Below are 56,716 nucleotides of genomic sequence, written 5' to 3'. Positions count from 1 at the left end.
CACTTCCTTCGGGAACGTGTGGCGCGGGAGCCAGTGACGGGCGGTGAGGTTATGCAGCAGGGTTTGCTGGCCCGGTTGCAGGGCCAGCGGGTCCAGCCCCTTGCTCATGATCAGGCGCACCAGGTCCGGCTGGAAGCAATAGGCCAGCGACGAACGGCCATCGGCGTCGGTGCGGGTGGCGTCCGCGCCCAGTTCCAGCAGCGCGGTGATGGGGCTGTCGCCATCGAGCGTGTGGGAGAGCAGCGCCGACTGCAGCGGTGTGTAGTGCTGCGAGTCGTCGGTGTTCTGTGCGATGGCCTGCGCGTTGATGTCGGCGCCGCCGGCGACCAGCACGCGCACCTTTTCGCCGGTGCTGGCGGTGTGCAGCGGCGTGGTGCCGTGGATGTCGCGTGCGTTGGGATCGGCGCCGTGTGCCAGCAGCACGCGTGCGGTGGCCACGCCGCCCCAGCCGAGCATGGTGGTGCCGTTGTCCCAGCGTGCGTCCGGGTCGGCGCCGGCGTCCAGCAGCGCTTCCAGCATGTCCAGATAGTCCTGCAGGCTGAGGTGGTTGTGCAGCTTGCTGTCGACGTCTTTCACCGCCTCCTCGCTGGCCTGCTGCAGGGCGCGCTTGGCGGCGCGATAGCGCGCGCGGGTCTGTGCGTCCTTGGCTTGGGCGATCATTCCATCCAGTGAGTCGAGGCTGCCGATGCTGATGCTGTCGATCAGGTGCTGGCGGTAGTGCGCGCGCGTCATTGCGGCGATCGGCCCGCGGGTGACCACCAGGTCGTGCAGCGGCCAGTACCGCTGATTGGCCCAGCCGTTGACGCGTGCGCCGTGCGCGATGAGCCAGCGCACGGTGGCTAGCGTGCCGTGTTTGACCGCGGTATTGAGCGGCAGCAGCCGTGTATTGAGCGTTGCGCCGGCCTTGAGCAGGCGCTCGATCATCGCCGTGTTGTCGTGCCGGGTGGCGTAATGGATGGCGGTGGAAAACTCCTGGTCGGATGTGGTGTGTTCCATCAGCCAATCGCTGTCCGGCGTGCAGTCGGGGACGGCGCCTGCCAGCAATGCGGCCTCGACGCCGACGAGTGAATTGGCGCGTGCGGCGTCCAGCAATGCGCGATCGGCAGCGCTGCGCTCCACGATCGGCAGCGGCGGCGTATCGGGGTCGGGTTGCGCCGGGTCGCGTTGCAGCCAGGCCAGCCACGCCTTTGAGCCCTGGTTGCCGGCATCCAGGTAGAAGGTGTCGTCTCTCTGGCCGTTGCCGAAGCGCATCCACGAGGCCCATTCGGTGCCGGCCATGCCTAGCGCCGACATCTGGGTGATGAAGCTGAAGAAGTCCGGCGCCAGCGCCAGGCCGTGCAGCATCTCCAGTTCGTGCGAGAAATAGCGTACCGGTTGCCTGGCCGGATCCGCATGCGTGGTGTCGATGGTCAGCCAGTCGCCGTTGATGAGGTTGTAGAAAGCGAACTGGTGTTCCCACAGTGCAGGACTGTTGGGTGCCTCGGACAGATCGCGCGTGGCCAGCTCCTGCTTCCAGTCCAGGAAGACGGGCAGGGCCATCGTATCGATGTGCGTCAGGCTCCACACCGTGTCGCGATTGCAGCTCATCGACGGCAGGTCTTGCTGTTCCATCGCGCGCAGATGCGAGGGCACGTACCAGCCGAAGCTCACCTCCGCCGACAGCTCGCGCAGGACGCGACGCAGTTGGGCGGGGATCGGCAGGCGGTGACGGCGTTCGAGCGATAGCAGCTGGCGTTCTGTCGCAGGCGGGGCGATCCGTAGCGGCGTCACCTGCCAACGGCGCTTGCGGGCGATGGCTTCCATCCAGCGCCATTTTGCCTGCCACTGGCTCCAGCGCGTGTGCAGGGCGCTGTCCTGCTTGGCGCAGGCACCGAGCAGCGTTGAGGTGGTCAGAGCCATGAGGCCGGCATCGAGAAACTGGCGGCGGGAGAGCGTGATCAGAAGCGGTTCCTTGCGTCTGGCGACGGGACGAGGCGTCTGCGGGCAAGCATGCACGTAGGAGCGCTAAACGCGCGACAAGGTCTTGCCGCATCAGCCGCCGACGCGGGTTGGGATGTCGGCCAGGCCGCTGACTGCAGGTGCTGCGTTGCGCTGAAATCCTAGGCGATCACTGGCCGCGTGTGGGGCAGGGGCGGCGCAGGTGTCGTACGGTTGCGTAGGATAGGGCGCACGGAGGCACTCGCATGGACCCGATATCCCATCGCCAGGAACCCCTGGTTTCAGCCACACGGCTGTATGTCCTGCTGGCGCGGGACGCACGCACCGGGGTGATCTTCCGGCGTGGGCCCAGCAAGCAGGTACAGCTGATCCGCTGGGACTTGCGCACGGATACGTTCGAGCACGGGCAGTGGTTCAAGGGCCGCATCTACGAGCGGCGTTGCGATCTGTCGCCGTCGGGGCGGCTGTTGGTGTATTTCGCGGCCAAGCACAAGGGCGATTTCGGAACCTGGACAGCGCTGTCGCGCCCACCGTTCTTCACCGCGCTGGCGCTCTGGCCCAAGGGGGATGCGTGGGGTGGCGGTGGTGCGTTTGAGGACGAGCAGACGCTGCTGTTGAATCATCAGCCGCAGGCAGGCCGCGAGCCGTTTCCGCTTCCGACCGGCTTCGGTCTGAAGCACGGGATGACGGTGCGGCCGTTCGGGCAATGGTCCGGCGGTGGCGAAGACGAGCCGATCGACAGCATGCTGCGGCAGCGCGCTGGCTGGCGAACGCTCGACGGCGGTGAGGGCGAACGCGGCGGTTTGCGAAGCGGCGTGCTCTACGGCTTCACGCGCCCACGCGTGTGGGAGAAGGACGGCAGTGGCGGGCGTCGGCTGCAATCGCTGTTGCGTGCCGTGGGGCGCCAGAACGATGCCTGGTATGCGCTGGATCATCGCGTGCTGGATCGCGACGGCGCCGTGCTGGTGGACCTGCCCGGCACCGACTGGGCCGATTGGGATGGCGGCGACCTGGTGTTCGCGCGCGGCGGCTGCCTGTATCGATTGTGCAAAAGCGATTTCCGGCGCTATTCCGAGCAGGGTGAGCAGGCGGCTCGGCTGCTGCATGACTTCAGCAAGGCGCGGTTTGAGCCGGTGGCACCCACAGCGGAGGCGCTACGCTATTGAGGGGCTGTGCGCGATGCCTGTGCGCTGCCGGCATTGCAAGCGGACAAGGCCTCGGAATGCGGCGCCGCGTTGCCTGCGCGGCGCCGCGGCTTGCGGCAGCAAGATGTCGACCTGCAAGGCCTCCGTACACACGCCTGAGTCGTGCCAGCCGCGTATCGGCGGCGTGGTGCGGCAATCAGGCGCCATCGTTTGCGCGCAGGTGATCGAGCAGCAGCGGGTGCAGCAGCGGTGGCATGGGCGCAGTGCCTGCCCCGTGCTCCCACTGCTGCAGGAATGGCGCCAGCCATTGGCGATGCCAGACAGTTGGACGAGCGCGTGCGGCCAGCCGCTGGCGCAACTGTTCGACATGTGCGTTGGCACGTGTCTGTTCGCCGCACTCCAGGTGGAAGAACACGAATACCAGCAGCACGCTGTCCGGGCTGGCGAATATCACCTCGGGCGGCACCACGCCGTTGTCGTCGCCGTGTTCCAGCAGCTGCAGCCAGGTGTCGGCGGAGCGTTGGAACCAGGGGCCGGCCAGCTGATCGGTGATGCGGCTGAAGAAGTGCACATCCAGTGCGGGCAGTGCCGTCGCCAGACGGGCCAGGGTAGCGCTCAGCACGGCGTCGCTGTGGGCTGGATTCAGTACCCAGCCGCCGTAGTGGCCCACGTCGGCGCTGTCCATGACCTGCCTGCCCAGGAAGGTGGCCGCATCAGCCACGCAATGCAGGTCATGCAGCTGCGTGGTCGCCGCGCGCTGCTGCCAGGCCAGCAGGCGGGCATGCTGCAGCCCCGCCTGGACCATCAGCTCGCCCAGGGTCGGGTCATAGCTGGCCCACAAACACTGACGGCTGCCGTCGTGGTCGCGGATCCATTGCCAACGATGGCTCGCTTCAACCGTGACAGCAGACCAGCCAGCAGCGCGCAGCGATGTGCCCAGGTGTTGCTCCACCAGTTGCGGGAGCAGCTCGCGCAGACGCACCCGCTGACGTGTGGCCTTGTCACGCGCAGTGCGTAACGCCGCAGGCGTGCGCTTGGGCTGCAGGAAAAACCGCAGACCCATCTCGCGCTCGATCTCACCGGAGGTGCCGCTGTCGGCCAGCCGCGGCACGGCCAGGTCCTCGGGTGCGCCACGGCGAGGCTTGAGCGCGCGGAGTGCGGCCAGCGCACGGATGGCGCGCAAGGTGTCGGAAGCGAGCAGGCCGTCCAGGGTGGGCGCGATACCGTCGGCAGCGTCGAAGGTATCGTCCAGCCAGCCGTTGACCAACAGGCCGTAGCAATCGGTGAACAACGCGCTGTCATCGGCCTGGTGGGCGAGGTTGAGAACGTCCCCGAATACTTCTGCCAGCGGTAGCGTGTGGCCGGTGTCTGGTTGGCGGTAGACCACGCGTGCCTGGTCTTGCCATTGCAGATAGACCTCGCCCTGTGCATCCTCCAGCCAACCCGGCGCTTCGGCGGCCAGGGCCTGCGCGCGCAGGGTCGCATCGTCGATCTCCTCGACCGCCGTACGCACCAGCACGCCATTGCGCAGTAGCTCGGTGTGCACGCGGAACCAGGTCAGGCCGGTGTCGTAACGCGCCTGCAGCCCAAGCAGGCTACGCATGAGCGCTGCCTTGTGCGTGCGACTCAAGCTGCCGCGATCGACCAGCTGGACGCAGCGTTCGATGAACTCCTCGATAGCGTGTTGTGACATCCGTGCCTCCTGTACGTCAGTGGTCAACGTGCGGGCATCATCATGCCAGTGGTCCGGGCGACCGCGTGAGCGGGAAAGGTCGCGGGCGGGAGCCGTGCCGCCCGGCGCGGATCCGCTGCCTGTTCGTGCGCTGCTGCGCGCTTTTCATCTCAAGCCAATAACGGAGTCAGGTTAACTTATCAGTCGGCGGTGTTCGGTCTGTGTGGGCGATGAGCGGGCCTGACGCCCGCAAAGCGGTGGGTCTTGGTTTCGACCATTGCGCGGAAGGCGTCGTGGCCCAGGGCTCGCTGCTGCTGCTGCTGCAAATGAAGACGAATGCTGCGACGTAGTTTCGTCCAAGCCGCTGGATCAGTTGCCCGATCCGTCCCGCATCAGGTGGCGTGACTAGCAAGTGCACATGGTTGTCCATCAAGACGTAAGCGTGCAACTGGCAGCCTGTCGCGTGCAGGGCCTCATGCATCAGGTGCAGATAGCGCAATCGATCGCCATCATCCAGAAAGCAGGGCAAGCGGTTGTTCCCGCGTTGCACGATGTGCTGCGGGATGCCGGGAAAGTCGATGCATGGAAGTCTGGCCATGGCACAAGACTCGCAGCCCGGCGTTGGTACTGATAACGAGGAAACCCTCACGAAAACTGAGGCCGTAGCCTGAAATTTGGCTAGGAAGTGAACCTGACCCCGTTAGCGCAGCGTTTCCAGGCATGGCGCGTACTGGGCAGTCTTGTCTTGGACGATTGCCACGTCGTTGCGCATATTTCCCTCCTCGTCCCATCCCGGCGTCTGCCCGCACTGCGTCAGGACGGGAGACAGTGTAGAGAACGCTGCTTGATAGTCCTTGCGGTCGTAGCGCTGCTGAAATACCGCGCGTGCGCAGGCCGGCAACATGCGGTCTCCGCGCTCCTCCAAGCGGAAAGAGCCATGCGGTTTAATTGCCTCGGTTCCCTTAGCTAGTGCGAAGAGACGTACACCGCATCCGCAAATGCCTCGGGAATTGCAAACGTCTCCCGCATCCTCCGCGCCTCGGCCGCCGGCGTGGCACCAAACAACCGCCGGAACTCACGACTGAACTGCGATGGGCTGGTGTACCCCACCGCATGACTCGCCGCTTCCGCCGTCAGCGATTGCCGCACCATCAACAACCGCGCCTGGTGCAGCCGCGTCGACTTCACGTACTGCATGGGCGAGACCTGCGTGATCGCCTTGAAGTGGCTCTGGAAGCTGGGCGCGCTCATGCCTGCTTCGCTCGCCAGTCGCGCCACGTCCAGGGGCTGCGGATATGAGGCGTGAATCAAACGTAGCGCCTGGCTGATGCGACCGAACTGGCCGCGCATGGCCAGTGCACTACGCATGGCGCTGCCCTGCGCGCCCGTCAATACGCGGAAATAGAGCTCGCGTAGCAGTCCCGGGCCGAGGACGGCGGCATCCAGTGGCTTCTGCATGGCCTCGAGGAAGCGCAGGACCGAATCGCGCATGGCGTCGTCCACGGGCGTGGACATCATGCTCTGCGGTGGCTGCAGAGTGTCGGCCTGGCCTTTGCGGTCGATCTGTTCCGCCACTTCCGCGGCGAGCGGGAAGTCGAGATGGAGGTAGAGGGCCAGCAGGGGGTGGGCCGGCGTGGCGTCCGTTTCCATCGTGAAAGGCACGGGCACCGAGACGGCGAGGTACTGGTCCGCGTCGTAAAGGTAGAGCTGGTCGCCGAAGTAGCCACGTTTGCGGCCCTGGCACACGATGACGATGCCAGGGTCGTAAAGCACGGGCGTGCGGGCAAGCGCCCGGTCGGAGCGGAGGATGCGGACGCTCGGCACCGCCGTGAGGTTATAGCCCTCGTCGGGTGCCAGTTCGCGCAGAAGTTTGAGCGTGCGAGCCTTCGGAGCATCCATAGGAATAGGCAAGAATAAAAGCCAATTGTGACTTATCGACCTGGCAATGGTGGCGGATTATGCATTCCAAGACCAACCAACGGAGCACCCATGGGCAACCCGAAGACCCTCCTCATCACCGGTGTCAGTAGCGGTTTGGGCCGTGCCCTGGCCCGGCAAGCCGTCGCCCAGGGCCACGTGGTCATCGGTACCGTTCGCAACGCGGCGGCGAAACGCGTCTTTGAAGACCTCGCTCCCGGGAAGGTTCATGGCCGCCTCCTCGACGTCACCGACTTCGCCGCCATCGACGGCGTCATCGCCGAAGTGGAGGAGAATGTCGGCCCGGTCGACGTCCTCGTAAACAACGCTGGCTACGGCCACGAAGGCATCATGGAGGAGTCGCCTCTCAAGGAGATGCGCCGCCAGTTCGATGTCAACGTATTCGGCGCCGTCGCCATGATGAAGGCCGTGTTGCCGTACATGCGCCAGCGCCGCCGCGGCCACATCCTCAACATCACCTCGATGGGCGGCCACATCACCATGCCCGGCATCGGATACTACTGCGGCAGCAAATTCGCGCTGGAAGGCATCTCCGAGACGCTGGGCAAGGAAGTTGGTCCGCTAGGCATCGCGGTGACAGCGGTGGCGCCGGGTTCGTTTCGCACCGATTGGGCGGGGCGTTCGATGCAGCGGGCGCCGCGATCCATCGCGGATTACGACGCCATCTTTGATCCCATCCGCCAGGCCCGCGCGGAAAAGAGTGGCAAGCAGCCAGGCGACCCGGTGAAGGCAGCACGCGCGATGCTGAAGGTGATTGCCGCGGAAAATCCGCCGGCGCATTTGCTTCTGGGGAGCGATGCGTTGACGCTGGTGCGAGCCAAGCTGGCTGCGTTCGCAGCGTCCATCGCCGATTGGGAAAAGGTGACCATTTCAACCGACGGCTGAAGATGCGTCTCTGGTGCAGCGCACTTGCTAGCGAGGAGGGGGAGCGCGATGAGTCTTATCGCGAGCACCGATCGGCGCCCCTACAACACGGGGTAGCGGGGGTGGCACCGGGCAGGTAGTTCAGTTCATGAAGGGCAATGAACACCGATTCCGCGCTTCTGGCCCGTTTGCCAAAGGATGGAGTGACGGCTTTGGTGTTGATGAAACCAGACTTGGCGGACGATGCGTCGTACGAGTGCCGAACGACGTCGGTAGCAATCGGCCTTGTTGCTTACAAACCTCACGTCTGGATCGTGTCCGCCACGTCGGATCTCGCACCAGCTGGAAGAACGGATGACCCGTATCTGGAAAGGGCAAGCATCTGGTGATTTCTGACGGCGAATCGGTCATGCAGTATCGCCGGTGCAAGTGACAGGGTTGAGGTGTGCAGCACGTGTGTGTTGATGTGGACGGAGGCTGACTGACGCGCAAAACGTAGGGGGTTAGCATCGCTTGCCGTCATAGAGGAAGAGGTGGGGCTGCGGTTCGGGGTGCGGCGCCCACCACCCACTCTCCATCTTTCGGCTGCACTGCTCATGTTCAGATCCACTTGCATGACCCTCGCGCGCGCGTTGCGCTGGTGCGTCGTGTCGCAGGATGCGTGGGGAAGTTGGTGGGCAGCGGCACTTGGCCGAAGGCGCGGCGATCACGATGAGCTCGCGTGACGGGCCGCCCATGGCGCGCGGGCAGCCGTCGCTCGCCGAGAGGGACCGTCTCCGCGCCGAGTTCGACCAGGCACTGGCCGCACTGCATGCCGAGCTGTTGGTGTACCTGCGCCGCCGTACGCGCGATGCCGAGACCGCGGCAGACCTGGCGCAGGAGACCTTCTCGCGGATGATGGTGTACCGCGATGCGCCCAACATCGGCGACCGCCGGCTGCTGATGTACCGCATCGCGCACAACCTGGTGATCGAGCAGCGGCGCTCGCGTCAGCGGCGGCTGGCGGCGCAGCACGTGTCGCTGGACCAGGTTGCGCCGATCAGCGCCGACGAGGCCGGCGTGGACGAGATTGCCGATGCGCGCCAGACACTCGATGTGCTGCTCAAGCGCACCTTGCTCGAGCTGCCGCCGAAGTGCCGGCTTGCGTTCAAGCTCAGCCGGTTCGACGGGCTCACCTATCCGCAGATCGCCGCGAAGATGGGGATCTCCACCAAGATGGTGGAGAAGCACATCAGCCGTGCGCTGCTGGCGTGCCGCGCGGCGGTGGGGGAATTGCCGCAGTAACCGGGCTGCAAGACGGCTGGCTGGCGCCGCCGGAAGATGCTGGTAGCATCGTGCGCGAGGGCGCAGCAGACGGCCCGTCGGGAGTCACCAGCCATGCGTGCAGAGTCCGGGCGCATCCACGCGCAGGCGGCCGCCTATCTCGTTCGACGCGGCAGCGAGACTGCTGCCGAGCGCGCTGCGCGCGAGGCGTGGCTGGCTGCCGATCCGCGCCATCGTGCGGCCTACCAGCAGTTGCTCGACGTGGACGAACACGCGTCGGCAGTGCTGGATGATCCCGAGTTGCAGGCCGCCACTGCACGCGATCTGGAACTGCTGACGCCGGCCTCCGGCCGGCGTCGTCGCTGGCCCTGGCTGTTGCTGGCAGCGATGCTGGTTGCCGCGATCGGCTACGCGGTGCATCACCTGCTGGTGCAGTAGCGCGCACTCAGCGCTCGGCACTCAGCAAACCGCACTGCGTGTTGCGGAAACCGTTGAATGTGCGCTCTGTTGCAGCGCTGCCTGCATATTGCACACGTTGCTGGTAGGGCATTGCGCTTGCGCAACATCACTTGTTGTCGGGGGACGCAATGGCGATGGTGCCGCGCCCAGGACGCGAAGGATGCACATGCAAGCACGACGGGCAGTATCGGGGAGCGGTGTCGGTTTTGATCATGCACGCAGCAGACTGGCCTTGGCGGTGGTCTCGCTGCTGTCGCTGCACAACCTTGCGGCGCAGGAACGCACTGCTGTGCAACGCGTGCAAACCCCAGCGGTGGAAGCGGATGCGCAGCGCGGTGATGCGCCTGTGCACGTAGCCACGGCCGGCGTGCTCTGGTGATGGCGATGCAGGCGTAGTGGACGCGTAGCAGGTAGTGGGGAAAGGGCAATTGCATACACAGCGATGACGTGTCGGGCCCGGATGGGTGCCGAGCCATTTTGCGTGCGCAATGATTGCTCGAAAATCAAACAGTTAGTGATACTGGTCGCTGCCCGCCGCGCTGCGGTGCCCGCGTTTCAGCAGTCGGGTGCAGGACCGATCTTGCTCAGCTGGCGATGCGCGCCGGGTCGACCCGGAGTGCGCCGTCGGCGGGCCAACCCAGGCAAGCCAAAGGACGCAGCATGAAGACACGCACGTTACGCAACGCCATTTCCATCGCCCTGCTAGCCGTGGCGAGCGGGGCGGCAGGTGCGGTGGGGGCACGGGCAGCGACAGCGCAGGGGGCGACGCAAGCTCCGGCAGCGGCGCAGAAAACGCCGGCAGCCGTGGCACCGAACGCAGGCGAGCCGCCCAGGCCCGGCTCGCCGGAGACTGCGATTGCGGCGACCGCGCCGGCGCAAACCGCCGCGACCGAGTTGGAGTCCATCGAAGTCACCGGCACGCGCATCAAGGGCGGTGCAGTTCCGTCGCCGGTGATTTCGATCAGCGCGGCGCACATCCAGGAAGAGGATTTCAGCGATCTGGGCGAGGTGATCCGCAGCGTGCCGCAGAACTTCTCCGGTGGGCAGAACCCGGGCGTGCTGAGCGGCAATCTGGCCGGGGCCGGCAATGCGAACCAGAACATGACCGGCGGCGCGAGCCTCAACCTGCGCGGGTTGGGCGCCGATGCCACGCTCACCCTGCTCAATGGGCGCCGGCTGGCCTATGGTGGATTCACCCAGGCGGTGGACCTCAGCGCGATCCCGGTGGAGGCAGTGGAGCGGCTGGAGATCGTGGCCGACGGTGCGTCGGCAATCTATGGGTCGGACGCGGTGGGTGGCGTCGGTAATGTGATCCTCAAGCGCGACTACGACGGGGTGAGCGTTGGCACGCGCTTCGGGCGGGCCACGCAAGGCGGGCTCACCTCGCGGCAATACAGCGTTACGGCCGGCACCACCTGGCGCAGTGGTGGAGTGATCGCGACCTATCAGGACGCGTCCGCAGACCCCATCTACAGCCGTCAGCGTAGTTACACCACTCAACTCACCGACCCGTCCACGCTGTATCCGGGCAGCGACCTGCGCAGCGGGCTGCTGAGTGCTTACCAGGCGCTGGGCGACAACGCCGAATTGCGCCTGGATGCGTTACGCACTGAACGCGACCAACTGCATTTTTACGCTGTCAGTGGCCGCAACAGCCGGGTCACTCCGACCACCACCAGCCTGCTGCTGTCACCGAGCCTTGTGGTGTGGTTGCCCAACGACTGGACGCTGACATTGGGCGCCACCGACGGCAACAGCAAGCACGATCAATACCGCCAGGAGACGGCGCTGGCTAGCGGTGCGGTGAGCGTGACCGACCTGTGCTATTGCAACGACAGCCGCAGTTACGAGCTGGGCGCCGAAGGGCCGCTGTTCGCGCTGCCGGCAGGCGATGCGCGCCTGGCCACCGGGGTGGGGTATCGCAGCAACACGTTCCGTAACGTCAACCACGTCAGTGGCGTGGAGACGATCGACGGCAGCGAAAGCGCGCGCTTTGCCTATGCGGAGCTGAATCTGCCGGTGGTGGGCCCGGCGCAGGGCGTGCCCGGTGTGCAGCGACTGACGCTGACAGCGGCGGTGCGCGGGGAGGACTACAGCAGCTTCGGCGGGGTGACGACGCCCAAGTTCGGTGTGCTGTATGCGCCTGGCAGCGATGTGACGCTCAAGGCCTCGTGGGGCAAGTCGTTCAAGGCGCCCACGCTGTTCGAGCGCAACTACGCGCAGGAGGCGTGGCTGTTCCAGCCGGGCGCGTTCGGCGGGGTAGGCTTTCCCGCCGGGACGACGGTGCTGGTGGCCGATGGCGGCAACCAGGATCTGCAGCCGGAGCGCGCCATCACCCGCTCGGTCTCGCTGGCCTGGCACCCCGAGGCGCTGGATGGCCTGGAGGCGGAGCTGACCTGGTTCGGGGTGGACTACAGCAACCGCGTGTTGCAGCCGATCGCCAATGCCAGCCAGGCGTTGCGCAATCCGATCTACGCGCCCTTCGTGGACCGCACGCCGACGCCGCAGGCGCAGGCCGATGTGATCGCACTCGCCAGCCGGTTCTCCAACTTTGCCGGCGTCGCCTACGACCCGAGCCGGGTGGCGGCAATCATCTACACGCAGTACGCCAACGTGGCGCAGCAGGACATCGAGGGTCTGGACCTGAGCGGTAGCTACCAGGTGGCGTTGGCGCGCGGCACGCTGACCTTGCGCGGCTCGGCGAGCTGGCTGGACAGCACGCAGCAGACGTTGCCCGCGCAACCGACGTTCGATCTGTCCGGCACGCTGTTCAACCCGCCCAAGCTGAGCAGCCGCGTGGGCGCGGTGTGGAAGCAGGGCGGGCTTACCGCCTCGCTGTTCGGCAACTACCGCGGCGGGGTGCGCAACCGCGCCGACGGGGTGGAGTCGGCATCGTTCACCACATTCGATATGGCGTCGCGCTACGCCACCGGCGCACGCGGCGATGCGTGGGCGGGGCTGGAGTTCGGTGCGTCGGTGGACAACGCCTTCGATCGCGATCCGCCGTTGTATCGGGTGACCTCGCCGCTGTACGTGGCGCCGTACGACTCCACCAACTATTCGGCGATTGGCCGCTTCGTGAGCGTGTCGGTGTCCAAGCACTGGTGATGCGTGGGCTGCCTGCTGCAGCCGATGTATTGGCGATGGTCCTTGAGCGTTGCTGAGAGGAGTGTGTGCGTGAGGAATCACAAACCATGGCGCCTGCTGCTTGCAGGCGTGCTGATGGCGGCAGGTGCATGCGTGGGACATGCGCAAACGGTATCGTCCCAGCGATTGCTGGAGGTGGTGGATATCGGCAGCCCCACGCTGTCGCCGGATGGCCGCAGCGTGGCCTTTCGCACCGAGCAGGCAGCGGTGCAGCGCAATACCTACGACAGCGTCTGGTACGTGCAGGGCCTGCAGGACGCTGCGCCCAGACGCATTGCCGATGGCGGCGTGCCCTTGCGCGATTCGGCAGGCGGGTCCTTGCCTGCAAAGGTGCTGTGGTCGCCGGATGGGCGCTGGCTGTACTACCGCGCGTTGATCGATGACGTGATTGCGGTGTGGCGCGCGGCGGCGGACGGTTCCGGCGCGCAAGCGGTGACCCACGATGCGGCCGACGTGCAGGAGTTTTCGCTGGACGCGGATGGGCGGGTGCTGCGTTACCGCGTCGGCGCCACGCGCGCGCAGGTCATGGCGGCCGAACAGGACGAGTATGCGCAAGGCATCCGGATCGACGAGACGGTACCGCTCGGGCAGGGCCTGTTCCGCTCGGGCAATGTGCAAGGACGCCTGGCGACGCAGCGCTTCGGCACGGTGTGGTTCGATCGTACCGGCTTGTCGGCGGATGTGCCGGAGCATTGGGTGGCGCTGGACCTGGCGACGGCAACCACGCGGCCACTCGCGGATGCGCCGGTGCCTGCGGAGGAATCGCCCATCAGTACGCACGGTGTCGACGGTGACGTGTGGCAGTCCGTGCCTGCGCCCGGTGGTGCGGTGGCGGTGTTGTCGCGTGTGGGTGATGGCAAGGGCCAGCTATTCCGTCCGCAGGTGGCGCTGTCAGTCCTGCCCGGTGCACACGCCCGCAAGGCCGTGCGCTGCACCGCGGCGGCCTGCGTGGACAAGGCAATCAGTGCAGTGCAGTGGCGCCCGGGGAATGCGGAGGTGCTCTTCACCATCACCGATCCTGCATTGGGCCTGGCGCAATCCATCCAGCGCTGGAATCCGGCCACCGGGCAGGTGCGGTTGGTGGTGCAGGGGCGCGGTTTGATCAATGGCGGGCGTGACCCGGCGGCACGCTGCGGTGCCTCGGCCGTTGCGCTGGTGTGCGTGACAGCCGAAGCCGATCGCCCGCCGCGTCTGGAACGTATCGGCCTGGACGATGGCACGCGGCAGGTGCTGTTCGATCCAAACGCGGAGCTTGCAGCGGACATGGCGCGTGCAACGCCTGCACGGCTGTTGCAGTGGAGCGATGCACGTGGGCGGCGATACAGCGGGCAGTTCTTCGCGGCACACGGTACCGGCGCGGGCAAGCCGCCGTTGTTCGTCACCTACTACAGCTGCCCTGGCTTCCTACGCGGTGGCGTGGGCGATGAGTGGCCGCTCGCCGCGTTGGCGCAGGTCGGCATCGCAGCGCTGTGCATCAATCAGCTGCCCGGCTACACCATGGATGCGGTGGAACGGCACGGCGAAGGGCTGGCGGCGGTGGAAAGCGCGGTGGCGTTGTTGTCGTCACAGGCCGGCATCGATCGCACGCGGGTGGGCATGGGCGGGCTGAGCTTCGGCGGTGCGGTGACCCTGTGGACGGCCACCGAGTCGAACCTGCTGGCCGCCGCTTCGGTGGCCAACCCGGTGGTGTCGCCGTCGTACTACCTGTTCGGCAGCATGAAGGGCGAGCCCTTCCTCAAGGGGCTGCGCGACATGTGGGGCCTGGGTGCACCGGAGCAGACACCCGAGCGGTGGAAGGTGTTGTCGCCAGCGTTCAAGCTGGAGCGGATTCGTGCGCCCATCCTGTTCCAGCATTCCGAGCAGGAGTATCTGTACGCGCTGGATTACCTGATTCCCCTGCTGCGTGCGCAACGCGCCGAGCTGTACGTGTTTGCGAACGAGCCGCACCAGAAGTTCCAGCCGCAGCACAAGTTGGCCGTGTATGCGCGCAACGTCGATTGGTTCCGCTTCTGGTTGCAGGACTACCAGGACCCTGCGCCGGAAAAGGCCGCGCAGTATGTGCGCTGGCGTGCAATCAAGGCGGCACTGCCGGCGCGTGGGGACTAGCGTGTGTGGCGCAGCTGACGCGTGGCACGTTGGCATGCGGGCGCCACGCACCTACACAGTGCAGGCAACCTCAGCGCTGATGACGGACCCAGTTCTCGACCGCACACAGGTCAAAGATGCGCATGACGCTGTGGTCGCCGTCGGCCACTGTGTGGTCGAAATGGTGGCGCAGGGCATCGGCGTCCAGCAGCCCCTGGCCTGCAAGCCGACCCTGCAGCAGATAATCGCGGATCTGCTGCCTGCCCCGACGATAGACCGCGCCGGAGTAGTTCATGAAGGTGCCTTTGCTGCGGCGATGCAGAATCTGCGCAGGCAGCACATCCGCAAACGCATCGCGTGCGACGGCGCGATTGCGGCCGCCAGCGATCCACATCCAGCTCGGCACTGTCAGGCAGGCCTCCACCACCGGTTGCGAGAGCAGCGGCATGCGCAGGTGCCAAGATGCACTGCGCGCCAGTCCATCACGGAACACCTGGGTGCCGGCCAGATCGACGATACGTTCGCGGTCGCCGGGCAGGCTGTCGGGTGGGGCATTGAACCAGGGATGCGATTGCAATGGAATCTCAGCCTGCGTGCCTGGCAGGAACGATCGCTCCGGCTTGCGTGGAGGTCCGGCCTTGGCGAGGAGTTTCTTGATCGTCAACCTGCCTGCTTTCCACAGCGTGCATTGGTGCAGTTCGGCAAGTGCATGGACTGCGCTGAAGCCGGCGCGCAGGCCGCCTGCACGGAAGGCGTCTGCGGCGGGCGCGGCGGTTCTGGTGTTGCAGAACACGGTGTCGCCACCGCCGCCGGAAAAGAAACTGGTGATGGCCAGCTGCGTGCCGATCGCTTCTTTCAGCGCATTGGAGGCATGCTGCAGAAACCAGGTGCTGGGCGCGACCGCATGTGCCGGCGGTGCGAAATCGACTGGTGCAGCGTCGAACCCCAGCGTGCGCACGATCAGCTCGGTGCCCAATAGATCGCTCATCTGCCGGGCATAGTGCCGCTCGTCGGCGCCAGGCACCGGCGTGACCAGATTGCAGCACGCCACGCGCGCGGTGGTGTCTTTCAGGCATGCGGCGAGGATGGAGGAGTCCAGGCCGCCAGAGAGTTCCAGCAGCACGGACGCATCGGTCCGCGCCCAACACGTGACGCTGGAGGCCACCGTCTGACGCAGCTGTGCCTGTGCGTCGAGTGGGTCGTGCCGGCGCCGAGAGGCTGCGACGAAATCCCAGGGGTTCCAGACTTGCTCGACACGGCTGTGGTTGGACTGTAGACACAGCTGGCTGCCCGGCAGCAATTCGCGTACGCCGACAAGCCCGGTGCGCTCGGTCTTGAGGTGCGGGTAGTGCAGATGATGGGCGATGGAGTCCCAGTCGATCTCACGCGTGTACACACCGGCATGCGTGGCGATCGAAATATCTGAAGTGATGAAGCCATGCTGTAGCGCGTAAACGCATGCCACGCCGCCGGAAGGCTCGCGCATCACGGTGATGGCGCTCGGGTCCGCGCGCGGTGCATGCAACAGCAGGTACTCGCCCCAGTGCGTCTCGATCACGTGCCGTGTCCGTTGTGCTGCGGACAACGCATGCAGCGATGCGCCGTCCAGCAAGGGGGCGTTGTCGCGCTGCGAAAAGACATGGCCGATCAGTGCGCCACCACCAGGCAGGTCGAGCACGGGCGTGTCGTCTGAGGCATACAGGTCGATGTGCCCAGCGCGTTGCCGTAGCTGTAACCCGATCTGGCGCAACGACGCATCGACGCCGGCGCGTTCGCCATCGCGGTGCACCTGCGCATGGTTGAACAAGGCGATGTAGCGGTACATCACACCACCCGGATGGGGGTATGCGCGTGGACGTTGCCGACCGTGTCGTTCAGGACCAGATCGCCTGTCTGTACCCAGCAATGGGCCGAAAACGGATCGAGTGCGACTCCGAAGACAAGCTGGGCGTCGAGCTGGCGCCTACGCAGGAATCTTGCCAATGCGACTGAATCGAGCAGGCAGCGCATCTCGACCGGCACCCACACGCGTGCTCGCTGGAAGGTGGACGCTGCATCGGTGAGCCGTTGCTCGAGTCCGGCGAGCGAGCGTTGCTGCATCCCCCGACGCTGTGCTCCAGCGGAGAGGCTGCCAAGTACCCTGCCAAGCGGGGTGCGCTTCAATGCCAGGCGTGTGGACAGCACAAGTGCCAGCACCTCGAGCTTTTCAAGCAGCTGTGGTCGTCGCGCCGGTACAGCCATTTCCATCGCGCTACGCAAAACAGGCATGACGGGAAGCTGCGGGCCGGCGGTCGCTTGCGACCGCTCCATCAGCAAGCCCCGTTCGACAAGGTCGTTGATCTCCAGGTCCGACACCGGGTCATGTGCCAGGTAGGCGAGCAGGGAGTGCTCCAGTGCCTCGGGCAGACGGAAATAGCGGTCGTTGCCGACATCCAGGAACACCAAGCGATCGCCAATGCGGCAGAACGCTAGGTCGTCGCGCAATGTGTAGCGGTGCATGGCGCTGTCCTTGAGAGGGAGAAGGGGCGCACCGTTGCAGTGCGCCCCGTGGCCTGGGAAGTTGCTCACCGGCATGTACAGCCGAGTGGCGACCGCCGCGCGTTGGCAGCGCCTAGTCCTGGCTGATGCCCAGCGTGGTGCTGCCACCCATTTCTTCGCCTGCCAGTGGCCCGCCCTGCGTGTCCAGGCTTGCGATCCCAAGCACGATGAGATCCTGACCAAACGTCGTGGTGTGCGCGTCGTTGTTGCTGGTATCCATGGTCTCTACTCCTGGTGGGAGAGGCGTGCACTCAGGCACGCCTCGGGTTCACTCTTCGGAAATGCCAGGCACGTTGAAGCCGCCGATTTCTTCGCCAGCGAGCGGGCCGCCTTTGGTGTCGGTGCTGGCAACGCCAAGCACCGTGATCTCGCTGGATGCATCGCTGTAGGTGGTGTCATTGATGTTCATCGCTGTCTCCTGGTTGTGTCATGGGGATCCATGACGCAGACACGTTAGGAAACAGGTGTATTGATTTTCAAATTATTAAGTCGTAACACCGTCATAATTAAATGCACTATGTGACCGTCGTCGAAGATGACCACAAACCTGGCCGGTGGCGTCGCATCGTACCTTCGCGCCGCATCAGGCACAGGTTGCCGGCAGCTCGCAAGCACAGCATGCAGATCCCGCGATGTGCTGCGCTGACGACACTCAGTCGCCGAAGCTGGAAGCCTGATTGATGCGCTCATTCATCGCCGCCACGATGCGAGGCACGGCCTGGATGCGGCGTACGTGATAGGCATGCAACGCTGTCTGCAACGCGGCAAGGTTGCGCTGCTGCCAGTGCAGCGTGAGCTCTGCCAGTTCTTCTTCGAGAGAGTCGAGCAGGCCATGTTTGGCACGTCGCACCGGTGCCAACCGGTCGTTGGTCTGCCTGACGGCATGATGCAGCGACCAATGCGCCGTGGCATGGGCGATGGCGTCGAAGAGCTTCCAGGTCTGCTTGACCACGTCCGCAGGCGCAGTGGTGGGCTCCAACTCGCCAGCGGCGTGCGGTGTCGGTGCAACGCCGATATCGCAGGCCATCCGCAGCAGGCGGTCCATCCAGTCGTAAAGATCCCGAAGTGCGACCTCGGTGAGCAGCGGCACCTGCAAGCCATAGCGTGCGTGATCGATGACCAGGCCTTCGCCGACCAGGCGATGCAACGCAAGGCGTACCGGCGTGGGGCTGACCTTGAACTCGGCAGCCAACGTTGTCGGATCGATGCGCTGACCGGGTCGATACCGGCCGGATTGCAGTGCGTGCCTGACCTGCGTATAGGCGATGGTAGTTTTGGAGTGGATCCCATGCATGGCGAACTCCTTGTCTGACCGCGACTCCTCCCCTGGCCGGATCGTACATGCAATGGCTGCGGCAGGAGTTGCTGCGGTAGTCCTTTTTAGTCCCAGGCCTGTCCCATCGTGCTGCCTACGAGGCAGGCTCGGAGCCAATACCCTGTCCCGACAGTAATAGTTTTGATAACGCACAAACTAGGTATTTAAAAAAAGGCCGCCTGGTATGCCAGGGCGGCCCTCGTGTGGAAGTTATCTGTTCCTGCCATTGCGTGGCACTCCCGTCGTGCCAGACGCTGTGCCTTGGTTAGCGGAACGACTCGCGCAGCCGCTTGCCTGCGTACTCCTGTGCGGCCTTCGCCTTGGCAACGACTGCGGCGCAACCGAAGAACTCGTGCGTCACGCCGGTGTAGACCTCACGCTCGACCGGTACGTTGGCGTCCTTCAGCGCATCTTCCAGCTTGGCGCCATCGCTGCGCAGCGGGTCGATGGTGGCGTTGATGATCGTCACCGGTGCCAGGCCGCGCAGGTTGGCGTTGACCAGGTCCAGACGCGTATCCGACTTGTCGGCGTCGCCGCGGATCAGGTGCCCCACGAACCATTCGATCATGGCCTTGTTCAGGGGCTTGGCGATGGCGTTTTCGATGTAGGACTCGGTGTGCAGACTGCCGGTCTGCCCGACCGGGTAGACCGCCAGGATATGCGTCGGTGCCGGCAGCCCCTTGTCGCGCGCGGCTACTGCCGTGGCGATGGCGAGGTTGCCGCCGGCGCTCTCGCCTGCAAGGGCGACGCGCTGCGGGTTGCCGCCGATGCTTGCCGCGTTTGCCAGCACCCATTCGTAGGCGGCGAGCGCGTCGTCCCAGGCGGCGGGGAACTTGTGCTCGGGTGCCTGGCGATAGTCGACCGAAACCACGATGGCGCCGGTCTCCTTGGCGAGCCCGCGCGCGCCGCCGTCATAGACCTCGGCATTGGCGATCACCCAGCCACCGCCGTGGAAATAGACGATGACCGGCAGTGCGGTGCCCCCCTGTGGGGTGTAGACGAAGGCCGGGAGATTGCCGGCGGGCGTTTCCAGCGTGTGGGAGGTGCGCTTGACGCCGGGCACCAGCGCCTCCGGGTCGGCGGACCTGCCCTGGTCGTGCAGGAGCTTCTTGACCGCATCGGCAATGGTCGGCTGCTGCCGGGCTTCGGCCGGCGTCAGCTTCTCGATGGCCTTGGGTTCGAGCGCATCGTGGGCCTGGGCCAGGTCGTGCATGTCGTCATCGGCACGGATGGCGCCGATGACGTTGGAGAGGGTGTCGATGATCGGGTTGGGCTTGCCGTGCTCTGTCATGTGGGCGTCTCGGTTGGTTGACCGTGACGCTAGCGGCGGTGCAGTCAATGGGGCGACAAGGGAGCTCGGCCGTTATGCACATGGCGGCAACATTTGCAGCAGGCGCCGGTGCAGGCACCTGCCGATTGAGAGCTCTTACCAATCCGTCGGCGCATAGTCCTTGAGGAACTGCCCCCACACATGCTCGCCGGTGTTGGCGCCGTGGATGATGGGGTCGACGATGCGCGCGGCGCCGTCGACGATGTCCAGGGGCGGATGGAAGCGTTCCTGCTGGACCTTGAGCGCGGCGATGTCCGCCGGATCCTCGTCGGTGACCCAGCCGGTGTCGACGCTGTTCATGTGGATGCCGTCGTTCTGGTAATCGGCCGCCGAGGTGCGCGTCATCATGTTCAACGCGGCCTTGGCCATGTTGGTATGCGGATGCCGGGTGGTCTTGAAGTTGCGGTAGAACTGCCCTTCCATCGCCGAGACGTTGACGATGTGCTTGTCGCGCTCGGGCGTGCGCAGCATCAGCGGCTTCAGCCGCGCGTTGATGATGAAGGGCGCGATGGCGTTGACCAGCTGGGTTTCCAGCAGTTCCACCGAGGGCACTTCGTCCATCAGCAGGCGCCAGGAGTTGCGCCCGCGCAAATCCACCTGCTGCAGGTCCTGATCCAGGCGTCCATCCGGGAACAGGTGCTGCTGGCCGACCAGTTCGTCGTCCAGCAACGCCACCTGCGACAGCTCGGCGGCGCGGGTGAGACCGTCGGCGCCGTCCAGGCCGCGGCCATGCACCGCCGGCAGCGCCATTGCCGAGGCATCGCGCAGCAGTTCGGGCGTGCGCAGGCCTTCGTAATGGCCGACCAGGTTGCGTACGGTTTCCGGCAACTCGTGCAGCGCGGCGGTCTCGCCGGCCATCATGTGCGCGTAGAACTGCGGCGGGCGGCGCACCGTCTGGCAGGCGTTGTTGATGATGAAGTCCAGCCGGTCGCGGGTGGCCAGCAGCTGGCTGCAGAACGCTTCTACGCTGGGGGTGTGGCGCAGATCCAGGCCGAACACCTGCAGGCGATGGCCCCATTCGCTGAAGTCCGGCTCCTGCGCATAGCGCGCAGCCGAATCGCGCGGAAACCGCGTGGTGACGATCAGTTCCGCGCCGGCGCGCAGCAGCTTCAAACCGGCCTGATAGCCGATCTTGACCCGTCCGCCGGTCAGCAGCGCCACGCGTCCGCGCAGGTCGGCGGTTTCGGTGCGCTTGAAGTAGTTCAGCTCGGCGCAGGCCGGGCACATCTGGTCGTAGAAATGATGCAGCTGGGTGAACTTCTGCTTGCAGACGTAGCAGTGGCGCAGTTCCGGCGAATGCGTGGGCTCCGGTGCGGCAGTGGCGTTCTGGCCGTTGTGCGCGTCGTGCAGGCCGGCGGCATGCGGCGGGAAGAAGTTGGGCGTGCTGAACACCGGTTTGCGCCGCAGCGCGCGGATGCCGCGCTGCTCGAGCAGCGCTTCGGCCTTGCGCACCTTCTCCTGGTGCCGCTCGCGCTCGCGCTGCTTGAGCAGCTGCCGCCGCGCCTTGGGCTCGGGGTGATAGACCCTGGCCACCACCTGGTGCAGCCGCACGCGGTCGGCCTCGGGCAGCGTGTCGAGCACGCTGCGGTCGGCCTCGATGGCCTCCAGCAGGTCCAGCGCCGCGCGCAGGCGGTCGGTCAGGGGCAGGTCGTCGGCGGGCGGGGGTGGGACGTTGGTGTTCAAGATGGATCCGGAAAAGAGCGACAGAAGGCGGAGCGCATGCAGCGGGCGGCGCGGTGGACGCGATGGATGGCGGCCAGCGGCCACGCTGGCCTGGACCGCTGCCGCCGCAGGCCGGAGCGTCCGGACCGCAGCTATTTTCGCCGATCCTTGGGTGCGCGCGCCAATGACAGGGCTGGATGGGCTGCGGCAGTGCGGGCGTCGCTGCCGGGGATGCATCCAATCGCCGCGCAGGGCGTGCGCCAGGTTCAGCTCTCAGCACGCGGCTGGAAGGCCTGCGTGCACGCGCTTGCATGCAGCGACGTGTTGCCGCCCGTCATGCGGGAGGCCGGGGTGCGATCGCATCCCGGATTGGATAATCTTTCCCCATACCGGAGGGGCCTCACGCCCGTCCATTCAAGGGGACATTGATGAAGAATTCCATGCTGGCTTTCGGGCTGGCCGGCTTGCTCTGTGCGTGTACGGTGGTCTCGCCTGATCCGGGACAACAGGCCGTGCTGGTGGATAAACCGCTGTTCTTTGGCAAGGGGGGCATCCGCCTGGACGATGTGCGTGATCCCGGGCGCACGTACACTTGGTTGACCACCTCTGCGTCGTATGTGGATGTCACCCCGCAAACCGTGCAGGTGGCCTTCGACGATTTCTCCTCCAGCGACAATATCCTGTTGGACTTCTCGACCCAGATCCAGTACCGGATCACCGCCCCGGCCTTGCTGCTGTCCGGGTTTGGGCAGGACTGGTTCAAGAACAATGTCGCCAGCCAGTACGCGTCCATCGTGCGCGATCAGGTCAAGCGCTACGACATGACCAAGATGATGAGCGACCCGGATACCGCCAGGAAGATCGACGATTCGGTCACCCAGAACGTCAGTGCGCTGGTCAAGCAACAAGGCTTGCCGATCCAGATCCAGAACATCACGCTCGGACGCGCGCGCCCCAATCCGGACGTGTTGCAGCAGATGAACCTCACCGCTGCGCAGCAACAGCGTGTCAAGACGCTGGTCGAGGCGACGACCGCAGAGCGGCAACGCGAGCAGGAACAGGTCGCCAAGGCCGATGCCGACAATGCATACCGCAACCGCATGGGCCTGACGCCCGAGCAGTACCTGGCCAGCCAGATCGCCGAGCTCAATGCCGATGCCTGCAAGAAGGCGCAGGCCTGCTACATGGTGCCTTCCGGCACGTCGGTGATTGCCAGGTAGCGTGCGCTGCCGGCCGACGGCAACGCGGCGCTCCTGTTGCCTTGCAGCGGTGGGTCTTCGGTCTGCAAACGCTGCTGGCTGCTCGCGTCCGCTCACGCCACCACGGTCGCTCACGCACTCTCCAGACCGGCTGGGCTAGGGTTGCGGCCTATTGTGGTAGCGGAGAAGGCAGCATGGGCCTGTTGGTCGATGGCAAGTGGCAGGACAGTTGGTACGACACCGACAAGAGCGGTGGGCGTTTCGAGCGCTCGCAGTCGCAGTTCCGCAATTGGGTGACGCGCGATGGCAGCCCCGGCCCGCATGGGGACGGTGGCTTTCAGGCCGCTCCCGGGCGCTATCACCTGTACGTGTCGCTGGCCTGCCCGTGGGCGCATCGCACGCTGATCTTCCGGCGCCTGAAAGGTCTGGAGTCGATGGTCGACGTGTCGGTGGTGCACTGGCTGATGGGCAAGCAGGGCTGGACGTTTGCGCCAGGGCCGGGCGTGGTGGGCGATGCGCTCCACCAGGCGCAGCATCTGTACGAGGTCTATCTGAAGGCGGATCCGCAGTATTCCGGGCGCGTGACCGTGCCGGTGTTGTGGGATCGCGAGCGCAACACGGTGGTCAGCAACGAGTCGGCCGACATCATCCGCATGTTCAATAGCGCCTTCGACGCGGTCGGCGCTGCGCCCGGCGATTTCTATCCGGCGCCGCTGCGCGAGCAGATCGATGCGATCAATGCGCGTGTGTACGACACCGTCAACAATGGCGTGTACAAGGCAGGCTTTGCCACCACGCAGGCTGCGTACGAAGAGGCGGTGGTGCCGCTATTCGAGAGCCTGGATTGGCTCGATGCGCGCCTGGGCCAGCAGCGCTACCTGTGCGGCGACCGGCTCACCGAAGCGGACTGGCGCCTGTTCACCACGCTGGTGCGTTTCGACGCGGTGTATGTCGGCCATTTCAAATGCAACCTGCGGCGCATTGCCGATTATCCGCAGTTGTCCGGCTACCTGCGTGAGCTGTATCAGATGCCGGGTATCGCAGACACGGTGAATTTCCAGCACATCAAGCATCATTACTACCAGAGTCACGACATGATCAATCCCACCGGCATCGTGCCGCTGGGGCCGGTGCTGGATCTGCAGGCGCCGCACGGGCGTGGCGGCTGATGCAGCTGTTCGCCGAATGCTGCCGGATATCCACGTGCTGCCCTAAGCTGTGCGCCTTCGATACGAACAGGAGTGATGCGTGCTGAATCATGTGATGGTGGGATCGAACGATATCGCGCGATCCAGGCAGTTCTACGATGCGGTGCTCGGCGGCGTCCTGGGGGCCGCCGAACCGCTGGTCAATCCTGCCAACTCGGGCCATATGCGCCTGTTCTATCGCCACGCCGGCAGTACGTTCGTTGTCAGCGAGCCGATCAACGATGCGCCCGCGACCAGCGGCAACGGCACCACCGTGGGCTTCAGCTGCGGCTCGCCCGAGCAGGTGCAGGCCTTCCACGACGCTGCGGTGGCGGCAGGTGGCATGTCCATCGAAGATCCACCGGGCGTGCGTGAGAGCCGCATGGGGCCGGTCTGGCTGGCCTACGTGCGCGACCCGGACGGCAACAAGCTGTGCGCGGTCTACCGGCCTGCGTAGGCTGTGAGACTTGCGCTGCTGCAACTGCCGCAGCGCGAACGCGCACCGAGTCATCGGTTCGCTATGGCGACGGCCATTCCACCGTCGCCATAGCGCGCCCTGTGGTTGCAGCGCGCGACAGGCTTAGGTGAGTGACGTCGCTAGTGCTTGGCCGCGTCGCGCATGATCAACGTCGCTGCGCCCACCGTGATCGCGTCTTCGACCACGCCGGTGCTGGTCTGGCCGTAGCGGTCGATCGCACGCATGCGCAGGTTGAAGGTGAGATAGGCGGCCGCCACTGCGGTGGACGCGCCCAGCAGTGCGGCGACGCCGCGCTGGTGGCGCGGAGCCAGGGCCGCGCCGACGATCACGCCGGTGGCGATGCGCGCGATCATGCCGGGCAGCACGATGCGGTCGGGCGCGGTTTTCATCTTGTCGCCCGCCAGCTCGCCGCCGGCAAGCGCGAGCATGCCGGCCGACGCCAGCGGATTGGCTAGCAGCGGCGGTGCGCCGTTGTCGGCAGGAAGCTTGCCGGTACGCGCAGCATTGGTCACCGCTGCCAGCGGCGTCATCGAGCGCATGCCGGCGACGGCGCCCATCAGGATGGAATGAATCAAAGCCATGTACACCTCTGCGTGTGCTCAACAATCGCAGGCGGAATGCACTGCGTGCGGCACGCTGTATGGATGTGCACACACTAGGCCGGCGCATGTATGGGCGTTGGCAAGAGCTTGTGCATGCCGTGCATTGGCGGCGCCCGCACGGCACTGGATGCGCTTGCGATGCGCTGCCGGGAATGTATCGGCTTGCGCCGCGCAACCCGGCGCGCGGCATTGAACTCAGGGAGCCTTGGTGCTCAACAGGAACTTCAGCCCATGGGTGATGCCGCGCGGTGCGACACTCAGGTGATCTTCGTCGTTGAGCACCTCCAGCTCCAGCTGCAGCGACGGATACTGTCTCGCGCGCAGCGTCTGCACCAGGTTCCTGGCATCGATCACCATGTCGTACTGCTTGTTGTAGCGCACCTGCTCGTATTCGCCGACATACATGTAGACCCGTGCCGGCGCATCGGTGTGTACCGCAGCGAAGCGCTTTTCCTGCGCGGCCGTGGCGTGCTCGCCGTACCAATACGAGGGGCTGCCAAGCAGATAGCCGGAAAACATCTGCGGTGTGCTCAACAGGATCTGGGTGCCGAGCAGGCCACCGTAGGAATGCCCGAGAAACAGGCGCTTGCCTTCGTCGGTTCGGTAGCGGCCGGCAATGAAGGGCAGCACCTGCTGGCGCAGGTAGGACGCGTAGGCCGTACTGCCACCGTGGGTTGCATTGGGCGGTGCGGTGCCGCCATTTTCCAGTGTCGGGGTGTAATCGCGCCGCCGGCTGGGCATTGGCTCGTCGCCCACCGCGTAGGACAGCCCGACCAGGATGAAGTCCTCGATCGCCGGCCCGTCGCCGTTCAAGCGGCGCGCGATCTGCCGCACCACCGGGAACGCATAGTCGCTATCGGTGACGTAAAGAACCGGATAGCGACGCTCCGGGTGGTCGGCGTAGCCGGCCGGCAAGCCGACAACGACCTGATAGCGGCGGCCTGATGCCGGATCCGGGACATCCCAAACCTGGCTGTCGACAATCTCGTACGGCTGGCCTTCGCCGCGTTGCCCAGCTAGCGCGGTCGCCATGGCCGCTTTGGCAGGTGCCGGTGCTTGCTGCGGCACAGCCGCCTTTTCCTGCGGTGCGGGTGGTGCATTGATGCAGCCAACCAGTGACAAGGCGAGCAGCCCTGCCGGCAATGCCTTGTTCAACGTTCTCTCCTGACCACGCGCGGCATTCCCGCGCATCAATTCAAACGGCCGACATACGCCAGCACGGGAGCAGCCGCCATATCGTTCGGGTTGGTGCCGGGCAGGCCTTGCGGCACGTCCATGCCCTTGCTGCGGTAAAAGTCGGTCCAGTACTGCGAGATCTTGCCGGTCTGCAGGTTCTTGAAGTTCATCGGTTGCAGGACGAACACGTGTTGGGCGCGAAACGCGCGTTCGATGAAGTCCGAGCAGTAGTAGCTGTTGTCGTCCTGCACGTAGGTCTGGTTGTAAGGCTTGCCGAGCATGCGCCGTGCCTGTGCGATGGCGCCGGGGATCGCATTGCGCTGTTCTTCCGTCAGCCGGTACACATGGATCTGCCGATGCTTGGCGTTGGCTTCTTCGACGAATGCCTGCAGCGGCTGCTGCCGCGAGCCTTGTTCGTCTGCGTGCAGCAGCACCTGTCCGGTAGCGTCATGGGCGAGCAGTGCCACATGATCGAAGCTGGGGGCATCCTGCCTGGCGGTGGCATCGTCGATGGCACCGCTCAGGCCGGTGCGGGCGGCGGTGACGAACAGCAAGTCGCCGTCCTGCAGCTGTACGGCGATGGAGGTGGTGGGCAGCAGTGCCAGTGCAAGCACGGCGAGCAAGAAGAGGGTGCGCATGGGAGGCCGGCAGATGGTGCAAGGGCCACCATTATCGCCAGGAACGCGGGCCGGCTGCCGATGCGCGATGCGCTCTGTAGAATGCAACTGCCAGCGGGCGTCGCCGCCGCCATCGCGTCGCGGCAATCCCTGTCCGTCTGGAGTGTTGCATGCGTGCTTCTTCTGCGTTGTCGCCGATCGGCCGGCTGTTTGCGGTGGCCGCCTTTATCGAGGGGCTGACCTGGGCCGGGTTGTTGCTCGGCATGTTGCTCAAGTACGGCACGCACACCACCGAGCTTGTGGTGTGGCTGTTCGGGCGCCTGCATGGCGCGGCCTTCCTGTTCTATGTGGCGGTCAGCGTGCTTGCCGCGCTGCGCCTGCGCTGGCCGTGGTGGGCGTGGGCGCTGAGCCTGCTGGCCGCGTTGCCGCCGCTGGTGACGGTGCCGCTGGAAATGTGGTTCCGGCGTATCGGTCTGTTGGGCCCGCGCGCACGCGCCGGTACCTGAGCATGTCGGCGCAGGCCAGGCAGCATTGATGCCGCGTGCTTTGCATGGCACCGCGCCAGACGATGGACTCCACAAACCGCCTTTGCCACCATAGGCGGACCAAGGAAGAGGCGGAGTGTCGCAATGCATTATTGGATGAGGGTGGCGACTGCCGCGCTGGCAGTGGCAATGACCATCACAGTGCCGGCTCGCGCGCAGACGCCGTCGCAACCGCTGGATCTGACGCCCTATCTCAAAAGCGACCAGTTCGAGCGGATCAAGATCTCGCCGACGGGTGAGTATTTCGCGCTCACCATGCCGTTGGAAGATCGCACCGTACTGGGCATCGTACGGCGGCAGGACAAGGTGGCCACCGCGAAAGTCACCGGTGGCGCCAATAGCGTGGTGGACGATTTCTGGTGGGCCAGCGATGACCGCATCGTGGTGTCGATGGCGCAGCGGCTGGGGTCGCGCGACGAGCCGATGGCGATCGGCCAGCTGCATGCCATCGACGCCGATGGCAAGAATGGCCGCCTGTTGGCCAGCCCCTATGGCACCAATCCGGATATCAACGGCGTGCAGTTGAAGATGGACCTGGAGCCAGGCACGTTCATGCTCGATACCTTGCCGGGCGATCCGCGCAACATCCTGGTGTCGACGATCCCGTTCGTCGGCGACCCGAACATCCGCATCGACAAGCTGGACATCCAGACCGGCCGGCGCAGTACCGTGGCGACCTCGCCGGTGCGGCGCGCAAACTTCGTGACCGATCAGCAGGGACGCATCCGCTTCGCCAACGGCGCCGACGTGAGCAACGTCAGCAAGCTGTATTACCGCGACGACGATGCCGCACCGTGGCGGTTGGTCAATGATGCCGCCAGCAGCGGGCATCGCGAATTTCCGCTCGGTTTTGCGGCCGATGGCAGCCAGGCCTATCTGCAGGTGGAACAGGCGAGCGGCACCGATGTGCTGGTGGGATGGGACCCGGCCAGCGGCAAATCCACGCCGTTGTTGCACGACGACACCGTCGACCCCTACCGGATCCTGCGCGATCTGGACGGCACCACGCCGATCGGCGCGTCCTACATGAGCGACCGGGTGCGCAACCGCTTCTTCGACGAGAAGTCACCGACGGCCAGGCTCTATCGCAGCCTGGAAAAAGCCTTCGACGGCAACGCGGTCTACATCACCTCGGCCACCCGCGACCGTCGTCTGGTGCTGGTGTATGTGTGGAGCGATCGCAATAACGGCGACTATTACCTGTTCGATACGGTCAGCAAGCATGCCGACCGCGTGTTCAGCCGCCGCGAGTGGTTCCCGCCCGATGCCGTCCCGGCGAGCAGGCAGGTAAGTTTCCAGGCGCGCGATGGCCTGCAGTTGCACGGCTATCTGACCCAGCCGCTGCATGCCGAGGCTGGCACGCCGCTGCCGTTGATCGTGATGCCGCACGGCGGGCCGTTCGATGTCTTCGACAAATGGGAGTTCGATGACGAGGCGCAGCTGCTGGCCGCCGCGGGCTACGCGGTGCTGCGCGTCAATTACCGCGGTTCGGCCAATTACGGGCGTGCCTTCACCCAGGCCGGCGCCAGGGAGTGGGGCGGGCGCATGCAGGACGATCTCACCGACGCCACCCGCTGGGCGATCGCGCAAGGCGTGGCCGATGCCTCGCGCATCTGTCTCTACGGCGCCAGTTACGGTGGCTATGCTGCGCTGATGGGCGTTGCGAAGGAGCCGACCCTGTATCGCTGCGCCGCCGGCTATGTCGGCGTCTACGATCTGGACATGATGGCGCGCGACACCGCGCGCTACGCGCGCTGGGCCAAGAACTGGACCGGCGACTGGCTGGGCGCCCGCGACACCCTGGCGGCACGCTCGCCGGTGATGCTGGCCAGGCAGATCAAGGTGCCGGTGTTTCTGGCGGCAGGCGGCAAGGACGAGCGTGCGCCGATCGAACACACCAAGCGCATGGAGCGCGCACTGAAAGGCGCCGGCGTGCCGGTGGAGGCGCTGTATTTCCCCAATGAAGGCCACGGCTTCTACACCGAGCCGCATCGTCGCGAATACTACACCCGCTTGCTGGCGTTCCTGAGCACGCAGTTGGGTGGCAGTACGGCGAAGTAGGTGGGTGGTGGTTCCATCCGGCGTTGTCCGGATGGAACGTGCGGCCAAGCTGCGCAGCGATCGGTGAGTGTCGCGGCCGGGGCCGCTCCTACGTGGCAGGGGCCTTCAGGTCGCCGGCTGCCATGCGTGCGTGCGCTCAGTTCTTGGGCATCGGTTTCATCTGGTAGTCGGCCGGTGGCGTGGCACCGAGCAGGTGTTGCACGAAGTAGTCCCAGCGGCGGCGGCTGACATACGGGGTGAGCTCGCCATAGCCGTGCTTGGCATTGGGCAGCATCAGCATGTCGAAGGTCTTGTTGGCCTTGATCAGGGCATCGGCCACCAGCAGGGTGAGATACGGCGGCACGTTGTCGTCCAGGGTGCCGTGCACCAGCATCAGCTTGCCCTTGAGTTTGCTGGCGTGGGTGGCGTTGGCCTGGTCGTCGTAGTTGGAGCTGCCGTCCTTGTTGACGATGTGCTCGCCGTGATACTTCTCGGCCCAGTCGTCCTCGTAGCCGCGGTTGTCGTGGTTGCCGCTTTCCGACCAGGCCACTTTGAAGAAGTCCGGGTAGCGCAGCATCGCGGCGGTGGATGCATTGCCGCCGCCGGAGTGGCCCCAGATACCGACGCGGCCCAGGTCGATCCACGGATAGCGCTGGCCGAGTTCCTTCAGGCCGGCCACCTGGTCGGGCAGGGTGTTGTCGCCCATGTTGGCGTACCAGGTGTCGTGGAAGGTCTTGGAGCGCCACGGTGTGCCCATGCCGTCGATGGCGACCACGATGAAACCCAGCTCCGCCAGCGATTGATTGTCGCCATGGCCGGCAAGGAAACTGCGGCCGCGGACCGAACCGGTCTGCGGGCCAGGATAGACGTAATCGATGATCGGGTACTTGCGCGCCGGGTCGAAGTTGCTGGGCTTGAACATCAGGCCGTACAGCGTGGTCTTGCCATCGCGCGCCTTGACCGTGATCGGCTCCGGCGGCACCCAGCCGGCGGCCTTGAGGCGGCTGATGTCGGCAGTGGCGATCGTGCTGACCGTGCGTCCGTCGCCGGCATCGCGCAGCAGCGTGACCGGCGGCGTGACCGAGGTGGAGTAGGTATCGACAAAGCGGGCGCCATCGGGTGCCAGCGCAATGCTGTGATCGGCGACTTCTGGCGTGAGCAGCACCGGCTCACCACCGTCCAGGCTCACCTTCCACAGCTGCTGGTAATACGGGTCCACGCCCGGGCTGCGGCCGACGCCGACAAACCACGCGGTGCGCGTCACCGGGTCCACGCGCAGCAGTTCGGTGACGTTGCCCTCGCCGGTGGTGATCGCGCGCTTGGGCTTGCCGGTGGCCAGGTCGTAGAGATACAGCTGGCCCCAATCGCTGCGCTCGGAAAACCACACCGCCTCGTTGCTGCCGGGCAGGTACGCCCAGTTGGCGGCGACCTGGCCGCTTTCGTAATAGGTCTTGGCGGTTTCGTCGAAGGCGGTGCGCACGTCGCCGGTGGTGACATCGGCAATGCGCAACCAGGCCTGCTTGTGGAAGCGCGAAGTGGACACGAAGGCCAGCGTCTTGCCGTCCGGCGCCCACTTCACATCGTCCCACAGGCCCGGCGAGCAGCTGACGTCATCGCACAGGGTGGAGCGGTGCTGGTCGGGCGGCAGTTTCAGCCGCAGCACGCTGCGCGTGGGCACGTCGATGACCACGCGCTCGATCATGGTCACGTCCTTGTCGCCGGCCAGCGGGTATTTCCACGACTGCAGTTCCGGATGCCCGAGCTTGGTGCTGACCAGGTACATGTCGCCGGTCTTGCGCTGGTCCTGCTGGAAAGTGGCGATCTTGCGTGAGTCCGGCGACCACGCAACGATGGCGTTGTCGCTGTGCTGCCAGCCGGCGTTGTCGGTGGCATAGCCGAAGTTTTCCACACCGTCGCGGGTGAGCTGGGTCTCCTGGCCGCTGGCGAGATCGCGCACCCACAGGTTCCAGTTGCGGATGAAGGCTTCGCTGCGCTTGTCCGGCGACAGCACGCCCGGCTCGGCCTTGTCCTTTGCGTACAGCTTGCTGCAGCGCGCACGCGCATCGCAGACCACGGCAGTGTCGCGCACGTTGAGGCGGTAGCGGCCATCGGCGGTGCGCTTGACCGCTGGGGCGAAGGTGTCGGCCTTGAGCGGCTTGTCGCCGGTCTTGAGCAGCGTATTGAGCGAGGCGACCAACGCGGACTGCTTGAAGATCGGCGCGCTCTTGCCGGTGGCGGTGTCCAGCTGCAACAGTTGGTTGCCCTTGGCATCGTGATCGACATAGACCACGTGGGTGGCGTCCAGCCAGTCGATGCGGGTGGCCTGGTGATCGACCAGCGGTTGCGCCAGATAGCTGGTGAGACGCTCGGCGCGGGCGTAGTCGGCCTCGGTCACGGCAGGCGTCTGTGCGCTGGCGAGTGCCGGCAGGGTGACCAGGGCGATGGCGGCGAACAGCTGCCGCAACGGCAACGGGGTGGGCATGAAAGACTCTCCGGGACGAAAGGAGCGCGCAACGCGGTCGGCGCGACCGTCCGATGCTACCGGCCATGAGGGCCGGGTGCCTCTGCCAGAAGTCGTGCTCGCGCCATTGTCGACCGGGGCGGACCGCACGCGTTTCGGCGGCCGACGCGGGGCGGGCCTGTGGTGGAGCGGTTGCCGAGCGCATCGCCCGGTCCGGCACCGCCACAGCGTGACCGATGGGGTTGGTCGAGCGCGATGCCCATCGAGGGAGATCACACCCGTGGACCGCACGCACGCCGGTGATCGGCCAGCCACTGACTGCGGGAATGTCCCGGTATGAACTCCGCTTCTCGGCGTCCACACAGGGCCATGCGGCACGATTTGGGTTTACTGCACGCACGCAACGTTGACTGGAGGCCGTCTGATGTCATGGTTCCGCCGCTTGGCACTGTCCCCCTTTATCAAGGCACACCCGCCGCGCAAGACGCAGCCTGCCCCGGCGGACCTGATTGCCGCCTATGCGCCGGTGCTGCCTGCCAGCCTGCTTGAACTCTGGCGCCAAAAAGGACTGGGGCACTATGGCGACATGCAACTTGCGCTGATCGACCCCCGGCAATGGCAACCGGTGCTGGATCGCTGGATCGTCTCGCCACCCGATGCGGCGCGGCGTATTCCGATCGCGCTCACCCCCTTCGGCGCGCTGCTGTACTACCGCAAGCTGACCGCCACCGACGAAGACGTGGTCTACCTGGACCCGGTCTCCAAAGACGCCGCTGACCTGAGCTGGAGCCTGGACGACTTCTTCAACCAGTCCCTGTGCGAGGCGGAATTCTGCGACTCCCTGATCCCACCAGCCCTGCTTGCCGCCGCACGCAAAGAGTGCGGGCCGCTCGCGGCGGGCGAGGTCTACGAGATTGATCAGATGATGTTTTCGATGCAGATGTTGCGGGTCAACAAGGTCGATGCGTTGGCGCTGCACACCCGGCTTCGCGATGCTGTCGACGGCCCTGCAACCGTTGCCGATGCAGCGACGACCAATGGTGAGGCGCTACCCGCAGCGCAGCGCTCCATGTTCGAGGGCCTCTTCAACGCGCCACAGTCCGGCAACGACCTGCACGGCGTGTACCTTTCGTCGTATATCGATTGGCATCGCATGCTGGCGCTCGAGCCCAACGGCCAGTATCGCCTGCTGTTTTGGAAAATCGATCATCGCAGCCTTGCACGCACCGATGTGCGTGCGTATGCGGGCCGCTATGCGGTGACGCAGACCGAGATTGGCGACGAACAGGTGACGCTCGATATTCGGTTGCGCAGCGACTCCAGTGGTAGCGATGCCAACGATGCGCAGCTGGTGGTCATGCGCTCGGGTACCGACATGTTTCTGCTGCGCGCCGACGAGCTGGCAGACATGGCAACGGCCATGGATGGCTCGAAAACGCTGGGCCGCAGCGAGTACTACTTTCGCAAGGTGGGGTTGGGCGATGCATTTGTCGAGGAGCCCTCCGGTGGACGCGCTGCGCCCCCGCTTGCCGATCTTCCACGCGCGTTACAGCAACGGGTGACTGCCGAAGCGATCATCGCCACCATCACCCATGTGGACGACGTCGACCCGGATGCTGAAGACGACGGCGCCGGCACCGTCATGTGCACATTGGACCGAGGCCAGGACGATGGGCTGCGCATGAACATGCCGCTGCGCTCGCCGCCAGACACCGGGCGCGCCCTGTATGGCTGGGTCTGGGAGATGCACCCTGCCGCGTGTCGGGTCGGCATCAACTATCAACGCGGCAGCGATGGCAAGGTGGAACATGGCCCTGTTGTCGGCGATGTGTTGACCAGTCGCCTGAGCGGGGAATGAGATGGCGGTGCGCAGCGCAGGCAGTGCTCGCAGCGCGGCAAGCCAGTCGCTTACTTGCCCATGCAGCGCTTCCAGCGCTCGTTCACGCGTTGCGCGAACCAGGCGGTGGTGAGGGTGCGGGTGATCTTGGGGCTTTCCAGCGTGATGCCGGGCAGCACCGCGCGCGGCAGCGGCTTGCCGGCACTGCGCTCGGCCAGCGCGAAGACCTGGCGATACAGCGCGGTGTCTTCGAAATCGGCAGAGTTGCCGGCTTCCAGGGCGCGGCGTAGCTGCCGGTCGCTCATCGCCAGCTGGCTGCCCAGGGCGCGTGCGGCGCGTTCGGTGCCGCCGGGCGCATCCAGGCTGGCACCCGGTGTCAGCAGGTCGCCGTCCAGGGTCAGCGCGATGCCGCTGGCCCTGCTCAGCGCCGCCTGGAAGGCGGCATTGCGGCTGGCGTACCAGCCGGCATTGAAGTCGGCAAAGCGGTACAGCAGGGCGTCGTAACTGGCCGGGTACCCGAGCAGGTGCCTGGTGCCGAACCACAGCCCGCCGCGACGGCTGAACACCTCGTGGCGGATCGAGTCGCCGGGCGGATACGGGTAGCGCTCGGCATGCTGCTCGGCAAACGCGATGCTGACCTGCATCGGCCCGGCGGTATGCACCGGGTTGAGCCCGTCGAACAAACGCGCGCCCAGCGGCACGCTGCCGGTGAAGTCTTCGAAGATGCGGCTCAGCTCCTGCTCGGTGCGCGCGCTCGCGATGCGCGTGGCATAGCTGCGGCCGTCGGGCGAGTCGATGCGCAGGGCGGCATCGACCATGAAGCCGGGGATGTGATGCGCGCTGGCGCGGCGGTCGATCTCGGCACGCGAAATCTTGCCGAGATTGGGTACCACCGGGTTGGCCTGGTAGGTCGACTCCTGCTCGGTCACCGCCAGCACCGCGCAGATGTGCTCGGCGCTGGTGTCCAGCCCCTGCGAGGACAGCGCCACGTAGACATCGTCGGCCCAGCCGTTGCGATCGCCCAGCGTGGCCGGCAGGCGCCGCGCGATGTCGGCCTTGACCGCGTCCGGGGAGCGCTGTGGCGCACGCGGCGCCTGGGTGGCGCAGGCCGACAGCAAGGCGACGGCGAGCAGCGTGAGCAGGCGGGGCAGGCGGGATGTCACGGCGTCTCCAGGATCCAGGGGGCGGCGGCAGGTGCCGTGTCGCAGTTTACGTGGCTGTCGCGGGGTGGTTGCATGCGGCGATGTGCAGCAGCCGCGACGGCGCGGGTCGCCCGCCGGGGCGCAGCGCTTGCCAAGGAGCACGGCCGCAGGCCGCGGTCATGCGATCTGCAGGCCGATTCAAGCCCGCTGCATGCAGGCCGCTATCGATCTTGACGCATAGCGTGGCGATCACATGACCTGCCGTGTTCGCCGGTCATCATGACCGCGTGTTTTTGCATCGAAGTGGCGTCAGTCAGACGCCGACATCGCCCCGATTCCACTGCCAGCCAACCATGGGAGAGCTCGAGTGCCGCAGCAGCCAGCAAACCCGATGCGGGCCGGGCGGCGCTTGCTGTGCACGGCAGCCATGCGGTGTGGCTCATCGTCGCCGTGAGGTGTCGATGAGCAGTGCGACGCCACGCTGGCGGCGCATGGCCGTGGGGATGGCTGCAATGCTGTTCAGCGCGATGCTGTGGGCGCAGCCGCAGCCGTGGAAGAGCATCGAGACCGCCGCGATCGACGACCCCAGGGCCGCCCTGCAGGCCGCCCAGGCCGCGTTCGAGCGTGCCCGCAGCGATGGCGACGCCGATGCGCAGTTCTGGGCCTTGCTGGCGCAGGCGCGGGTGCTGATTTCGCTGGAAGAGACCGAGCGCCGCCAGACAGTCCTGGCCCAGGCGCATGCGATGCTGGAACGGGTGCGCGGCAACGCGGCGCAGGCGCAGCTGTGGCTGGCGATCGTGCAGGCGCTCAGCGATGTGCGCGAGAGCCCCAACCGCGGCATGCTGGCGCGGCTGGAAGCGCTGCGTCAGCAGGCGCGCGCGCTGGGGCGCAACGATCTGCTGTGCGAGATCGAAGCGGTCGACATGTGGAGCATGCTCGCCTCCGGCAGCAGCGACGAGGCCTGGAACGCGGCGCAGGCCAGTTACCAGTGCGCAGTGCGCGAACACAGCTTGAGCCTGGAGCTGGATGCCCTGACCCAGCTCGGCTCGCTGGCCAGCCGCGTGGGTGGTCGTTCGGCAGAAGACAACGACGCCGAAGACTATCTGCTGCGCGCCCTGGCGCGCCTGCGCGGCCAGCCGGCACGCTTCCAGCGCAGCCTGATCGAATACGAATACGGCACCTCGCTGGCAGCGCAGCAGCCGGACGCGTCGCTGCTGCATTTCAGGCGCGCGCTGGCGCTCAGCCGCGAGCTGGGCGATCAGGCCGGCGTGGCCGCGGCATTGACTAGCGCCAGCGAGGTGCTGATCGACGCCGGCGATGCCGCTGCAGCACTGGCAATGGCGCGCGAGGCGCTGCCGTTGATGCAACGCCAGGGCAATGTCGGCCGCGTGGCCGCCTGCCATGCGGTGTTGTTGCAGGCATTGACCGCGCTCAAGTCCGGCAGCCTCGGCATGGAGATCATCGCGGCCCGGGCAGCGGACGACCCCAATCTGCCGTTGGTGCGGCGCGCGCGACTGCTCGATGCCATTGCGCAGGCACTGGCAGCGGAGGGGCGGCATGCCGAGGCCTACCAGGAACTGCAGCGCGCCAACACGCTGCGCGCGCAGAGCCTGGATCGCCAGCGCGATACCGTGATGCTGCGCCTGCAGGCGCGTTACGAAGATGCACGCCGTGGCGCGGAAACCGCCGAGCTGCGCCGCCGCAGCGAGACCGCGCAACTGGCGTTGCAAGCCCGCGAAGCCGGGCAACGCGCCTTGTGGATTGCGCTATGCGCGGCCTGCCTGCTGTTGCTGGGCGCGCTGGTGGTGCTGGCCTTCGGTGCGCGCCATCGAAGGCAACTCTCGCGGTTGGCGATGCGCGACGAACTCACCGGCCTACCCAATCGCCGCGCCATTCGCGCCGAGGCGCAGCAGCAGGTCGAGCAGGCGGTGCGCTCGCAGGTCCCGTGCATGCTGGCATTGATCGATCTGGACCACTTCAAGCTGATCAACGACATGCATGGCCACGCCGCCGGCGATGCCGTGCTCAAGGCGCTTGCCAGCGCCTCCAGGTTGGCGCTGCGCACGCAGGATCGGCTGGGCCGGCTGGGTGGCGAGGAGTTCCTGCTGGTGCTGCCGGGCTGCAGCGCAGAGGAGATTCCGGCGGTGTTCGCACGGCTGCGCAACGCGGTTGCCGCGATCGAGATCGCCGGCCTGCCCGCCAACCAGCCGGTGCGCTTCTGCATGGGCGCGGTGAGCGTCACTGCGGGGAGCGGCCTGGATGTGCTGCTGGGGCAGGCCGATCTTGCGCTGTACGCCGCCAAGACCGCCGGGCGCGATCAATGGGCGGTGGTTTGACTGCCGCATGCGCGGCTGCGCGGCGCCGGCTGCGACATCTGCGCGGGGCTGCGGCACAATCGTGCGGTGGCGCTGCCACGTTGCCTTCCGTCGATTGAGCGAACCGAGACCGCGTGCGAACCGATAGCCGCCTTTCCCGCATGCTGCATGTGCTGTTGCACATGGCCAGAAGCCAGCAGCCGATGACCTCCGAGCAGATCGCCGGCATGCTGTCGACCAATGCGGTGGTGGTGCGTCGGACCATGGCCGGCTTGCGTGCTGCCGGCTACGTGCAGTCGAGCAAGGGCCACAACGGTGGCTGGCATATCGCGTGCGACCTGACCCAGGTGACATTGCTGGACGTGCACCGTGCAGTGGGCGGCCCGCATCTGTTTGCGATCGGCGCCGATCACCCCAACCCGCAGTGTGGCGTGGAGCGCGTGGTCAACGCAGCCATCGCCGACGCGCTGGCCGAGGCCCAAACCGTGTTGCTGCAGCGCCTGGGCACGGTGACGCTGGCAACGCTGGCGGACGAGTTCGATGCACTGTGCACGGCAGCCGCGCTGCCCGCCGGTTCACCGACAGGCAAACGCAGGCGCTGACGCACACCAGCTGTTGCATACGCTGTTGTACATGGCGTGCAGCCGGGATGGCAGGCGCGCGGTGTGCCTGCGCTTGCAGTCCCATGCGGCATACGCATGCGCTTTGCGGCAGCTGGTCGGCATCGATCGCAGACAGGGCGCACTTAGCCAGGCGCAATCGCCAGGACGCTGTCGTTCCCGACATAGCGTGTATGTGCGCATCCGCGCAGCACCGCCACGCCGCACTGGCAAACAATGCATTCCTGCAGGTGACGACGCGAACCGCCGCCGATCACGGCAAGCGTGACAGCAGGCAGCGCATCAACCCTCGTTAGCACACGCAACCCGTCAGCCATCAAGCAGGTAGCAACGTCAGTACAGCGCGGTTGAATCGCCGGTCTTTTCATGTAACATCGAAAAGTACATAAAGCGGATTTCAACCGGGAGCGGACATGCAGCACGACGTGATCATCATTGGCGGCAGCTATGCCGGACTGTCGGCCGGGCTGCAGCTGGCGCGTGCACGGCGCGCAGTTCTGGTGATCGATAGCGGCCAGCGCCGCAATCGCTCTGCCACCACCTCGCACGGGTTTCTCAGCCGCGACGGTGCGTCGCCTGCGCAGATTGCCGAGACCGGACGCGCGCAGCTGCTGGCCTATCCGAGCGTGCAATGGGCCGACGGCCAGGTGATACAGCTACGCGGCGAGGCGGAAGCCTTCGAGGTGACGCTGGCCGATGGCTCCACGCATACCGCGCGTCGCCTTGTCCTGGCGATGGGGGGGGTCGATCGTCTGCCGCCGCTGGCCGGCCTGGCGCAGCGCTGGGGCACGCAGGTGTTCGTCTGCCCGTACTGTCACGGCTATGAGCTGGGCCAAGGCCGCATCGGCGTGCTCGCCACCTCCGCCTTTGCGGTGCATCAGGCGGCCATGCTGCCGGACTGGGGCGCAACACAGCTGTTCTTGAACGACGCGGTGGTGCTGGACGAGGCGCAGCACGCGCACTTGCAGGCACGTGGCGTGCACGTGGTGGGCGGCACAGTGGCGGCGCTACAAGGCGACGGCGACGTGCTGGAGCTGGTGTTGCGCGATGGGCGGGTCTGCGCGCTGGATGGCCTGTTCATCACCACCCAGACCGAGCTCAGTGCCTTGGTCGCATCGCTGGGATGCAGCACCAGCGATGGGCCGCTGGGCCGTCACATCGCGGTGGATGCCATGCAGGCCACTTCGGTGCCGGGTATCGCTGCCTGCGGTGATGTGGCCAACCCGGCGGCATCGATCGCCTTTGCGGTTGCCAGCGGCGCAATGGCCGGCGTGGCAACGCACCGCTCGTTGATGTTCGGTCTGAGCAGCTGAGCGGCGTGTTGCGATCGCCCCTGCAGACCATGCCGGCCTGCAGGGTTGATCGCGGCTGCGCTGCTTATTGGCTGACTTCCTGCATCGCAATCTTGTGCTGCTTGGCGTACGCGCGCTGCGCGGTATTCAGCGCTTCCATATCGGTGTTGAGCTGGGTGGACGCGGTCTCCAGATCCTTGGCCAACGGCGCCAGCTCGGCGTTGCCGTAGCCGTTGGGCAGGGCCGCCACGCGTTCGAGCGCGGCCATCATCGCGTCGGCACGCTTGAGGTAGGCCGACAGCTTGCCGTCCAGGTCCTTGGCGTTGTCGGGCACGCCCGCGGCCATGGCGGTATTGGCCTGCGCGTTGGCGGCCAGTGCCTTGCGCTGGCTGCCCAGTGCGGTCTTGTAGCTGTCCAGTGGCTTGTGCGCGATGGCATCGGCCACCAGGCTCTGCCCGCGATCGCCCGACACCCATGGGTCGATGATGGTGACTGCGCCATTCCAGACCGAGATGTTGTGCAGCAGGTAGTCGCTGGAGGAGAGCTTGGAGGCGCCGGTGGTGGTGCCGCCACCGCAGGAAGCCAGCAGCAGACTGAGAGAGACAAGCAGGAAAGTGGTGAACGTCTTCAAAGCGAAAGATCCTTGGTACGAGGCCGTTGTCGCCACTGCATGGCGAAGACGGCAAAAAGCCCAAGGAAGCGCCCGGACAATCCATGTTGCACTGTTGCTGGCCATCTTCCCTGAGACGAATGCAGCGTGGAGCATTCCATTCACTCTGAGCGAGTGCGCTGCGCCGTCAGTATAGCGGCAGCGCTCAGGCGGCAGGTGCGTGGCATGCGCTCGCTGCGCGCCCACCAGGTGTTGCATGCGTGCGATGGATGGCCTCGGCCGGTTGCGCTGCGCGTACACTGCGCCGCCACCATCGAACCGATGCCTGCGTGAAAAAGAAGCGGCCCAAATCACCGCCACCTGCGCCAGCTCCCGCAGCGTCCCGGATCCACGAATGGATCATCGGCGGGGGAGCCGTTGTCGTGGCAATCGCCTGCTGCATGCGGCTGTGGCTGGTGCTGGAGGCGATCGTCACGGGGCGCTATATCAGCGTCATCCGCGGCCGGCCGACCAGGATCTTTTACGCGGATGCAGACCCGCAGCGGTTCTGGATCGCCGTCTGCTGGGATGCGTTGCTGACCAGTGTGCCGTTGGCGATCATCGCCTGGTTCACCTACGTTGCCTGGACCACGTACCGACGCGGCAGGCGGTGACCTGCGTGGTCGTTCCACAGCATGCGCAACTGCGGTGCCGCGCTGTCGACGACGCGGCTGCGCAGGCGTGCGGCAAGCCGCTGTTGAGTACACGGTGTTGGTCAGCGGTCGGGTCACAAGGCCGTGGCAACCGTTTGCACCGATCGATGCCTGCGCATCATGCGGCCATCAGGGCTGTGTCTGCTTTTGCCTTTGCCTGCGTGATGGCGGCTGCGTCTCGCGCTTGGGCCAGGTGTCATAGCTGTAGACGAACTGCTTCTGATCGGCTCCCATGGTCGGGTCGCAGTGCCAGGAAGTGGCGACGCTGCCGGGTTCCAGCACGCCATCGACTTCGCGCACGGCCTGCGCTTCGAACGCGCAGATCGCCCCGTACAGCTTGATATCCCAGTCCGGCGCAGAGGTGGGGTGGGCGTGTTGCACCAGCACGATGTCGCTGCCGTGGAAGTGGTGCACCTGGGCGCCGTATTCGCGATTGATGCTGAAGTAGCACGGTGCGCCGATGCCCAGCGGGAGCACTTCGTCATCGCGCAGGATCGCGCACTTGCCGGCGTGTTCGCCCAGGCGAATCGTACGCCCGGCAAGGACCGCGGTGGTTACCGGATGGCGGGTGGTGACTTCGGACATGGGCTGCGGCGGCGGCGACGTCTGCGGCGCGGTCTGCGCGTGTGCGCCGGTCATCACCAACAGCGCGGCGAGCAACCAGGTCGGAAAGCGGATGCGCATGCAACGTCCTTGTCGTGGGCGCTGCAGTATCGCAGATCCGTTTGCTGGTCAGGCGTGGCTGGCACACCGGCTGCACTCCAGTCAGACGGAGGCGGCCAGCGCCCGGGTCGGCATCTGTCTGCTGCATTGCGGCTTCGCGTGCAGCGCTGACCTGCAGCTGGCGGCGACCGATCTGCGCGTTTTCAGTTGCGGCAAACATCCTGCAATCAGCGCCGCGCCGGCAGCGTCGCCAGCACACCATCCAACGCCAGTTGCGTGCTGAAGCCGGCCTTGCTCAGGCGTTTGCTCACTTCGTTGGGCACATCGCGCCCGCTGGTGAGCCGGTTGGGCGCACCGGTGTAATGGAACAGGCGCCCGCCACGCCGCAACACCCGCGCCAGCTGGTCGTAGAACAGCTGCGAATACAGCTCGCCGGCAATGCCGAAGCGCGGCGGGTCGTGCAGGATGGCATCGACCGAATCGTCTGCCAGCGTGGCGATGTGCTGCGAGATATCGGCGTGGGTCAGCTGCAGGCGTCCGCCGTAGGCGGCATCGTCCGGGTCCGGCGACCAGGGATTGAGCGTGCGCAACCACAGCACGTCGGCATTCTTTTCGAACGAGTGCAGCTGCGCCACCCCGGCTTCCAGGCTGCAGGCGGCGAAGTAGCCCAGCCCACCGCAGGTATCCAGCACGATCTTGCCGCGCGGGTCGACCAGCGCCACCTTGCGGCGCGCATCGTCGAACGGCGACAGCTGCGCCGACGGTAGCATCTTGATGCCATCGATCTCGAAGGTGGGCGCACCCCATTCGGTGGGAACGAGCTTGATCAGCGCACCGCTGAAACGCGAGATCGGGGCGAAATCGTCACCGTCCCAGAAGTACAGCGTGCGCTCCTTGAACTTGCCCGGATACGGGTAGCCCCTGCCGCGCCACTGCCAGGTCTGCGCATCCAGCTGCGCGGTGCCGGTACTGCGGCCCAGATCCAGCGAGCCGGTCCATTGGGTCAGACCGCTGCCGCGCGCGGCAAGCAGCGCCTGGGCATCGGAGGAAATGAGTAGTGGGCCGGAGTAGTGGGGCACGAGTCGCTGGTCTGGTGGGCGCGCGTCACGCGCGCTGCGGGTGCGAGGGATGGACTGGCATCGTAACCGACCCCATCACGCATGCGCATCCAGCGCAGCGCCGGCATGATGGCGCGGTGGCGCAGCGGCGCTTATCTGCAGCGACACGAGCCGCCGGGTCGTCTGCGACGGTGACGGTGCGACACATGAGCCGTCGTACCCGGATGCGTGCGCCGATTCCTCTGACGCACGCCGCACCGCATACTGCGCACTTGCCCCCATCGACATGTTGTCCGATTGGCGCCAACTGTGGAGGATCGGCAATGCTGAAGGGTGTGTTGTTGGGGTTTGCCTGTTATGCGGCCTATTCGATCAGCGATGCGTTCGTGAAGCTGCTGGAAGGCACGCTGCCGGTCTACGAAGTGCTGTTTCTCGGTGCGCTGCTGATGCTGGTGGCTGTGCCATTTTTGAAGAAGCCGGACGACCGGTTGCGCGAACTGGTGATGGCCAAGCAACCCAGCCTGTGGCTGTTGCGTGCGCTCACCGGTGCCATCGGCAATCTGACCTCGGTGATTGCGTTCACCACCTTGCCGATGGCCGAGGCGTTTGCATTGATCTTCCTGATGCCGATCTTCGTCACCGTGCTGTCGGTGGTGTTCCTCAAGGAAGAAGTGCACTGGCGGCGCTGGTCGGCAGTAATCGTCGGCTTCATCGGTGTATTGATCGTGCTGCGCCCGGGCTTTCGCCATCTCACCCACGGGCATGTGGCTGCGATCGTGTGTGGCCTGGTCGGTGCGATCTCGGTCATCACGCTGCGCATGGCCGGGCATAGCGAAAAACGCCTGACCTTGTACGGCGCCGGGGTGATCGGCCCGTTGGTGATGGGCGGGATCATGATGTTGCCGACCTTTGTCTGGCCCACGCTGTATCAGTGGGGGTTGTTGGCCGGCTACGGCCTGCTTGCCGGCCTGGCAGCGATCTGCCTGATGTACGCCACGCGCATGGCGCCGGTGAGCGTGGTTGCGCCCACCCAATACAGCCAGATGCTGTGGGCGATCGCCTTCGGCTACCTGCTGTTCCACGACCACCTGGACTGGCCGATGGCGGTCGGCATCGCACTGATTCTGGGCGCAGGCCTGTTCACGCTGATCCGTGAGGAGCAGGTGTCGCGGTGGTGGCGGCGGACGAAGATTGTTTGAGAGCGGGGATTGGGGAGTCGGGATTGGGGATTGGGGATTGGTAACGGCGTCAAAGCGTGTTGTCGCTGGTGTCACTTGCCGCTGCCAATCCCCAATCCCGACTCCCCAATCCCGGTTTTTACGGGGGCGCAGTGGATTCCTTGCGTGGCGCGCGCCAGGTTTCAACGATGCGCGCGTACTCGCCGCTGGCCTTGCTCAGGTGCAGCCACTGGTCGACGTACGCTTTCCAGGGCTGGTCGTTGCGCGGTAGCAGGAAGGCTTTTTCGCCGTATTGCAGCGGCTGCTCCGGTGCGATTGCGCACAGGCTGGGCAGGCGTGCCTGCTGGTGGAGCGCTTCGGAGGCGTCGGTGATCATCACGTCCGCGCGCTGCTGCAGCAGCTCCTGGAAGATGGTGGTGTTGTCGGCGAACAGGCGCAGGTGCGCGCGCGGCAATTGTTGGCGCGCGAAGGCCTCGTTGGTGCCGCCGGGCGGTTCGATCACGCGCACCTCGGGTCGGTTGAGTTGCGCCAGGCTGCGGTAACGCGCCTGGTCGGCGCAGCGCACCAGCGGAATCTTGCCGTCCACATCCAGCACCGCACTGAAATTGGCCTGGCGTTGCCGTTGCAAGGTGACCGAAATGCCGCCGACCGCGATATCGCAGCGATCGGCGAGCAGGTCGGGCATCAGTTGCGGCCAGCTGGTGCGGACGAACGCCACGCGCGCGCCCAGGCTGCCGGCCAGCGACTGCGCCAGGGCGATATCGCTGCCCTCGAACTGCCCGTCGGCACGCAGCAGCGAATAGGGGCGATAGTCGCCGGTGGTGCAGACCCGCAGCACGCCGGATTGCAGCACCGCATCCAGGCGTGAGGCAGGCTCGGGCGCGGCTGCGTGCGCAAGGCCGCAGCTGAGCAGGAACGCAAGGCAGATGCGATGGCGCATGGCGTGGCCTCGAAAAATTGCGGCCATGATAGTCGTGGCCGATGTGGCGTGGCCGACGTCAACGGCATGTCAGCACGATCCTGCCCGGGATCACGGTGCGGTAGCGCTGCGATGCGCACTGTCGGTGCTTCATTCGAACCGATCGGAGTCACCTCATGCAGCTCAATCCACGCACTGCGCGTCCGATGACCACCGCCATTGCCGGGCTGTCGGCACACGGCACGCCCGATCCGGATACCAATGAAGACGAAATCCCGCTGGAAGAACAGACTCCGCAGCAAGGCGGTTTGCGCGAGGAGGTGGGCGATCTGGAAGAAGACGACGATCAGGCGTTGCCCGGCCGCGTCGGTGGCGGGCTTGCGGGTGGTTGATGCGGGGGGTAAGAGCGGCTAACCAAGCACTTGAGTAGCCACCAGGCGTGTGCGGCCGACACTGAGATTCTTCAGCATCGTCTGGATGCTCCCAAGCCGGATGGTCGAGGGCGCGATGCCCCCGTCAAGGGAACTGCACATGCCCGGGTTCGAAGTACACCGGCTTGTTGCCGTCTTCGGGCAGCGCGGGGATCGTGTCCAAGATGGCCTTGCCGCGGATATCGGTGATCCGAATGGACAAGGGCTGGTTGCCGAGCTGCTCGCCGAGGAAGTGGTTGTAGTCCATCTTCTGCAGGCTCTTCCAGCTGCTGCCTTGTTTCACTTCGAACTTGACCACCGGGTAGGCGTGATTGCGCACCTGGATCGCCGCCCACCAGCGCGAGCTGCCTTCCTTGATGCGGTATTGCACGTTGCCGGTGGTGGGTGCGCGCACGATCTTCCAGCTGATCGGGATGCGCCCCTGCACGGTGTCGCCGATGGCCGCGAAGGCGTTGGGCGATAGATCCAGGCCGCCCGATGCGCCCTCCGGGTATAGGTCGGTGACGTAGACCACGGCCTTGCCCTTGGGCCCGGTCACTTCCAGATAGGCGCCGGCCAGTGCGGCCCTGACCCCGCCGAAGTTCATCTGGGTGGGGTTGAGCGCGGTGATGAAGGCATTGCTCGGAATGGGATCCAGCAGCACCGCGCCGCCGGAATAGCCGGAGCTGGTGTAGGTCGCGGTGCCGGTGAAGGTGCTGTTCCAGCCGGTGGCCTTGCTGGCATCCGCGGCAGCGGCCGTCTTCGCCGACGGCGTGGCGGCGCTGGCGCTCGTCAGTCCCCAGGCCTGATGCAGGACCTGCAGCTTGTCGGCACGCGGGTTGCCATCATTGGCGAGCAGGCCACCGTTGTTGGCATTGCCCACCTCCCAACTGCCGAGCACGGCACTGCGCATGCCGGTGTTGCGCAGATACCCGCTCAGTGCGTGTTGCCATGCCCGGTCGCGTGGATCGCCATCGCCCAGGCCTCCGCCCAGGCTCACCGGCAGCACCGCGTGATTGGCCGAGAATTGTCCGAAATCGCGCTGCCAGCTCGCCGGCAGGCTGCGCGGAAAGTCGGCCGCTGCAAACGCGTCCGCCGCGTCGCGATCCGGCCCGGCCAGCTTCGGCATCAGCAGCAGATGTGCGCGCGGAATGCGCAGCGGCACGCAGGCGAGCGGCTGCAGATTGCTGCCGGCGGCCTTGCGTGCGGAATCGCTGCAGAGCGCGTCGTTGCCCACGCCTTCCACACCGATCACCCAGGCCGGCGCCTGCTTCAGCACCGCGGCCGCTGCCCGCGTAGCGATGCGGTTCCAGTCGGTGTCTGCCGTATTGCCCGCCCAGTTGGCATTGCGGTAGCCGCTGCTGCCCAGGTCGATCCCGAGCATGCCCGCGGTGCTGCCGTAGCGGCGCGCGAGCAGGCCCAGGCCCTCCATCCAGGCGTTGTGCTGCGTGCCGAGCTGCGGCGCCGCGTCATCGCAAGCGCCATCGGCGAAAGCGAGCAGCACCTGCATGCCGCGTTGGGTGCTGGCGCGCACCACGGCGTCGAGCAACTGCAGGGAAGTGAGGCCAGCCAGCGCGGGGTCGCCGGCCACCTCGGCGGCGGCCACCGGCCTGGCTTGCAGGGTTGCCGCACAGATCGGCACGCGCACGGTATTGATGTCCGATGCCTGCATCTGATCCAGCAGTTGCTGCAGCGTATTGCTGCGCAGTCCGGTGGCCGCCAGCGCTGCGCGATCGAAGCCGGGCCAGGTCACGCCGCGTACCTGCAGCGCCTGGCCGCGCGCATCGGTGAGGTGTCCGCGTGTGTCGACCTGCACGGCCAGTGCGGTCACGGGAGTCAGCAAGGCCAGGCCAAGCAGTAGATGCGTATGCGCGCGCATGGGAGTGTCCTGAGGAATGGCCTGCGCAGGAGACCAGCGATCGTCATCTGCGGTCCGTGCGCCGGGTCAAGGAAGCGGGCAGGAGTGTGGGAGCCGCGGCAGGCGAGCGGCCGCAATGCAACGGGGGTCGCGGTTTGTGCGGGATGCTTGATGCGCCGCCGCTGTCGGCGGTATGTACTTGATGCATCGCCGACCAGCGGTGGCCATGTTGCGCTGCGCGGGTGACGGACGTAGCGGCAGGCATGCTGCGGACGTGGTCGACCGGCTATGCTCGTGCCCTGGTAGTGCATGTGCGTGCGCAGCGCGAGTGGACAGCATTGCAACGCGGCAGTGCCAGGCAGGGCGATGACTGCTCCGGCGATGCGGTGCGCGCATCCCCGGTGGCTGTGGTTCCTCAGTGAACGCAGCGGTGGACGCGAAGATATGCAGCGCACCACGATGGGGCAAGCCAACCACCCTTCGCCGGCGCACGCTGCGGCCTACCCGGCGCGGCAGCGCAAACCGCTGGTGCGCGCTGCCGCGATCTCGTATTTTTGACTGCTTGTTCACTTGCCGGTGCCGTGCCCCATGTCCGATCCGTCCGCGCCCGATCATCTGCAACGCAGTCTCTCCAATCGCCACCTGCAGCTGATCGCCATCGGTGGCGCGATCGGCACCGGGCTGTTCATGGGCTCGGGCAAGACCATCAGCCTGGCTGGCCCGTCGATCCTGTTCGTCTATCTGATCATCGGCGCGATGCTGTTCTTCGTGATGCGCGCGATGGGCGAGCTGCTGCTGTCCAACTTGGAGTACAAGTCCTTCATCGACTTTTCCACCGATCTGCTCGGGCCGTGGGCCGGGTTCTTCTGCGGGTGGACGTACTGGTTCTGCTGGATCATCACCGCCATCGCCGACGTCATCGCGATCGCCGCCTATGCGCAGTTCTGGTTTCCCGGATTGGCGCCGTGGATCCCGGCCATCCTGTGCGTGCTGTTGCTGCTGAGCCTGAACCTGGTGACGGTCAGGTTGTTCGGCGAGATGGAGTTCTGGTTCGCACTGATCAAGATCATCGCCATCTGCGCCTTGATCCTCACCGGCGCCGGGCTGGTGGCCTGGGGCTTCCGCTCGCCGTCGGGCAATGTGGCCTCGCTGTCGAACCTGTGGAACGACGGTGGCATGTTCCCGATGGGCATTGGCGGCTTCTTTGCCGGGTTCCAGATCGCGGTGTTCGCCTTCGTCGGCATCGAGCTGGTCGGCACCACCGCTGCGGAAACCGCAGACCCGCGCCGCAACCTGCCCAAGGCGATCAACTCGATCCCGGTGCGCATTTTGATTTTCTACGTGCTGGCGCTGATCGCGATCATGGCGGTGACGCCGTGGCGGCAGGTGGTGGCCGACAAGAGCCCGTTCGTGGAGCTGTTCGTGCTGGCCGGCGTGCCGGCGGCGGCGAGCCTGATCAACTTCGTGGTGCTGACCTCGGCCACCTCGTCGGCCAACAGCGGCATCTTCTCCACCAGCCGCATGCTCTACGGCCTGGCCGAGGAGCAGCACGCGCCCAAGGGTTTTGCCAAGCTCTCGCGTGCGGCGGTGCCGGCACGTGGCCTGCTGTTCTCCTGCCTGTGCCTGTTGCTGGGCGCGATGCTGGTGTACCTGATCCCCAACCTGGTCACTGCGTTCACGCTGGTCACCACCTTGTCGGCGGTGCTCTTCATGTTCGTGTGGTCGCTGATCCTGTGCGCCTACATCGCGTACCGGCGCAAGCGGCCCGAGCAGCACGCGGCCTCGGCGTTCAAGATGCCCGGTGGCGTGTTGATGTGCTACGTGTGCCTGGCGTTCTTCGCCTTCGTCATCGTGCTGCTGACCTTGCAGGCCGACACGCGCCAGGCCTTGCTGGCCAGCCCGGTGTGGTTCCTGATCCTGGCGATCGGTTATGCGGTGAAGCGGCAGCAGACGCGCAGCGGCTGAGCGCGCGTACCAGCCAAGACATCCACCGAAGACCTCATCAAGGCCCCGCACCGCGGGGCCTTGGCGTCTGTGGCTGCACGGCGCTGCGATAAAGGCCACTGGCAGCTAAGCGCGTTTTGCGCGCGACGTTGACGCGGATCGGGTGGAACGGGATGCTCGCCGCCATCCATCGCCACGGCCCATCGCATGATCACGACGCACCCGATTGCCGGAACACAGCACACGCAAGGTTGCTGGGTCGACCTGTGCCAGGCCAGCGCGCAGGAACTGGCGCAGGCCGCAGACAAGGTGGGCTTTGCGCTGCCGGATCGCGCGGCCATCGGCGAGATCGAATTCTCCAGCCGGGTGCGGCGCCAGGGCGAGGTGCTGTTTCTCAACGTGCCGCGCTTTCAGGACGACGATGGCCCGACTGCGCCGCTGGGCTTTGCGTTGTCGCCGACCATGCTGGTGACCCTGCGCGAGCAGCACATGGGCTCGCTGGATGCGGTGGCCGCGCGTCTTGCACATGAGCCCTGCCATAGCGCCGACGACCTGCTGTTGCGCATCTTCGACCAGTTGGTGGGGCGCCTGGCAGACCGGCTGGAATCGCTGGAAGCCGAGGTCACCGACACCACCCGGCAGGTGTTCGACAACCCGCACAAAACCAAGGACCTGGAGCGCATGCTGCATCAGGTCGGAGGCATGGGCCGGCGTCTGGGCGGGCTGCACAATGCGGGGCAAGGCCTGCTGCGCCTGGTCACCTATCTGGATGACGCCGCGCCGGACTGGTTCGGTGCCGATGCGGCCAAACGCATCGGCTTGCTGCACAAGGACCTGACCACCTTGAGCGAGTTCCAGCAGCACATGGACGACCGCATCGAGTTCCTGCTCGACAGCGTGCTGGGCATGATCAACATGGACCAGAACAACGTGATGAAGGTGATGGCGGTGGCCTCGGTGGTCGGCATTCCGCCCACCGTGCTGGTCGGCATCTGGGGTATGAACTTCGCCTACATGCCCGAGCTCAAGTGGCACGACGCGTATTACTGGGCGCTGGGCGTGATCGTGCTGAGCATGCTGGTGCCGCTGGCCTGGTTCCGCAAACGTGGCTGGGTGTGATGCATCAGAGCCGGAAACCGTAGGAGCGCACCAGGGCGCGATGCGGCTTTACCGGGACGACGCGGCGTTACCGGGAAGGCCCTCGCGCCCAGGGGCGCTCCTACGGGGTGCCGTCAACGCAATCATCTGTTGCCTACGGTTGCGTGACTACGCAATGCCAGGCTAGGGCAGCCCGGTAGCTGTGCAGCGCGCGGCAGACTGCAGGAAACCCGTAGGAGCGCACCTGGGCGCGACGCGGCGTTACCGAGACGACGCGACGTTGCAGGGAAAGCCCTCGCGCCCAGGGGCGCTCCTACGAGGAGCCGTCAACGCAATCATCCTTTGCCTACGGTGGCGTGACTACGCAATGCCAGGCTAGGGCAGCGCGGTAGCTGTGCAGCGCGCGGCAGACTGCAGGAAACCCCGTAGCAGCGCACCTGGGCGCGATGCGGCGTTACCGGGACGACGCGGCGTTACCGGGAAGGCCCTCGCGCCCAGGGGCGCTCCTACAGAGTGCCGTCAGCGCAATCATCCTTTGCCTACGGTGGCGTGACTACGCAATACCAGGCTAGGGCAGCGCGGTAGCTGCGCAGCGCGCGACAGACTGCAGGAAACCCGTAGGAGCGCACCAGGGCGCGATGCGGCGTTACCGGGACGACGCGGCGTTACCGGGAAAGCCCTCGCGCCCAGGGGCGCTCCTACGAGGAGCCGTCAACGCAATCATCCTTTGCCTACGGTGGCGTGACCACGCAATGCCAAGCTGGGTCAGCGCGGTAGCTGTGCAGCGCGCGGCAGACTGCAGGAAACCCGTAGGAGCGCACCTGGGCGCGATGCGGCGTTACCGGGACGACGCGGCGTTACCGGGAAGGCCCTCGCGCCCAGGGGCGCTCCTACAGGGTGGGCTGGGATGCGCAGCTGTCACTGCGCACTGCGCCGAGACCGGAAAACTGCCCAGCTGCGTAGCGTGCAACCAGGCGAGACGCATTGTTGATTGCTGCCGGGCGGCCTGGATCAGCCCTTGGCCTGGAAGCTGGCTTCCTCGTACGGCTGCACCACCACCCAGCCTTCGCCGGCAAAACGCATCTGCAGGCTTTCACCCGAGCCTCGGCCAAACAGCGTGCCGATCGACACGTCGGTGACCAGCTCCGGGGACAGCGTGCCCGACCAGGCCACGGTGGCATTGGGGTCGGTGAACACCGGGCCGCTGGCGGCGGTGACCGGCAGGGTCAGCGGCTCGTAGTGCGAAGTGATCGCCACGATGCCGTGGCCGCTCAGGCGCACGTTGAACAGGCCGCCGGACAGCATGCCGGCCACCTTGCGCATCATCGTGATCTTGTGCTCGACGCCGGATTCGAACGCCAGCACGTCGTTGCCGTTGACGAAGATCGCGTCGCCATTCAAACGCAGCAAGGTCACCAGCTTGCCGAGGTCGGCCAGATACACCCGACCCTGGCCTTCGGCCTTCATCAGCTGCATGCCTTCGCCGCTGACCGCCTTCTTCAGCAGGTTGCCCAGGCCCTGTTCCAGCAATCCCTCGCGGGTGAACTTGACGTTACCGGTGCGCGCGACCATGGCGCCAGCCTTGGACCACACCATGCCGTCGAGGCGCACCTCCAGCAGGTGCGGATTTTCCAGTTCGAACGGATCGGGGCTGACGTCCTTTTCCTTGGAATGGGCGAGAAATTCGTTGAGCGTGCGTACGGCCATGGGTCCGTCCTGGAGGGTGAAAGAGTGCGCATGATACGCGGCAGGCCTGTATCTTCGAAGCATACTGGTGTGCGCGTCGCTGTGCGTCTGCACAGATGGCGCGCCGATGTTGCGGCGCACATGGTGCTCAGTCAGCGCGTCGCGCGCGATGACTGCTACAACCAGGCGACCCTCCATCAGGATCTATGCGTGGTGGCGAAGTGGTACTGCAGCTTTTTGCAGCGTCATGGATGCGGGTTGGCATCGACGCACTGCACGGCGATGAAGAGATGACGCCGATACGCCACTGGTGCAGTGACTCTGTGCGCGCCACGTTACGACGTATGCAATCCCAGCTGCATTACACAGTTCGGCACGAAGGCACGTCGCAAATAAAACAACCGCTCGGTTTGCACAACGCTTCTGAGATCGGCGTCGGATTCGTGGCATTGTTGCCGGGCTAGATTGATCCTACAGAAAACGTCTTTACGTTGTTCAAGGAGTGGGGCGATGGGCGTTGTGGGTGGCAGTCGAGTGGAAGGTGGCTGGTCTGGAATGTCTCTGCGTAGTCGCGCGATTGCGTCGCTGTTGGTCCTGGCTGCTGCTGCCACTGGCTTGCATGGCGCGCCCGCGCAAGCGGCAGTGGGGCCGGGTGTGGTGAGCGGCGACACCATCGTGCACGACCCGTCGATGCTCAAGCTGAGCGATGGGCGTTACTACATCTATGCCACCACCGGCGTGGTCACCAGTACCGACCGCACCAAGTTCAGCAATGCGGGCGCGATCTTCAGCAGCATGCCGAGCTGGGTGCGCAGCTACAACCCGGACAACCAGCTATGGGCGCCGGATGTGTCCTTCCATGGCGGCAAGTATCTGATGTATTACACCGCCTCCAAGTTCGCCACCAATACCTCGGCGATTGCGCTTGCCAGCAGCAGCACCGGCAAGCCTGGCTCGTGGAAGGATCAAGGCATCGTCTACACCTCCAAGAGCAGCGACGACTACAACGCCATCGACGGCAATCTGGTGGTGGACGGCAATGGCAAGTGGTGGTTGGCGTTCGGCTCGTTCTGGTCGGGGATCAAGCTGATCCAGCTCGACCCCGGCACCGGCAAGCAGCTGTCCGGCAACACGACGCGCTACAGCCTGGCGAGCCGGCCGTCCCCGGGCGCGGTGGAGGCGCCTTTCATCCAGCAGGCCAATGGCTGGTACTACCTGTTCGTGTCGTTCGATGCGTGCTGCAAGGGCGCCAGCAGCACCTACAAGATTGCGGTGGGGCGTGCGCGCTCGGTGACCGGGCCGTACCTGGATCGCGCCGGGGTGGACATGCGCAACGGCGGCGGCACGGTGATCCAGTCCGGGTTGGGCAGCATGCATGGGCCGGGCGGGCAATCGGTGTTCCGCGATGGCGACGGCGACATCCTGGTCTACCACTACTACGACGACCGCGGCGACGCGCGCCTAGGCATCAACCGGCTGGGTTATGACGGCAGTGCATGGCCGGTGGTGCAGTAGCAGCAATCAAGCGAACACGCTGCTGCGCGCTGCACTGGCGCAGCGATCAGGCGATGTTTGTTGCAGCGATCCGCTGGCGTTGCCGACTGCCAGAACCGCGAGGCTGCCAGCGCCGCCGGGCATGCCCGGCAGCGGCTGGCGCACACTCAGCGCGTGGCCGCTTCGGGCTTGCGCACGCGTTTGACCGGCGCCGGCTTGCTCGCGGTGTCCGGATACAGGTTCAACAGCATCAAGGTGACGCCGTTGGTCCAGCCGAAGCCGTCCTGCAGCGCGTATTCGCCACCGCCACCGCCGGCGGCATCGGCTTCCAGGCCGTATTTTTCGACCAGCTTGTGCTCGCGCGCGAACAGCGCCTGCACCTGGGTGAGGAAGCGCTCGCCGATGGTGCGCGCCAGCGCGTCTTCGCCGTAACGGCGCAGGCCGTCCACCGCCACCCATTGCAGCGGTGCCCAGCCATTGGGCTCGTCCCACTGCTGGCCGGTCTTCACTGCGGTGGTGGCCAGGCCACCGGGGCGTAGCAGGCGCGCGCGCACGGTGCTGGCGGTGCGTTTGGCGTGCGCGTCGGTTGCCAGGCCGGTGAACAGCGGATACAGCGCCGCGGCGGTGACCTGGTCGCTGAGCTTGCGGGTCTGCCAGTCGTAGTCGGCGTAGTAACCGGCCGCGTTCCACAGGTGCGCATCGATGGCCTGCTTGCGGCGCAGTGCCAGCGCCGCGTAGTCCTGCGTGCATTCGGCACCCGGCTGCGCACAGGCCTGGGCCAGGGTGCGCTCCAGGTGATACAGCAGGCTGTTCAGGTCGATCGGCACGATGGCGGTGGTGCGGATGGTGCGCAGGTTCTGCCCATCGGCCAGCCAGCGGCTGGTGTAGTCCCAGCCGCTCTCGGCACCGGCGCGCAGGTCGCGGTAGACCTCGGCGGCCGGGCGGTCGCCGGCCTCGGCGGCGGTGCGGGTGTCGTGCAGCCAGGCTTCCGGGCGCGGGGTATCGCGCTCGTCCCAGTAGCGGTTGAGCAGGCTGCCGTCGGCCAGACGCACCACATGGCGCGCGGCCTGGCCGGGCTGCAGGTCTTCGCTGCCCTGCATCCAGTAGGCGTATTCCTTCTGCAGCTGCGGCAGGTAGCGCTGGTAAACCGCTTCGCCTTCCACGCCGGCCTGCAGTTCCACCATGTAGGAGAAGAACGGCGGCTGCGAGCGGCTCAGGTAGTAGCTGCGATTGCCGTTGGGGATATGCCCGTAGGTGTCGATCAGGTAGGCGAAGTTGTCCAGCATCTGGCGGCTGAGCGTGGTCTCGCCGCTCTTCACCAGGCCCAGCATGGTGAAGTAGGAATCCCAGTAATATACCTCGCGGAAGCGCCCGCCCGGCACCACGTATGGATGCGGCAGCGCCAGCAGGCTGCTGTAGGGCGGCACGTGGGTCTGGCTGCGCACCAGCTTGGGCCACAGCTCGTCGATGTGTTCGCGCAGCGCGGTGTCCTGGCGGATCGCGTCGGTCTGCACCGGCGGCGACTCTTCGAAATTGGCGTCCACGAACTTGCGCAGGTCAAAGCCGGGGTGATCGTGCTGCGCCAGATAGTCGGCGTTGATCAGCGCCGGGTCGCGCAGCGGCAGGAAGTCGACGAAGTGCTTCTGGTCGTCGAACAGCTCGCCGCTCTGCACCGCCTGGAACAGTTCCGGGTAGGCCAGGTCGGGCGTGGGCGGCGTGGCCGCCGGTGCGTTGACGACCGGAGTGTCCATGGGCGCGGCGGTCAACGTGCAGGGCGCCACGAACATGCTCAGCGACAGGCCAAGCAGCGACGTGCAGCACGGGGGCGCGGCAGAACTCATGGCATCTCCAGAACGGGCAGTGACGTGCGGCATGGTAAACGACCGAAGTGGCGGGCGGGGCCGGACGACGGTGTCGGCAGGCCGACAGGCTTCGCACGGAGACGACTGGATTCAGCAAGGTGATCCGGCGCGGGGCTGCAGGTGGCTGCGCGGGTTGCGTTGCCGATTCAGGCCTATCGGCCCGGATCGAGGCAGCTTGAGCCACGTGCGGACCGCGTCGGATTGCCGACATCGCTGCAAGATGCGCGCCACAGCGCGCGGCGGGTGGGCGGCACTGCCAGTGCACGGCAGCCGGTGCGCGTGTGGACTGGCCGGTGGCAGCTCGGCCTTGCTCGCCTGACCGATTGCAGCGGCGTGGACGCACCGGTGGCACGCCGAACAAAGCCAGGCGGCTTGCTGTCCTTATGCGTCAGCCTTGGCGCGGCCGACCGGTCTGCAACAAACGCTGCAGCTGCAGCGCGTTGGGCACCGCCAGCCCGGCGGCGGTGTTGTCGAAGATCACCCAGCGTTCTGCCTGCGGATGCGTCGCGTCCTGCGCTGCGTTGCGCACCGCGTCGGCCAGTGTCTGCAGCGCACTGGCGTCGTAGCTGCTGTAGTAGATGCGCGCTGCGCCATGCCAGCGCCAGTACTGCGGGCCGGCTGTCGCACCCGGTGTGGCGGCGTCCGGCACCGGCGCCGGATCGGCGGCGCAGCGTGCGATGCGGTGGCGTGCCAGCAGCGCCTGTGCCTGCGGGAGAAACCAGCTGGCATGGCGCGGTTCGCAGACCACGCCGCCGTCCCAGCGCCGCCGCAGCATGGCGAAAGACCTGGCCGCCACCGGCGCATCGAACATAGCGCTGGGCGGCAGTTGCAGCAGCAGGCAGCCCAGTCGCGTGCCCAGCGCACCGGCCTGGGCGAGGAAGGCATCCAGCAATGCGCCGGTACCAAGCAGGCGTGCATCGTGGCTGATGCTGCGCGGCAGCTTGACCGAAAAGCGGAAATCCTCCGGCACGCTGTCGGCCCAGCGTGCGTAGGTACTGGCACGGTGCGGACGATGGAACGAGGAGTTGATTTCCACCGCATCAAAACGTGTGGCGTAGCGCTGCAAGACGCTGGCACCATCGCCGAATGCGGCGCGGTCGGCGGCCGGAATCGACCAGCCTGCGCAGCCACAGCGCACGCGCGGCAGGGCGATGGATGAACGAGCCTGCATGAGGTGTACGCAAGACGGGTGGGCAGCACTCTATGCATGCGCGCATGTCAGCGTTGCGTGTGCACTGCGCTCACGGCCGACTCACCGACGACTTCGATACTGGGCGCATGCCAGAAGGTCCTTCCCTTGTCATCCTGCGCGAACAGACCGAAGCGTTTGTTGGCCGCAAGATCCTGCGCGTGTCCGGTAACAGCAAGCAGGACATCGCGCGGCTGGAGCAGCAAAAGGTGCTGGCGTTACGCAGCTGGGGCAAGCACTTCCTGATCGAGTGTGCGCAGTTCAGCGTGCGCATCCACTTTCTGTTGTTCGGCAGTTATCGCATCGACGAGGACAAGCCGAATGCGGTGCCGCGTCTGCGCCTGGAGTTTTCCAAGGGCCAGCGATTGAACTTCTACGCCTGTTCGGTGCAGTTCATCGAGCGCCCGCTGGATGAGGTCTACGACTGGACGGCGGATGTCATGAACCCGCTCTGGGATGGCGCGCAGGCACGGCGCAAGTTACGCGCCGCACCCGGCATGTTGGCCGCCGATGCATTGCTGGACCAGACCATCTTTGCCGGCGTCGGCAACATCATCAAGAACGAAGTGCTGCACCGCATCCGCGTGCATCCGGAAAGCACGGTGGGCGCATTGCCAGCGCGCAAGCTCGGCGAGCTGGTCACCCAGGCGCGCGACTATAGCTTCGACTTCTACAGCTGGAAAAAGGCCTTCGTGCTGAAGAAGCATTATCAGGTGCATACCAAAACCAGCTGCCCGCGCGACGGCGCGCCGCTGCAGTATCGAAAGCACCTGGGCAAGGCCGGGCGGCGGGCGTTTTTCTGCGAGGTCTGCCAGCGGCTGTACCGCCCGGAGGATGGCTGAGGTACGTGCGCATACTGGCCAGCCGGCATCGACCGCCGTAGGGCGAACGACCGCCGGCACAGCCTGCAGGATCCATACTGCCGGGGCAGGGCAGTGCCTGTCGGCAAGCAGCGGGCGTCGGCCGCCACGCTCGCTAATGTGAATGGCGGCTGGCGCCTGCGGCCCAAACAACGAATTTCAAACGCGCGCAAACGCCACGCCCGCTAGATTTGCGCGTCCTGCACCGGGTTCACGGTGCGGCGTGCGCATCTCTCATCTCATCGGTCTCCCGCATTGTGATTACCCGCAGGAAGGAAACGCTTGTCCCGCATGTCGCCGCTGTCGCATGCACGGGCGCCATCCTGTT

The 56,716-nt window shown here is 66.0% G+C and carries 49 protein-coding genes (2 of these 49 cut by a window edge); 24 read left to right on the top strand and 25 right to left on the bottom strand.

The window, feature by feature from the left end; all coding sequences use genetic code 11:
- A protein-coding gene (locus DYQ94_RS08755) for an ankyrin repeat domain-containing protein (RefSeq protein WP_126965219.1) crosses the window boundary here: on the bottom strand, window positions 1-1,899 show its 5' portion. 231 nt of this gene lie to the left of the window's left edge; 1,899 of the gene's 2,130 nt are visible here — the first part of the coding sequence; the start codon lies at window positions 1,897-1,899; its stop codon lies off the left edge, out of view.
- Window positions 1,900-2,183: 284 nt separating this feature from the next.
- Between DYQ94_RS08755 and DYQ94_RS08750 the strand changes: the two genes are divergently transcribed.
- The gene (locus DYQ94_RS08750) at window positions 2,184-3,104 is read left to right on the top strand and encodes a hypothetical protein (RefSeq protein WP_126965218.1); all 921 of its coding nucleotides are present in this window, start codon (window positions 2,184-2,186) and stop codon (window positions 3,102-3,104) included.
- A gap of 175 nt (window positions 3,105-3,279) precedes the next feature.
- Here DYQ94_RS08750 and DYQ94_RS08745 read toward each other — a convergent pair whose 3' ends face one another.
- The 4 genes from DYQ94_RS08745 to DYQ94_RS08730 all read right to left on the bottom strand — a co-directional run bounded on the left by DYQ94_RS08745 (window position 3,280) and on the right by DYQ94_RS08730 (window position 6,654).
- Window positions 3,280-4,776, bottom strand: a complete 1,497-nt coding sequence (locus tag DYQ94_RS08745; RefSeq protein ID WP_126965217.1) for a hypothetical protein — start codon at window positions 4,774-4,776, stop codon at window positions 3,280-3,282.
- A gap of 166 nt (window positions 4,777-4,942) precedes the next feature.
- A complete protein-coding gene (locus tag DYQ94_RS08740) occupies window positions 4,943-5,353 on the bottom strand; it encodes a transposase (protein WP_237475037.1) in 411 nt (136 codons plus the stop codon).
- 102 nt (window positions 5,354-5,455) lie between these two features.
- A complete protein-coding gene (locus DYQ94_RS08735) occupies window positions 5,456-5,659 on the bottom strand; it encodes a hypothetical protein (protein WP_126965216.1) in 204 nt (67 codons plus the stop codon).
- 62 nt (window positions 5,660-5,721) lie between these two features.
- Window positions 5,722-6,654 carry an AraC family transcriptional regulator gene (locus DYQ94_RS08730; RefSeq protein WP_065032165.1) on the bottom strand — a complete coding sequence of 311 codons (933 nt, stop codon included), beginning with the start codon at window positions 6,652-6,654 and terminating at the stop codon, window positions 5,722-5,724.
- 90 nt (window positions 6,655-6,744) lie between these two features.
- Here DYQ94_RS08730 and DYQ94_RS08725 point away from each other — a divergent pair, with 90 nt between their 5' ends.
- The 6 genes from DYQ94_RS08725 (at window position 6,745) to DYQ94_RS08700 (ending at window position 14,532) form a co-directional block, all read left to right on the top strand.
- The gene (locus DYQ94_RS08725; RefSeq protein WP_160955265.1) at window positions 6,745-7,578 is read left to right on the top strand and encodes an oxidoreductase; all 834 of its coding nucleotides are present in this window, start codon (window positions 6,745-6,747) and stop codon (window positions 7,576-7,578) included.
- Between the two features lie 137 nt (window positions 7,579-7,715).
- A complete protein-coding gene (locus DYQ94_RS08720; RefSeq protein WP_126965214.1) occupies window positions 7,716-7,946 on the top strand; it encodes a hypothetical protein in 231 nt (76 codons plus the stop codon).
- Window positions 7,947-8,268: 322 nt separating this feature from the next.
- Entirely contained in the window at window positions 8,269-8,841 is a 573-nt protein-coding gene (locus tag DYQ94_RS08715; protein WP_226426886.1) for an RNA polymerase sigma factor, read from the top strand.
- A 93-nt stretch (window positions 8,842-8,934) separates the two neighbouring features.
- The gene (locus DYQ94_RS08710) at window positions 8,935-9,258 is read left to right on the top strand and encodes a DUF4880 domain-containing protein (RefSeq protein ID WP_160955266.1); all 324 of its coding nucleotides are present in this window, start codon (window positions 8,935-8,937) and stop codon (window positions 9,256-9,258) included.
- A 681-nt stretch (window positions 9,259-9,939) separates the two neighbouring features.
- Window positions 9,940-12,387 carry a TonB-dependent receptor plug domain-containing protein gene (locus DYQ94_RS08705; protein ID WP_160955267.1) on the top strand — a complete coding sequence of 816 codons (2,448 nt, stop codon included), beginning with the start codon at window positions 9,940-9,942 and terminating at the stop codon, window positions 12,385-12,387.
- Window positions 12,388-12,456: 69 nt separating this feature from the next.
- Entirely contained in the window at window positions 12,457-14,532 is a 2,076-nt protein-coding gene (locus DYQ94_RS08700) for an Atxe2 family lasso peptide isopeptidase (RefSeq protein WP_252374683.1), read from the top strand.
- A gap of 70 nt (window positions 14,533-14,602) precedes the next feature.
- Here DYQ94_RS08700 and DYQ94_RS08695 read toward each other — a convergent pair whose 3' ends face one another.
- The 7 genes from DYQ94_RS08695 to DYQ94_RS08665 all read right to left on the bottom strand — a co-directional run bounded on the left by DYQ94_RS08695 (window position 14,603) and on the right by DYQ94_RS08665 (window position 21,377).
- Window positions 14,603-16,336, bottom strand: a complete 1,734-nt coding sequence (locus DYQ94_RS08695; RefSeq protein WP_126965211.1) for a lasso peptide isopeptide bond-forming cyclase — start codon at window positions 16,334-16,336, stop codon at window positions 14,603-14,605.
- Window positions 16,336-17,010 carry a lasso peptide biosynthesis B2 protein gene (locus DYQ94_RS08690; protein WP_126965210.1) on the bottom strand — a complete coding sequence of 225 codons (675 nt, stop codon included), beginning with the start codon at window positions 17,008-17,010 and terminating at the stop codon, window positions 16,336-16,338. Before DYQ94_RS08690 ends, DYQ94_RS08695 begins: the two co-directional genes overlap by 1 nt.
- A gap of 112 nt (window positions 17,011-17,122) precedes the next feature.
- A complete protein-coding gene (locus DYQ94_RS08685) occupies window positions 17,123-17,269 on the bottom strand; it encodes a benenodin family lasso peptide (RefSeq protein WP_016903880.1) in 147 nt (48 codons plus the stop codon).
- 48 nt (window positions 17,270-17,317) lie between these two features.
- The gene (locus DYQ94_RS08680) at window positions 17,318-17,458 is read right to left on the bottom strand and encodes a lasso peptide xanthomonin 1 (protein ID WP_104538648.1); all 141 of its coding nucleotides are present in this window, start codon (window positions 17,456-17,458) and stop codon (window positions 17,318-17,320) included.
- 243 nt (window positions 17,459-17,701) lie between these two features.
- The gene (locus tag DYQ94_RS08675) at window positions 17,702-18,343 is read right to left on the bottom strand and encodes a GntR family transcriptional regulator (protein WP_184428950.1); all 642 of its coding nucleotides are present in this window, start codon (window positions 18,341-18,343) and stop codon (window positions 17,702-17,704) included.
- A 286-nt stretch (window positions 18,344-18,629) separates the two neighbouring features.
- Entirely contained in the window at window positions 18,630-19,655 is a 1,026-nt protein-coding gene (locus DYQ94_RS08670; RefSeq protein ID WP_126965209.1) for an alpha/beta hydrolase, read from the bottom strand.
- Window positions 19,656-19,790: 135 nt separating this feature from the next.
- On the bottom strand, window positions 19,791-21,377 hold the full coding sequence (locus DYQ94_RS08665; protein WP_126965208.1) for an SDR family NAD(P)-dependent oxidoreductase: 1,587 nt from the start codon (window positions 21,375-21,377) through the stop codon (window positions 19,791-19,793).
- 419 nt (window positions 21,378-21,796) lie between these two features.
- Here DYQ94_RS08665 and DYQ94_RS08660 point away from each other — a divergent pair, with 419 nt between their 5' ends.
- The 3 genes from DYQ94_RS08660 to DYQ94_RS08650 all read left to right on the top strand — a co-directional run bounded on the left by DYQ94_RS08660 (window position 21,797) and on the right by DYQ94_RS08650 (window position 24,199).
- On the top strand, window positions 21,797-22,576 hold the full coding sequence (locus DYQ94_RS08660; RefSeq protein WP_046345603.1) for an SPFH domain-containing protein: 780 nt from the start codon (window positions 21,797-21,799) through the stop codon (window positions 22,574-22,576).
- 173 nt (window positions 22,577-22,749) lie between these two features.
- Window positions 22,750-23,724 (top strand): glutathione S-transferase family protein, encoded by a 975-nt coding sequence (locus DYQ94_RS08655; RefSeq protein WP_126965207.1) that lies wholly within the window; start codon window positions 22,750-22,752, stop codon window positions 23,722-23,724.
- Between the two features lie 79 nt (window positions 23,725-23,803).
- On the top strand, window positions 23,804-24,199 hold the full coding sequence (locus DYQ94_RS08650; protein WP_126965206.1) for a VOC family protein: 396 nt from the start codon (window positions 23,804-23,806) through the stop codon (window positions 24,197-24,199).
- Between the two features lie 140 nt (window positions 24,200-24,339).
- On the opposite strand, the gene DYQ94_RS08645 is transcribed toward DYQ94_RS08650, so the two are convergent.
- From DYQ94_RS08645 to DYQ94_RS08635, 3 genes are all read right to left on the bottom strand, one after another.
- Complete coding sequence (locus DYQ94_RS08645; protein ID WP_024937826.1) at window positions 24,340-24,801, bottom strand: membrane protein; 462 nt, start codon at window positions 24,799-24,801, stop codon at window positions 24,340-24,342.
- 216 nt (window positions 24,802-25,017) lie between these two features.
- Complete coding sequence (locus DYQ94_RS08640) at window positions 25,018-26,013, bottom strand: alpha/beta hydrolase (RefSeq protein ID WP_126965205.1); 996 nt, start codon at window positions 26,011-26,013, stop codon at window positions 25,018-25,020.
- Window positions 26,013-26,636 (bottom strand): YiiX/YebB-like N1pC/P60 family cysteine hydrolase, encoded by a 624-nt coding sequence (locus tag DYQ94_RS08635; RefSeq protein ID WP_039531073.1) that lies wholly within the window; start codon window positions 26,634-26,636, stop codon window positions 26,013-26,015. Before DYQ94_RS08635 ends, DYQ94_RS08640 begins: the two co-directional genes overlap by 1 nt.
- Before the next feature lie 149 nt (window positions 26,637-26,785).
- Here DYQ94_RS08635 and DYQ94_RS08630 point away from each other — a divergent pair, with 149 nt between their 5' ends.
- Both DYQ94_RS08630 and DYQ94_RS08625 read left to right on the top strand, forming a co-directional pair.
- Window positions 26,786-27,121 carry a DUF3817 domain-containing protein gene (locus tag DYQ94_RS08630; protein WP_024937823.1) on the top strand — a complete coding sequence of 112 codons (336 nt, stop codon included), beginning with the start codon at window positions 26,786-26,788 and terminating at the stop codon, window positions 27,119-27,121.
- A 168-nt stretch (window positions 27,122-27,289) separates the two neighbouring features.
- Window positions 27,290-29,221, top strand: a complete 1,932-nt coding sequence (locus DYQ94_RS08625; RefSeq protein ID WP_237475022.1) for an alpha/beta hydrolase family protein — start codon at window positions 27,290-27,292, stop codon at window positions 29,219-29,221.
- 136 nt (window positions 29,222-29,357) lie between these two features.
- On the opposite strand, the gene DYQ94_RS08620 is transcribed toward DYQ94_RS08625, so the two are convergent.
- A complete protein-coding gene (locus tag DYQ94_RS08620) occupies window positions 29,358-31,682 on the bottom strand; it encodes a S9 family peptidase (RefSeq protein WP_160955225.1) in 2,325 nt (774 codons plus the stop codon).
- 403 nt (window positions 31,683-32,085) lie between these two features.
- Between DYQ94_RS08620 and DYQ94_RS08615 the strand changes: the two genes are divergently transcribed.
- Window positions 32,086-33,519, top strand: coding sequence for a GAD-like domain-containing protein (locus DYQ94_RS08615; protein ID WP_065032153.1), 1,434 nt, complete (start codon window positions 32,086-32,088; stop codon window positions 33,517-33,519).
- A gap of 50 nt (window positions 33,520-33,569) precedes the next feature.
- Here the strand turns inward: DYQ94_RS08615 and DYQ94_RS08610 are convergent, their stop codons facing one another.
- Window positions 33,570-34,661, bottom strand: a complete 1,092-nt coding sequence (locus DYQ94_RS08610) for a DUF1615 domain-containing protein (protein WP_046345610.1) — start codon at window positions 34,659-34,661, stop codon at window positions 33,570-33,572.
- A gap of 440 nt (window positions 34,662-35,101) precedes the next feature.
- Between DYQ94_RS08610 and DYQ94_RS08605 the strand changes: the two genes are divergently transcribed.
- The 3 genes from DYQ94_RS08605 (at window position 35,102) to DYQ94_RS08595 (ending at window position 38,888) form a co-directional block, all read left to right on the top strand.
- A complete protein-coding gene (locus DYQ94_RS08605; RefSeq protein ID WP_102255609.1) occupies window positions 35,102-36,976 on the top strand; it encodes a GGDEF domain-containing protein in 1,875 nt (624 codons plus the stop codon).
- A 140-nt stretch (window positions 36,977-37,116) separates the two neighbouring features.
- Window positions 37,117-37,557, top strand: a complete 441-nt coding sequence (locus tag DYQ94_RS08600) for an Rrf2 family transcriptional regulator (RefSeq protein ID WP_221202421.1) — start codon at window positions 37,117-37,119, stop codon at window positions 37,555-37,557.
- Window positions 37,558-37,988: 431 nt separating this feature from the next.
- Complete coding sequence (locus DYQ94_RS08595; protein ID WP_160955223.1) at window positions 37,989-38,888, top strand: NAD(P)/FAD-dependent oxidoreductase; 900 nt, start codon at window positions 37,989-37,991, stop codon at window positions 38,886-38,888.
- A gap of 64 nt (window positions 38,889-38,952) precedes the next feature.
- On the opposite strand, the gene DYQ94_RS08590 is transcribed toward DYQ94_RS08595, so the two are convergent.
- On the bottom strand, window positions 38,953-39,498 hold the full coding sequence (locus tag DYQ94_RS08590; RefSeq protein WP_160955222.1) for a hypothetical protein: 546 nt from the start codon (window positions 39,496-39,498) through the stop codon (window positions 38,953-38,955).
- A gap of 308 nt (window positions 39,499-39,806) precedes the next feature.
- On the opposite strand from DYQ94_RS08590, the gene DYQ94_RS08585 reads away from it, so the two are divergent.
- Complete coding sequence (locus tag DYQ94_RS08585; RefSeq protein WP_232618370.1) at window positions 39,807-40,130, top strand: hypothetical protein; 324 nt, start codon at window positions 39,807-39,809, stop codon at window positions 40,128-40,130.
- A 168-nt stretch (window positions 40,131-40,298) separates the two neighbouring features.
- On the opposite strand, the gene DYQ94_RS08580 is transcribed toward DYQ94_RS08585, so the two are convergent.
- Together DYQ94_RS08580 and DYQ94_RS08575 are read right to left on the bottom strand one after the other, a co-directional pair.
- On the bottom strand, window positions 40,299-40,853 hold the full coding sequence (locus DYQ94_RS08580; protein WP_237475020.1) for a hypothetical protein: 555 nt from the start codon (window positions 40,851-40,853) through the stop codon (window positions 40,299-40,301).
- 206 nt (window positions 40,854-41,059) lie between these two features.
- The gene (locus DYQ94_RS08575) at window positions 41,060-41,962 is read right to left on the bottom strand and encodes a class I SAM-dependent methyltransferase (protein ID WP_425519417.1); all 903 of its coding nucleotides are present in this window, start codon (window positions 41,960-41,962) and stop codon (window positions 41,060-41,062) included.
- Between the two features lie 251 nt (window positions 41,963-42,213).
- Between DYQ94_RS08575 and DYQ94_RS08570 the strand changes: the two genes are divergently transcribed.
- Window positions 42,214-43,089 carry a DMT family transporter gene (locus tag DYQ94_RS08570; RefSeq protein ID WP_016902964.1) on the top strand — a complete coding sequence of 292 codons (876 nt, stop codon included), beginning with the start codon at window positions 42,214-42,216 and terminating at the stop codon, window positions 43,087-43,089.
- 118 nt (window positions 43,090-43,207) lie between these two features.
- On the opposite strand, the gene DYQ94_RS08565 is transcribed toward DYQ94_RS08570, so the two are convergent.
- Window positions 43,208-44,008, bottom strand: coding sequence for a transporter substrate-binding domain-containing protein (locus tag DYQ94_RS08565; RefSeq protein ID WP_160955220.1), 801 nt, complete (start codon window positions 44,006-44,008; stop codon window positions 43,208-43,210).
- A 155-nt stretch (window positions 44,009-44,163) separates the two neighbouring features.
- On the opposite strand from DYQ94_RS08565, the gene DYQ94_RS08560 reads away from it, so the two are divergent.
- Window positions 44,164-44,379 (top strand): hypothetical protein, encoded by a 216-nt coding sequence (locus DYQ94_RS08560; protein WP_024937810.1) that lies wholly within the window; start codon window positions 44,164-44,166, stop codon window positions 44,377-44,379.
- Window positions 44,380-44,503: 124 nt separating this feature from the next.
- On the opposite strand, the gene DYQ94_RS08555 is transcribed toward DYQ94_RS08560, so the two are convergent.
- Window positions 44,504-46,276 (bottom strand): expansin EXLX1 family cellulose-binding protein, encoded by a 1,773-nt coding sequence (locus DYQ94_RS08555; protein ID WP_160955219.1) that lies wholly within the window; start codon window positions 46,274-46,276, stop codon window positions 44,504-44,506.
- Between the two features lie 567 nt (window positions 46,277-46,843).
- Here DYQ94_RS08555 and cycA point away from each other — a divergent pair.
- Entirely contained in the window at window positions 46,844-48,220 is a 1,377-nt protein-coding gene (cycA, locus tag DYQ94_RS08550; RefSeq protein ID WP_039523314.1) for a D-serine/D-alanine/glycine transporter, read from the top strand.
- Between the two features lie 186 nt (window positions 48,221-48,406).
- Window positions 48,407-49,318, top strand: a complete 912-nt coding sequence (locus DYQ94_RS08545; RefSeq protein WP_046345619.1) for a CorA family divalent cation transporter — start codon at window positions 48,407-48,409, stop codon at window positions 49,316-49,318.
- 990 nt (window positions 49,319-50,308) lie between these two features.
- Here the strand turns inward: DYQ94_RS08545 and DYQ94_RS08540 are convergent.
- Window positions 50,309-51,004 (bottom strand): AIM24 family protein, encoded by a 696-nt coding sequence (locus tag DYQ94_RS08540; RefSeq protein WP_126965514.1) that lies wholly within the window; start codon window positions 51,002-51,004, stop codon window positions 50,309-50,311.
- Window positions 51,005-51,538: 534 nt separating this feature from the next.
- Between DYQ94_RS08540 and DYQ94_RS08535 the strand changes: the two genes are divergently transcribed.
- Window positions 51,539-52,498: an arabinan endo-1,5-alpha-L-arabinosidase gene (locus DYQ94_RS08535; protein WP_160955218.1), complete on the top strand. Its 960-nt coding sequence runs from the start codon at window positions 51,539-51,541 to the stop codon at window positions 52,496-52,498.
- Window positions 52,499-52,644: 146 nt separating this feature from the next.
- Here the strand turns inward: DYQ94_RS08535 and treA are convergent, their stop codons facing one another.
- Entirely contained in the window at window positions 52,645-54,318 is a 1,674-nt protein-coding gene (gene treA, locus DYQ94_RS08530; protein WP_160955217.1) for an alpha,alpha-trehalase TreA, read from the bottom strand.
- A gap of 409 nt (window positions 54,319-54,727) precedes the next feature.
- Window positions 54,728-55,510: a DUF72 domain-containing protein gene (locus DYQ94_RS08525; RefSeq protein ID WP_160955216.1), complete on the bottom strand. Its 783-nt coding sequence runs from the start codon at window positions 55,508-55,510 to the stop codon at window positions 54,728-54,730.
- A 107-nt stretch (window positions 55,511-55,617) separates the two neighbouring features.
- On the opposite strand from DYQ94_RS08525, the gene DYQ94_RS08520 reads away from it, so the two are divergent.
- Both DYQ94_RS08520 and DYQ94_RS08515 read left to right on the top strand, forming a co-directional pair.
- The gene (locus DYQ94_RS08520) at window positions 55,618-56,370 is read left to right on the top strand and encodes a DNA-formamidopyrimidine glycosylase family protein (protein ID WP_104541886.1); all 753 of its coding nucleotides are present in this window, start codon (window positions 55,618-55,620) and stop codon (window positions 56,368-56,370) included.
- A 275-nt stretch (window positions 56,371-56,645) separates the two neighbouring features.
- Window positions 56,646-56,716 carry the 5' end (the start) of a hypothetical protein gene (locus DYQ94_RS08515; RefSeq protein ID WP_160955215.1) on the top strand. 949 nt of this gene lie beyond the right edge of the window, so 71 of the gene's 1,020 nt are visible here — the first part of the coding sequence; it begins with the start codon at window positions 56,646-56,648; its stop codon lies off the right edge, out of view.

Source organism: Xanthomonas sp. LMG 8993 (assembly GCF_009835065.2).
Taxonomy (GTDB): Bacteria; Pseudomonadota; Gammaproteobacteria; order Xanthomonadales; family Xanthomonadaceae; genus Xanthomonas; species Xanthomonas arboricola.
The sequence above is the reverse complement of the archived record's forward strand: the minus strand, read 5'-3'. Positions and strand labels throughout refer to the sequence as shown.

Bases quoted from the DNA above. Each gene is read 5' to 3' on its own strand.
- DYQ94_RS08750 (WP_126965218.1), top strand. From the start codon at position 2,184: ATGGACCCGATATCCCATCGCCAGGAACCCCTGGTTTCAGCCACACGG.
- DYQ94_RS08745 (WP_126965217.1), bottom strand. From the start codon at position 4,776: ATGTCACAACACGCTATCGAGGAGTTCATCGAACGCTGCGTCCAGCTG.
- DYQ94_RS08740 (WP_237475037.1), bottom strand. From the start codon at position 5,353: ATGGCCAGACTTCCATGCATCGACTTTCCCGGCATCCCGCAGCACATC.
- DYQ94_RS08735 (WP_126965216.1), bottom strand. From the start codon at position 5,659: ATGTTGCCGGCCTGCGCACGCGCGGTATTTCAGCAGCGCTACGACCGC.
- DYQ94_RS08730 (WP_065032165.1), bottom strand. From the start codon at position 6,654: ATGGATGCTCCGAAGGCTCGCACGCTCAAACTTCTGCGCGAACTGGCA.
- DYQ94_RS08725 (WP_160955265.1), top strand. From the start codon at position 6,745: ATGGGCAACCCGAAGACCCTCCTCATCACCGGTGTCAGTAGCGGTTTG.
- DYQ94_RS08720 (WP_126965214.1), top strand. From the start codon at position 7,716: ATGAACACCGATTCCGCGCTTCTGGCCCGTTTGCCAAAGGATGGAGTG.
- DYQ94_RS08715 (WP_226426886.1), top strand. From the start codon at position 8,269: ATGAGCTCGCGTGACGGGCCGCCCATGGCGCGCGGGCAGCCGTCGCTC.
- DYQ94_RS08710 (WP_160955266.1), top strand. From the start codon at position 8,935: ATGCGTGCAGAGTCCGGGCGCATCCACGCGCAGGCGGCCGCCTATCTC.
- DYQ94_RS08705 (WP_160955267.1), top strand. From the start codon at position 9,940: ATGAAGACACGCACGTTACGCAACGCCATTTCCATCGCCCTGCTAGCC.
- DYQ94_RS08695 (WP_126965211.1), bottom strand. From the start codon at position 16,336: ATGTACCGCTACATCGCCTTGTTCAACCATGCGCAGGTGCACCGCGAT.
- DYQ94_RS08690 (WP_126965210.1), bottom strand. From the start codon at position 17,010: ATGCACCGCTACACATTGCGCGACGACCTAGCGTTCTGCCGCATTGGC.
- DYQ94_RS08685 (WP_016903880.1), bottom strand. From the start codon at position 17,269: ATGGATACCAGCAACAACGACGCGCACACCACGACGTTTGGTCAGGAT.
- DYQ94_RS08680 (WP_104538648.1), bottom strand. From the start codon at position 17,458: ATGAACATCAATGACACCACCTACAGCGATGCATCCAGCGAGATCACG.
- DYQ94_RS08675 (WP_184428950.1), bottom strand. From the start codon at position 18,343: ATGCATGGGATCCACTCCAAAACTACCATCGCCTATACGCAGGTCAGG.
- DYQ94_RS08670 (WP_126965209.1), bottom strand. From the start codon at position 19,655: ATGACAGAGCACGGCAAGCCCAACCCGATCATCGACACCCTCTCCAAC.
- DYQ94_RS08660 (WP_046345603.1), top strand. From the start codon at position 21,797: ATGCTGGCTTTCGGGCTGGCCGGCTTGCTCTGTGCGTGTACGGTGGTC.
- DYQ94_RS08655 (WP_126965207.1), top strand. From the start codon at position 22,750: ATGGGCCTGTTGGTCGATGGCAAGTGGCAGGACAGTTGGTACGACACC.
- DYQ94_RS08645 (WP_024937826.1), bottom strand. From the start codon at position 24,801: ATGGCTTTGATTCATTCCATCCTGATGGGCGCCGTCGCCGGCATGCGC.
- DYQ94_RS08640 (WP_126965205.1), bottom strand. From the start codon at position 26,013: ATGCGCGGGAATGCCGCGCGTGGTCAGGAGAGAACGTTGAACAAGGCA.
- DYQ94_RS08635 (WP_039531073.1), bottom strand. From the start codon at position 26,636: ATGCGCACCCTCTTCTTGCTCGCCGTGCTTGCACTGGCACTGCTGCCC.
- DYQ94_RS08630 (WP_024937823.1), top strand. From the start codon at position 26,786: ATGCGTGCTTCTTCTGCGTTGTCGCCGATCGGCCGGCTGTTTGCGGTG.
- DYQ94_RS08625 (WP_237475022.1), top strand. From the start codon at position 27,290: ATGACCATCACAGTGCCGGCTCGCGCGCAGACGCCGTCGCAACCGCTG.
- DYQ94_RS08620 (WP_160955225.1), bottom strand. From the start codon at position 31,682: ATGCCCACCCCGTTGCCGTTGCGGCAGCTGTTCGCCGCCATCGCCCTG.
- DYQ94_RS08615 (WP_065032153.1), top strand. From the start codon at position 32,086: ATGTCATGGTTCCGCCGCTTGGCACTGTCCCCCTTTATCAAGGCACAC.
- DYQ94_RS08605 (WP_102255609.1), top strand. From the start codon at position 35,102: ATGAGCAGTGCGACGCCACGCTGGCGGCGCATGGCCGTGGGGATGGCT.
- DYQ94_RS08600 (WP_221202421.1), top strand. From the start codon at position 37,117: ATGCTGCATGTGCTGTTGCACATGGCCAGAAGCCAGCAGCCGATGACC.
- DYQ94_RS08595 (WP_160955223.1), top strand. From the start codon at position 37,989: ATGCAGCACGACGTGATCATCATTGGCGGCAGCTATGCCGGACTGTCG.
- DYQ94_RS08580 (WP_237475020.1), bottom strand. From the start codon at position 40,853: ATGCGCATCCGCTTTCCGACCTGGTTGCTCGCCGCGCTGTTGGTGATG.
- DYQ94_RS08570 (WP_016902964.1), top strand. From the start codon at position 42,214: ATGCTGAAGGGTGTGTTGTTGGGGTTTGCCTGTTATGCGGCCTATTCG.
- DYQ94_RS08565 (WP_160955220.1), bottom strand. From the start codon at position 44,008: ATGCGCCATCGCATCTGCCTTGCGTTCCTGCTCAGCTGCGGCCTTGCG.
- DYQ94_RS08560 (WP_024937810.1), top strand. From the start codon at position 44,164: ATGCAGCTCAATCCACGCACTGCGCGTCCGATGACCACCGCCATTGCC.
- DYQ94_RS08555 (WP_160955219.1), bottom strand. From the start codon at position 46,276: ATGCGCGCGCATACGCATCTACTGCTTGGCCTGGCCTTGCTGACTCCC.
- cycA (WP_039523314.1), top strand. From the start codon at position 46,844: ATGTCCGATCCGTCCGCGCCCGATCATCTGCAACGCAGTCTCTCCAAT.
- DYQ94_RS08545 (WP_046345619.1), top strand. From the start codon at position 48,407: ATGATCACGACGCACCCGATTGCCGGAACACAGCACACGCAAGGTTGC.
- DYQ94_RS08540 (WP_126965514.1), bottom strand. From the start codon at position 51,004: ATGGCCGTACGCACGCTCAACGAATTTCTCGCCCATTCCAAGGAAAAG.
- DYQ94_RS08535 (WP_160955218.1), top strand. From the start codon at position 51,539: ATGTCTCTGCGTAGTCGCGCGATTGCGTCGCTGTTGGTCCTGGCTGCT.
- treA (WP_160955217.1), bottom strand. From the start codon at position 54,318: ATGAGTTCTGCCGCGCCCCCGTGCTGCACGTCGCTGCTTGGCCTGTCG.
- DYQ94_RS08525 (WP_160955216.1), bottom strand. From the start codon at position 55,510: ATGCAGGCTCGTTCATCCATCGCCCTGCCGCGCGTGCGCTGTGGCTGC.
- DYQ94_RS08520 (WP_104541886.1), top strand. From the start codon at position 55,618: ATGCCAGAAGGTCCTTCCCTTGTCATCCTGCGCGAACAGACCGAAGCG.